Genomic DNA, 57,671 nt, shown 5'->3' on the forward strand with positions numbered 1-57,671 from the left:
TGCGCGTGCCGTGCCTGCCTCACTTCGGGGGCCGACACGCCACGTGGCGGACGCGGTTGCCGGTGGCGGCCGCGTTCTGGCGTGTCGGCCCCCGAAGTGGTGGGGGAGAAGCAGGCGCCCGCGCCTACCTTGCGCGGACCTCGAGGTTCGTCGAGGCCCATTGCCCCAGCTGGTCGAGGATCGGCAGCAGGCCTTCGCCGCTCGAGGTGAGCGCGTACGACACCGTGACGGGCGGCCCGGCGTCGACGGTGCGCGCGACGAGTCCGGCATCCGCCAGTTCCGCGAGCCGGTCGGACAGCACGGTGTCGCTGATCCCGGAGACCCCGCGACGCAGGGCCACGAACGTCGACGGGCCGCCGCCGAGCGACGAGACGATCATGCCGTTCCAGCGCTTTCCGAGCACGCTGAAGGCCAGAGTGATCGCCGCGTCGCAGACGTGACTCTCTTCGTCGACCTCGGCCATGCCCACAGTCTACCGTGCTACGTTAACCAATGTCGCTAAGAAAAACAGAGCGACTACGAAAATGAGAGGTAAAGTCATGTCCCTGTTCCGCCTGGACGCCAGCATCCTTCCCGCGACGAGCGCCAGCCGCTCGCTCGCCGACCTCGTCGAGGCCGAGTGGACGGCATCCCACCCCGATTCCGCGGTCACCCGCCGTGATCTGGCCGCCGACCCCGTCCCCGCGACGGCATGGGCGGATGCCGTGACCGGTGGTTTCGTCGACGAGGCGCAGCGCACTCCTGCGCAGAACGAGGCCCGTGCTCTCGCGACCACGTTCGCCGACGAGCTGATCGGCGCCGACGCGCTGCTGTTCGCGGTGCCGCTGTACAACTACGGCGTCTCGCAGCACTTCAAGACCTGGTTCGACCTCGCCTACACCGACCCGCGCATCGACCCGCAGGGAACCGCGCTGCGCGGCAAGCCCGCGACGCTCGTCACCGTGCTCGGCGGCAACTACGCGCCCGGTACGCCCAAGGAGGGCTGGGACCACTCCACCGGCTGGCTGCGCCGCGTGCTCGAGGACGTCTGGGGCCTCGACCTGCGTGTCGTCGAGCGTCCGTTCACGCTGGTCGGCGTGAACCCGGCGCTCGATGCGTTCACCGACACCGCGCGTGAGCTCAAGGAGAACGCCGAGACGGATGCTCGCACCTACGGTCGTGAACTCGCCGCACTCCGGGGCGAGAACGCGGCCTGAGCCGTTCGGGGCGCTGTCGGGGCGGCGGGGGGCGGCCCGACAGCGGTGGGCTGCGGTGCTGATGTCGGTCGAGAATACGGATGTCGGTGGATTCTGGGTGGGGGATCTGGACTGACATTCGTATTCCTGACGGACATCTGTCGGGAGCCTGCGGGGGACGTGGCACTGAAGGTCGCTTTGCAGGCGCGGATGCGGGTTTGTCGGCAGCATCCGGCTCGTTCGCGCCCGCACAGTGAACATCGCGCCCACAGAGCGACCATTCGCGGCCCTTCGTCTCGCTTCGCCCGCTCAGGGACGGGGAGAGAGGCCTTTTCGTCTCGCGGTTCCTGAGCGAGGAGCGTCGCGACGAGACGAAGCCCGCTCAGCGACCGGGCTGGATGCCGCCGCTCAACGACCTGCCCTTCAGTGCGCCACGACCACCGGATGCGGCAGCCACACGGTGACGTTCAACCCGCCCTCGGGCCGGGCCGTCAGCACCAGTGTCCCGTCGTGCGCCTGGGCGATGCGTCGGGCGATCGCGAGACCCAGGCCGACGCCCGCGTGATCCTCGTCGCGCGAACGCTCGGTCCCGCGTTGGAACGGCTCCGCGAGCGTGGCGACGAGCCCCGGCGAAAGCACACCTCCCGTGTTCTCCACCACCAAGGCCAGCGCCTGCGGCTGCGCATGCGTTCGTACGGTCACGGCTCCGCCCGCCGGCAGGTTGTGCACGATCGCGTTGTGCACGAGGTTGGTGATCAGCTGCTGCAGCAGCGCGGGATTGCCGACCGCAGGGGCCTCGTCCCCACCCACATCGAGCACCACTCCGCGCCGATCGGCCAGCGGGAGCAGCACCTCCACCGCCTCCTCTGCGAGCAGCGACAGATCCACGGACTCCCGCGTGAACGCACGTCGATCTGCTCGGCTCAGCAGCAGCAGCGCCTCGGTGAGCTCGATCGCCCGGGTGTTGACCTCCTGCAGGCGGTCGATCAGCGCATCGACATCGCGATCCGGGTCCGCCCGCGCGACCTCGAGCATCGCCTGCGAGATCGCGAGCGGCGTGCGCAGCTCGTGCGAGGCGTTCGCGGCGAAGCGCTGCTGCTCGGCCATGTTCGCCTCGAGCTGCTCGAGCATCGAGTCGAACACATCGGCGAGGTCGCGGAACTCGTCGCGCTTGCCTTCGAGCGCGACCCGGTGCGACAGCGACCCCTGCGCGGCGAGCTGTGCGGCGTAGCCGATGCGGTCGAGCGGTTCGAGCATCCGTCCTGCCAGCCACCAGCCGCCCGCCCAGCCGACGATGAGCAGCACGAACATCACGGCGAACGCGACCGGGATGAACGCGCGCAGCAGGTCCGAGCGGTTCGGCACGAAGATGTCGGCGACGATCGGCACATCGGGCACGTACCGCAGCAGGAACAGCGCGACGGCGGCGAGGAGCAGGATGCCGGAGACCACGACGATGCCCGCATAGCTCAGCGTGAGCTTCATGCGGGCCGTCATGCCTCTTCTACGCATCGTCCGCCCCGATCCGGTAGCCGACACCGGGCACCGTCATGATCAGGCCCGGTTCGCCCAGCCGCTTGCGCAACGACGAGACGGTGATGCGCACCGCGTTCGTGAACGGATCGGCGTTCTCGTCCCAGGCCCGCTCGAGCAGTTCCTCGGCGCTGACCACGCCGCCTGCGGCGCCGATCAGCACCTCGAGCACGGCGAACTGCTTACGGGTGAGGGCGACGTAGCGGCCGTCGCGGAACACCTCCCGGCGAAACGGATCGAGCCGCAGCCCCGCGATCTCGAGCACCGGCGGGCGGGCGTGCTGTCGGCGCCGGTCGAGGGCCCGCAGCCGCAGCACGAGCTCCCGCAGTTCGAACGGCTTGGTGAGGTAGTCGTCGGCGCCGATCTCGAACCCCGACGCCTTGTCATCGAGGCGGTCGGCCGCCGTGAGCATGAGGATCGGGATGCCGCTGCCCGAGGCGACGATCGATCGCGCCACGTCGTCGCCGGACGGTCCGGGGATGTCGCGATCGAGCACCGCGATGTCATAGGCGTTGACCGAGAGCAGCTCGAGGGCGGTGTCGCCGTCACCCGCGATGTCGGCGGCGATCGCCTCGAGCCGGAGCCCATCGCGGACGGCTTCGGCGAGATAGGGCTCGTCCTCGACGATCAGCACGCGCATGGCTGAGAGCCTACGCGGCGGCACATATCGGGAACATATGGAAAAGGGCATACGACCTCGCAACAGCCGCCTGCGTTGACTGTGGACCATGAACACACGCAGTACCGTCCCGAGACGCCGCCTGGTCACCGCGATCGGCGTCGCCGCTCTCGCTGCCGTCGTCGCCGGCTCGGCCATCGTGATCTCGCAGCAGGCGCAGGCTCAGGCATCCGCTCCCTCGCTCGCGACGATCGGAGTCGCCGACGGGATGATCCGCGAGGAGGACCGGGTCTCGGTCTTCGACGACACCCCCGCCGTGACGAACCTCGACCCCGATCTGCTCGCGGCCGTGCGCGCGGCCGCCACCGCTGCCGACGCCGAGGGCGTGCGGATCCATGTGAACAGCGGATGGCGATCCGCCGCCTATCAGGAGGCGCTGCGCGCCGACGCCGTGCGCACCTACGGATCAGCCGAGGAAGCGGCGCGCTGGGTCGCGACGCCCGAGAACTCCGAGCACGTGTCGGGCGATGCCGTGGATCTCGGCCCGATGGATGCGCAGGACTGGCTGGCCGGTCGCGGCGTCGAGTTCGGCCTGTGCCAGATCTACGAGAACGAGCCGTGGCACTTCGAGCTGCGCCCGTCGGCGATCGCGAACGGATGCCCCGTCATGTACTCCGATCCCACCGCCGACCCGAGGACGCAGCGATGACCGCCGTGCTCCCCGCTGCGCTCCCCGCCGGGCTCTCGCGGATGCCCGCGCCTACCCTGCAGACGATTCCGGATGCCGTGACGGCCAACGTGGTGGCGATCCGCTCCGCGACGGCCTCACACATCATGGCTGTCGTGAAGGCCGACGGATACGGGCACGGCGCCGTCGCTGTCGCTCGGGCGGCGGTCGACGCAGGTGCCACGTGGCTGGGCGTGACGGATGCCGCGGACGCCACCGAGCTGCGCGCCGCGAGCATCGATGTACCGATCCTCGCCTGGCTCAACCCGGCCGGAGTCGACGCCGTGCAGGTCGCCATGGACCGGGTAGACATCGGGGTCGGCTCGGTCGACGAGCTGCGCCGCCTCGTCTCGGACGCGTGGGCACCCGTGCGGGTGCATCTGCATGCTGATACGGGAATGTCGCGCGGCGGATGTTCGATCGACGAGTGGCCGGAGCTGCTGCGGACCGCGCGCGACGCTCGCGACCGGGTCGAGGTCGTCGGCATCATGGGGCACCTGCCTCGCGCGGACGAGGCCGATCCCGCCGCGAACGCCGCAGCCGTGACACGCATGCGCCACGTGCGCGACATGGCTCTGCGCGCCGGGCTCGGTCCGGTGATCGTGCATCTCGCGGCCACGGCCGGTGCGCTGCACGACCCGGCCACGCACTTCGACATGGTGCGCATCGGCGCGGGACTCGTCGGGATCGACCCGTCGGGAACGACGTCGCTGCACGGTGCGTCTCGCTGGACGGCCGCGGTCGTGCACTCCACCCGGGTGAACGCCGGTGCCGCCGTCGGATATGCGGGCGCATACGTGACGCGGCATGCGACGAATCTCAGCGTGATCGGCGTCGGCTACGCCGACGGCATCCCGAGAGAACTGTCGAGTGAGGCGGGCGTGGAGATCGGTGGGCGACGGCATCCGATCGTCGGCCGTGTGTCGATGGATCAGATCGTCGTCGACACAGGTGACCGAGTCGTGCCCCACGGCACGATCGCGACCATCTTCGGACCCGATGGCGGGGAGGTCCCCAGTGCGCAGGACTGGGCGCGATGGGCGGGGACGATCCCGCACACGATCGTGACCGGGATCGGCCCGCGTGTGCGACGGAGCGTCGCATGACCCGGGTCGTGGTCATCGGAGGAGGGCAGAACTCCGAGCACGAGGTCTCGCTGGCCTCGGCATCCGCCGTCGCCGACGCGTTGCGTGCCGGGGGGCACGAGGTCCGCGCGGTGACGATCTCACGGGAGGGTGTGTGGGATGCCGGGGCTGGCGGGGATCCGGTGTCGTCGCTGACGGCGGCACTGCCGCTGCTGGGGTGGGCCGAGGTCGTATTCCCCGCGGTGCATGGACAGCACGGGGAGGACGGAGCGCTCGCGGCGCTGTGCGCGCTCATCGGCATTCCCGTCGTCGGTTCTCCTGCGCGCGCCGGTGCGATCGGCATGGACAAGCATGCGACCAAGCTCGTGGCGGAGGCGGCGGGGCTTCGCACCGCTCACGGGTTCGTCGTCGCGGCATCCGACATCGGCGACATCGAGTTCGAGGCGCCCGTCGTGGTGAAGCCGGTGTCGGCGGGGTCGAGCTACGGCGTGTCCCTCGTGCAGCGCGCCGAAGACCTTCCGGAGGCGCTGCGCACTGCGGTGGCGTTCGACGATCACGTGCTCATCGAGGAGGTGGTCCGCGGGCGCGAGATCGACGTCGCCGTGATCTGCGAGGCCGGGGGCGTGCGGTGGGCGGCGCCGCCTCTCGAGATCCACGCGGCAGGGCTCTTCGACACCGCGATGAAGTACGACGGATCGGCGCGCTTCACGGTGCCCGCGGCGTTGGAGGAGCGGGAGGAGCGGATGCTGACCCGCGCGGCCCTCGCGATGTTCGACGCGCTCGGCTGCGCCGGGGTCGCGCGCATGGACTTCTTCCTGACAGACGAAGGGCCGGTGCTCAACGAGGTCAACACGATGCCCGGGCTGACCGCGGCCTCTCAGGTGCCGCGGATGTTCGCGGCCGCGGGCGTCGGCTACGAGGAACTCGTGGACAGGCTCGTGCGCGCGGCGCTCGCGCAAGGCGCGTGACGGGCGCCGCCGGCGCCGCGGTTACCGCTGGCGCCGCGGCTGCTTGTGCTGCTTCACTTCGGGGGCCGACACGCCACTCGTCGGACGCTTTCGGGCTTCACGGCCGGCCGCTGGCGTGTCGGCCCCCGAGGTGGGAGGGCGCGGAGCAGCGGCCAGGGACTGGGACAGAGGCCGAGACCAGGGGCCGGGCCCAGGGCAGAGGCCGAGACCAGGGGCCGGGCCCAGGGCAGCGACCGGTGTCGGGCCAGCGAGCGGTGTCCGGGACCGGGCGCCGACGCTGCTGCTTCACTTCGGGGGCCGACACGCCACTCGTCGGACGCTTTCGGGCTTCGCGGCCGGCCGCTGGCGTGTCGGCCCCCGAAGTGGTGGCGGGCAGGAACGGGGACCGGTGCCGGAGCGACGAGAGGAAGCGTGCCGGGACGCGACGGCCTAAAGGCGGTCGACTGCGGTCACCGTCACGACGGCGGCTCCCTCGACATCGGATGCCGCGAGGTCGACGGTCGCCGAGATGCCCCAGTCGTGGTCTCCTGCCGGGTCGTCGATGATCTGTCGCACGGTCCAGGTCTCGGCACCCTCCGTGATCATCAGCAGCGCCGAGCTGCGAGCATCCGCCCCGGTGAGGATCTCGTCATGCTCGTCGAAGTACGCGTCCAGAGCATCCGACCAGGCCTGCTCGCCGAAGGACGTATCGAGGTCGGCCAGTGCGGCGACGTCCTCGCGTGCGGCGAGCTGCACCCGTCGGAACAGCTCGTTGCGCACGAGGATGCGGAACGCTCGCACGTTCGAGGTGAGGCGCTTCGGCGCGGGTGGCACGATCGGCTCGTCGTCCGGGTCCTGCAGCACCCCGCTCACGAGTTCCTCCCACTCGTCGAGCAGGCTCGAGTCGACCTGACGGACGAGCTCGCCGAGCCACTCGATGAGATCGCGGAGGTCCTCGGTCTTCAGCTCTTCGGGGATCGTCTGGGAGGCCGCGCGGTAGGCATCCGACAGGTAGCGCAGCACGACGCCCTCGGACCGGGCGATCTTGTAGAACGCGACGTATTCCCCGAACGACATGGCTCGCTCGTACATGTCTCGCACGACCGACTTCGGGTGCAGCTCGAAGTCGCGGATCCACGGCTGTGCCGCGCTGTACGTCTCGAACGCCGCGCTCAGCAGCTCGTCGAGCGGCTTCGGGTACGTGATCTCCTCGAGCAGTTCCATGCGCTCGTCGTACTCGATGCCCTCGCGCTTCATCGCGGCGACGGCCTCGCCGCGGGCCTGGAACTCCTGTTGCCCGAGGATCGCGCGCGGATCGTCGAGCGTCGACTCGACGATCGAGACCATGTCGAGGGCGTACTGACCGGTCCCCGTGCCCGCCGAGGGGTCGGGATCGAGCAGTTCGAAGGCTGCGAGGGCGAAGGGCGAGAGCGGCTGGTTGAGGGCGAAGTTCGGCTGCAGGTCGACCGTGAGGCGGATCTCCACGCGTTTCGGCTCGGTCGCTCCGCTCCCTCGCTCAACGACCGAGACCTGCTCGACCACACCGGACTCGAGCAGCGTGCGGTAGATGCCGATCGCGCGCAGCGCGAGCTCCCGCTGACGCCGGCGCGGTTCGTGGTTGTCGAAGACGAGCCGGCGCATATTGCCGAACACGTCGCCACCGCGCGCGATCACGTTCAGCATCATCGCGCTCGTGATCTGCATGTGCGAGGTGAGTGTCTCTGGCTGCGCGTCGATCAGCTTGCGGAACGAGGGCTCGCCCCATGACACGAACCCGTCCGGCGCCTTCTTGCGGATGATCTTGCGCTTCTTCTTCGGGTCATCGCCGGCCTTCTTGATCGCGGCGATGTTCTCGGTCTCGTGCTCGGGTGCCTGGGCCACGACCGTGCCCGCGGTGTCGTATCCGGCGCGGCCGGCACGACCCGCGATCTGGTGGAACTCGCGCGCGTTCAGCTGCCGCATCCGCGTGCCATCGAACTTCGTCAGCGCGGTGAGCAGCACTGTGCGGATCGGTACGTTGATGCCCACGCCGAGCGTGTCGGTGCCGCAGATGACCCGCAGCAGCCCGCGCTGCGCCAGCTGCTCGACGAGTCTGCGGTACTTCGGCAACATACCTGCGTGATGCACGCCGATGCCCGCCCGCAGGAACCGCGACAGCGTCTTGCCGAATGCGGTCGTGAACCGGAATCCGCCGATCAGCTCCGCGATCTGATCGCGCTGCTCGCGTGTGGCGACCTTGGTGCTCGACAGTGCCTGCGCCCGTTCCATCGCCGCAGCCTGCGAGAAGTGCACGACGTAGATCGGCGCCTGACCGGTGTTCAGCAGGTCTTCGATCGTCTCGTGGATCGGCGTCGTCTCATAGAAGAAGTGCAGGGGCACGGGTCGTTCGACGCCCGTGACGGATGCCGTGGCACGGCCGTTGCGGCGGGTGAGGTCGGCGGCGAGTTCAGTGACATCGCCGAGCGTCGCCGACATGAGGATGAACTGGGCCTGCGGAAGCTCGAGCAGCGGCACCTGCCAGGCCCACCCGCGGTCGGGGTCGGCGTAGAAGTGGAACTCGTCCATCACGACCTGGCCGACCTCGGCATCCGCTCCCTTGCGCAGCGCGAGGTTCGCGAGGATCTCTGCGGTGCAGCAGATGATCGGGGCCTCGGCGTTCACCGAGGAGTCGCCGGTGATCATGCCCACGTTGGCGGCCCCGAAGATGTCGACGAGGGCGAAGAACTTCTCGCTCACCAGCGCCTTGATCGGAGCCGTGTAATAGCTGCGGCGGCCCTCCACCATCGCGGCGAAGTGCGCACCGACGGCGACGAGGGACTTCCCCGTGCCGGTGGGCGTCGACAGGATCAGGTTGTTGCCGGAGACGATCTCGATGACGGCCTCATCCTGGGCGGGGTAGAGGCTGATGCCGGTCGACTCCGCCCATTCCACGAACGCCAGGTAGACGGCATCCGCATCGGCGTCGCGGGGGAGGACGGAGGGTTCGAGCAGCACTCTTCGATCATCCCCTATATGTCGAGGCCAGCAGAGCGGATGCCTGGCGAACAGAGCGCCGCCCCCTCCGACATCTGGAGGGGGCGGCGCTCTGCATGCCTGAGGCTACGCGTTCTGGCGACGGCGGATCAGCAGCAGAGCGGCACCGGCGACAAGCGCCGCGGTTCCCGCACCCGCGAACCAGACCCACTCTGCCCCGAGACCGGTGACGGCGAGGCCGGGACGATCGACGGTCACGGTCTGTGCCGCGTCGTCGATGTCCTCGTGCGCGGCGACCTCGAGCTCGGAGTGCATGATCACCTCGAACGCGACGAGCGTGTGCCCGGCCCAGTTCTCGTTGATCACGAAGCCGACGTCGACCGAGCCGGATCCCGTGGTGCTCGACGTGAACGTCGTGGAACCCGTGATGCCTGTCGCCGTGCCGGTGGCCTTGTCGTAGAGCTCACCGCTGACGGTGTACTCCGTGTTCGGCGCCAGGTGGGTGTAGGCGACCGTGTCGATGACGACTCCACCGGATGCCGCGACGTTCTTGTCGCCGTCGGCACGATCCACCAGGGTGGTGCCGATGTCCGCGACGTAGACCGTCTGTGCGGCATCGGTGATGTCCTCGTGGGTCGCGACGACGTCATCACCCAGGGTGAGGACCTCGAACGCGGTCAGCGTGTGACCTGCCCAGCCCGCCGGGATGTCGAAGACGACCTCGACGGAACCGGTGCCCGTGGCCGACGACGTGAAGGTCGCCGAACCGGTGATGCCGGTCGCCTCGCCTGTCTGCTGGTCGTGCAGCTCACCGGTCACCGTGTACTCGGTGTCGGGCTCGAGGTTCTCGTAGGCGACGGTGTCGATGACCGTGCCGCCGTTCTGGACGATGTACTTATCGCCGTCCAGCTCGTCCGCAAGCGTCGTGCCGATGCGCGGGGCGTTGCCGACGAACACGGTCTGTGCCGTGTCGTTGATGTCCTCGTGCACGGCGATCACCCGTTCGCCCTGCGTGACGGTCTCGAACGCGACGAGCGTGCGGCCGGCCCATTCGCCGTCGATGACGAACTCGACCTCGACCGTCCCGGCGCCCGTGGCCGACGACGTGAACGTCGCGGAGCCGGTGATCCCGGTCGGCTCCCCCGTCGCCTTGTCGAACAGCTCTCCGCTCACCGTGTACTCGGTGTTCGGGGCGAGGTTCTCGTAGGCGACGGTGTCGACGACCGTGCCTCCGGCGGATGCCACGTTCTTGTCGCCGTCCGCGTCGTCGACCAGCGTGGTGCCGAGGTCGGCGATGTACACGGTCTGCGCGTCGTCGTTGATGTCCTCGTGGGTCGCGACGACGTCATCACCCAGGGTGAGGACCTCGAAAGCCGTCAGGGTGTGGCCTGCCCACTCGTCGGTGATCGTGAACTCGACCTCGACCTCGCCGGTGCCGCTGGCCGACGACGTGAACGTCGTCGAGCCGGTGATGCCGGTCGCCTCGCCCGTCTCGCGGTCCCACAGTTCACCGGTGACGGTGTACTCGGTGTTCGGCTCGAGGTTCACGTACGCGACGGTGTCGATGACCGTGCCGCCGTTCTGGACGATGTACTTGTCGCCGTCCAGCTCGTCCGCGAGCGTCGTGCCGATGCGCGGGGCGTTGCCGACGAACACGGTCTGCGCCGTGTCGTTGATGTCCTCGTGCGAAGCCACCTCGACGTCGCCCTGCGTGAGCACCTCGAACGCGACCAGCGTCGAGCCCGCCCAGTCCCCGTTGATCACGAACGTGACCTCGACCGTGCCGTTTCCGGAGTTCGACGAGGTGAACTGCGCGGTCCCGGTGATGCCGGTCGCTTCGCCCGTGGCCTTGTCGTAGAGCTCACCGCTGACGGTGTACGACGTGTTGGGTGCCAGGTTGGTGTACGCGACGGTGTCGACGACGGTGCCGCCGGCGGATGCCACGTTCTTGTCGCCGTCCGCCCGGTCGACCAGCGTGGTGCCGAGGTCGGCGACGTAGACCGTCTGCGCGGCGTCGTTGATGTCCTCGTGCGTGGCGACCGTGGTCTCACCGAGCGTGAGCACCTCGAAGGCGGTCAGGGTGTGGCCCGCCCACTCGTCGGTGATCGTGAACTCGACCTCGACCGTGCCGGTGCCCGTGGCCGACGAGGTGAAGGCCGTCGATCCGGTGATGCCGGTCGCCTCACCCGTCTCCTGGTCGTGCAGCTCACCGCTCACCGTGTACTCGGTGTTCGGCTCGAGGTTCTCGTATGCGACGGTGTCGATGACGGTGCCGCCGGTCTGGACGATGTACTTGTCGCCGTCCAGGTCGTCCGCGAGCGTCGTGCCGATCAACGGGGCGTTGCCCACCGTGACCGTCTGCGCACCGTCGTTGATGTCCTCGTGGACGGCGACGATCAGGTCGCCCTCGCTCACCGTCTCGAAGGCGACGAGCGTGGCGCCTGCCCAGTCGCCGTCGATCGTGAACTCGACCTCGACCGTGCCGTTCCCGGTGGCCGACGACGTGAACGTCGTGGTGCCGGTGATGCCGGTCGCGGTGCCGTCGGCCTTGTCGTAGAGCTCACCGCTGACGATGTACGACGAGTTCGGCTTCAGGTTCGTGTACGTGACGGTGTCGATGACGGTGCCGCCGGCGGATGCCACGTTCTTGTCGCCGTCCGCCGCGTCCAGCAGCGTGGTTCCGAGGTCGGCCACGTAGACCGTCTGTGCAGCATCCGTGATGTCCTCGTGGGTGGCCACGACGTCGTCGCCCAGGGTGAGCACCTCGAACGCGGTGAGGATGCGGCCGGCCCACTCGTCGGTGATGGTGAACTCGACCTCGACGGTGCCGGTGCCCGTGGCCGACGACGTGAACGTCGCAGACCCCGTGATGCCCGTGGCAGCTCCCGTCACCTGGTCGTGCAGCTCACCGGTCACCGTGTACTCGGTGTTCGGCACGAGCCCCTCGTAGGCGACGGTGTCGATGACGGTGCCACCGGACTGGACGATGTACTTGTCGCCGTCCAGCTCATCCGCGAGTGTCGTGCCGATCAGCGGGACGCGTGCCTCGACGGCGACCGTCTGGTCGGCATCCTCGGCATCCTCGTGCGCGGCGACGTCCTGCACCACCGGGAACCCGAAGCCGTAGTACCAGCGCGACAACTGCTCGTAGACGACGAGCGATCCACCCGAATACTGCTGCGCCTGGGCGGCGGTCACCGTGAAGGTCACGTCCACCGTCCCGTTGCGCTCGCTCGCGTTCGTCACCTGGAAGTAGTCCGGCTCGGTGGTCGCGGTGATGCCCGTCGGGGTGACGGTGCCTCCGTCGTCGACGAACATCAGTTCGCCGGTGACGTAGTACTGCTCGAGGCACTCGAGTCCTGCACCGGTGTCGACGCACTCGCCGATCGGCAGATTCGTGTACGACACGGTGTCGGTGATCGTCCCGCCGGTCAGCGGAAGCACCTTGTCGTCATCGGCGTTGTCCGTGAGTGCGAGGGTGCCGATCGCCGGCGCGTCATCGAGCGCCACGGTCTGCGCGGCGTCGTCGATGTCCTCGTGGGACGCCACCTCGACGCCGTTCCGCGACACGGTCTCGAAAGCGACGAGCGTGCGGCCGGCCCACTGGTCGTCGATCAGGAACGAGACGTCGACGGTGCCGGAGCCGGTGGCCGACGACGTGAAGCTCGCGGTGCCGGTGATGCCCGTCGCGGTCCCGTCGGTCTTGTCGTAGAGCTCTCCGCTCACGGTGTAGGCGGTGTTCGGCACGAGGTTCGTGTACGCGATCGTGTCGACGACGATTCCGCCGAGCGTGGAGACGTTCTTGTCACCGTCGGCCTGGTCCACGAGGGTCGTGCCGATGTCCGAGACGTAGATCGTCTGGGCGGCATCGTCGATGTCCTCATGCGAGGCGACTTGGGCGCCGCCGAGCGTCAGGACCTCGAAGGCGACGAGCGTCTGACCCGCGTGCGCCGCGTCGATCGTGAACTCCACGTCGACCGTGCCGGTGCCCGTCGCGGACGAGGTGAAGGTGGTCGAGCCCGTGATGCCGGTGGCGGTGCCGTCGGCCTGGTCGTACAGCTCGCCGGAGACGGTGTACTGCGTGTTCGGCTGCAGACCGTCGTACGAGATCGTGTCGATCACGGTGCCGCCGGCCTGCGCGACATACTTGTCGCCGTCGAGTTCGTCGACCAGCGAGGTGGCGATGGTCGGGACGACCTCGTCCTCGGCGAAGACGACGGAACCGGACGTGGTCACGGCCTCGGGCTGCTCGTCGGAGTAGACCGCGAAGATCTGGCAGAGCGTGTCGCCTTCGAAGCGGCTGCTCTGGAAGTAGGCGGCGTTCGTCGTGACGGGCGGCAGTCCGCTGACCGAGACCGAGACGGTTCCGGCATCCGCGCGCGTGGCACACAGGCTGATGGTGGCGGGCAGGGTCGCGTCGGCGTCGACGACAAGAGTGTCACCCGCGAGCGTGGCGGGTTCGCCAGCGCACACCGTGAGCGTGCCGCCGGTAATCGTGAGCGTCAGCGGAGTCGTGATCGTCGTGGTCAGCTCGATCTCACCGGTCTCGCCGGGCAGAAGGGTTGCGGACGGGCTCGTCGCCCCGAGCTGTGTGGCGGGGGTCGCGTTGATCTTCGCGAGGATCTGGGCCTGCGTCTCGGCGCTCATGTTGCTCTCACAGAAAACGAGACCGCTCGTCCGGGTCGGGTTGTCGATGCAATGGACGAGATCCTGACGGAGCGAGCGCTGGGCCGGAGAGTCGTTGTTGGCGACCGTGTCCACGGCAACCGTGCCCCCGCTGCCGGTGGGGCCGGCGACGACAGGCAGATCGTTCTGGATGATGAATGCCTGAAGGGCCTTCTGGTCGTCCGTGAGCCGCGGATCAGTCGGGACCTCGGTCACCGGCGGCAGAACGGTTCCCTGTCGCTCGAGCTCGCCGTTCGCGTTGGTCCACGAGCACACCGACGCGCGGTCGAACGTGCAGTAGGTCCACGCGGATACCGGCCCGCCGATCTCATCGACGTAGCGGGTCACACAGATCGGGTTGGCCGCGTACTGGCTGCCGCTGGAGGTCCATCCGCTGCGGCCGCTGTTGTTGTAGAGAATGACGGGGTCGCCGTTGTTGTAGTTCGTCAGGCGCTGTCCGAACACGCTGAGCAGGTTCGTCACAGGGCCGCCGTCGGCATCGACCACCGGATTCCCGGTCGTGTTCTCACACAGCGGCGCATCGAACGGTGCCGTGATGGGCGTCGGCGGCACGTCTGCCGCCGCAGACTGCACAGCGATCGGCACGATCCCCACCGTGACGAGGCTGACGGCCAGCGCGGCGAGAACCGCAGCCCACTTCCGCGCTCGCGATTCTTGACGCAGCGCGCCTCCGGACATCTTCATTTTTCTCCCCTGACTGTCGAAGCGCGGTCTGAACGGCCTCGACGAAAGTCACCCCTGTACGCCGGAAAGGGCATACGAAGGTAGTTTTCGGGATCGACGTATGACAGGGGAACCCTCCCACCCCCGTCAGGGGTCAAACGTATGTCGATCGCATAACGGAACTCAGTCTCGCGTGATATATCGTTCCCGCGCCAGTCCCTGGGGTGATTCGTTACCAACTGCCTGGCCCGCGGACCGCTCGTTGCGTGCGCCGAGAGGCCGCCCCGTGACGGTCTCGACACGTCTGTGACGCTCGATGACGGCACCTGACCCCCGATAGGGGTCATATCCCGGCATCCTGTCGTGCCGATGTACCACTCGCTGTTTGACTCGGTCGCGGTGCATGCCCTCCGCCGTGTCATCGTCTGTCGTCGCTCCCCAGGGCGCGACCGGCACCGCGTCGGAAGAGCTCGTCCCCACGACCTCTTCTGATCGACCAGGTGATCGCGCGGAGCGCGTGCCCGACGAACACTGAGGAGAGGGAAAACATTGAGTAACCGATCGCGCGCAGCATCATCGCTGCGTGAGAAGACGGGGCTGGCCTTCCGCCGCTCCGCCGCCCTGACCGTCGGAGCGACCACGCTCCTCGCCGGCGTGCTGCTGCCCGTCACGGCTGCCAGCGCAGCCGAGGACGTCATCACCGTCACGAACCTGAACCTGAGCGGCGCCGGTTCGTTCCGCGCGGCACTCGAGACGGCGAACGCCTCCACGAACGCCGACGGCGTGCGCGTGGTCTTCGATGCTGCTCTCGCCGGAACCGGTGAGCTCTCGCTCACCGGCGGCGCCGTCAACAGCATGCAGACCACCGACTTCACCGGGCCTGCATCCCAGAACAGCACGCTCGGCGCGCGGTTCCTCATCGACTCGACCGTGCCCGTGTCTGTCGACTTCACGAACCTCGATGGCATCACCGACATCGATGGCTCGTTCGCGGCCGGCATCTACGTCAAGTCCGACAACGTGTCGCTGAGCAACCTCGCCAACCTGCGCGCGGCCGAGTCCGGCATCGCGATCGGCGGCGAGAACGTCACCGTCACCAACGTCGAGCTGAAGGACACGGAGAGCTGGACGCAGGAAGTGGGCGTTCTCCTTCTTGAAGGGGCGACCGACACCACGCTGACCGACGTCTCGGTCTTCAGCCCGTACTGGGGCAGTATCGTGGTCGACAACGGCGCCACGGTGGCCGACACGACGATCACGGGGCTCGAGAGCCGAGGCGTCGAGAACTGGGGCCACGTGATCTTCGAGGATGGCTCGACCATCACGAACTTCTCTGTCGCAGACAGCATCATCGGCAACCCCGCCGAGACGTCGCCGACGCAGGGCTTCTACTTCAACCCCGACGTGACCATCACCGGCCTCAGCGTCACGGACTCGACGATCCAGTCGCCCAACCAGAACGGCGTCTTCTTCCTCGGCGGCGGTCAGACGCTGACGAACACGACCTTCACGGGCAACACCTTCGGTGGCAACGCGGATGCTTACATCTCGCGCACCATCGGCGGCAACACCGCCGACTGGACCGGTCTGACGTTCTCGGACAACACGGTCTCGTACGCGGGCTCCGTCGTCTTCAACGGCACGCTGACCGACGCGGTCTTCGCCGGCAACACCTTCTCGAACGTTCGTGACGGGGCGTGGGCCGCACTCCAGCTGGGTGACGTCACCAAGAACGTCGATGTCACCGGCAACACCTTCGACAACGTATGGGCGCTCGACGGCATCCGCGTTCAGGGATCGAGCGCCGACGACGTCGTGATCGCCGACAACACGCTCGAGAACGTCTACGCGGACGTCTCCCGCTCCGCGATCCGGATCGACGCCGCGGGTGCTGGCAACTTCGTGCGCAACAACACGCTGACCCAGGATCTCACCGACGACACGCTGCCGGCGAACGTCACCAACCACTGGGCGATCTACAACTCCGCGAGCGCCGCGAACGCAGAGTCCGAGATCGGCTGGAGCATCCTGAACAACGCGATCGACGGCTTCGGTACGTTCCCCCTCTCGGAGGCGCCGATCGTGAACAACGCGACGGGCAAGCTCCTCGTCACCGGCAACACCCTCGGTGTGAACACCAAGGGCAGCGCTGACGTCGAGACCGAGGAGGGCGGCTACTGGCTCTTCTGGAACGTGTGGAACTCGGCGAGCAACAACACGGTGCAGACGTTCCGCGCCGAAGAGGTCCGCTACGACGGTGCGAACGCGACGTTCACGGCTGCGCAGCCCGCTCCGCTGATCGGCAACAACGCCGCCGTCGGCCCGGTGACCCTGCACGTCTACTGGACGGCAGCGGACAACGCTGAGGAGTACCTCGGCGAGATCACCGGCGTCACCGCCGGCCAGCGCGTGTCGATCCCCACATCGCACACCGACGGATTCGTCCGCGTGCAGACGGTCGACGCTGGGGGCTACACCTCGCAGTACTCCAGCATCGACGAGGACACGGCGTTCGTTCCGGCGGCTCCGGTCGTGACCGAGGTCGACGAGAACGCGGTCATCGGTACCGGCGTCGTCGGTGGCGTCGTCACCGTGCGTGACGAGGATGACAACGTCATCGGCACCTCCGAGGTCGGCGAGGACGGCACCTGGACCGTCACCGGTCTCGAGTGCGGCACCACCTACACCGTCACCCAGACGCTCGGCGAGGTCGACAGCGAGCCTGTCGAGTTCACGACCGCCGCCTGCGCGACGGATGCGGACGCCGATGCTGACGGCGGCACCGCCGGCAGCAACGCCTCCGCCTCGGCCAACGGCACGAGCAGCGCTTCGGCGACGAGCGCGGCCAACGGCAGCGCGAACGGCTCCGGCACCGGATCGCTCGCGACCACTGGTGGCGAGAACCTGACGGGTCTCGCGGTCGGCTCGATCGCCGTGCTCCTGCTCGGCGCCGCGTTCGCGTTCTTCACGCGTCGCCGCCGCGCCTGACGCGCAGCAAGAGATAGAGAGCGGGCGGGGGTCTTCGGACCTCCGTCCGCTCCTTTTCGTGGATCCGGCCAACGGATGCCGGCGGATGGATCGGGCAGAACTCGAACGGACGCCTGCGGCGACGCGGATGCCTGGCCCGGAGCTGGTCGTCAGCCCGAAAACCAGCCTGAGAGCCACCCGTGACGAACCTGTGAGTTCCCTGACCCCCGAAAGGGGTCAATATGCCGCCATCTCGGCATGTCATCGACCCGACACGTAAAAATGACCGCGGGGAGCTGTCTTCTGGGGTCCATCACTCATCGGAGAAGGCGTGCACGCTGGGGAGCGTGCGCGGGGGAGAAAGTATCGTGAAGAAGACCCTCGCAGGAGCGGCCGCGCTGGCGACAGCCGCCGCTCTCTCGATCGTCGCGGCGCCAGCGGCTCAGGCCGCGGTCGGTGACGGGACCATATCCATCTACGTCATGAACGACGTCAATGCGAACAGCACGCGTGATGCGGCCGACACACCGCTCAACAACGTGACCGTGCGGTTCACCGACTCGGACAACCACACGTTCACGCGGAACACGAACGCCTCCGGGCAGATCGTGCTCGCGGGTGACGCGGCGGGGAACACCCTCGTCGGCGGCCAGTACCGCATCGAGGTGACCAACCCGAACACCGGTACCTACACCGAGGGGCGCGTCCTCGACGGGCACGCCGAGCCCGACTACGCGCCGGCCACCTCGTTCGTCGACGTCTCGAACGGTGCCGACGTCGCCCTCTCCGTCGGCTATCTCGAGGTCGCTACTCTCGGCCCCTCGAACGCCACGATCTTCTCCGCGATCCAGCCCGACAGCATCTGGCCTGACGGAGAGACGAAAGAGATCTACAAGGTTCCCTATCGCCTGAATGAGAACGTCTCCGGCGTCACTGCTCAGGGCACCACGGGGTCCGTGTACGGCATCGGTCTCGACCAGGAGAAGCAGAAGATCTACGCCGGCGCCTACGCGAAGCGCGGGTCCGCATATGGACCGGGAGGTTCGGGAGCGATCTATCGGATCGACGCGTTCACCGGGGCGACCGAGATCTATGCGACTGTGGCTGCCGCAGGCACCACCGAGCACGACATGGAAAGCATCAACGCTGCGGGACACGAGACCCAGGACTACGAGTTCCGCACGGCGGTGGGCCGCGAGTCACTCGGCGACGTCGAGGTCACCGAAGACGGTGCGTTCCTGCTCGCGATCAACATGAGGACCGACTCGGTGGTCGTGTACCCCGTGCAGGATGCGGTGAACCCCGCACCCACGCAGACCGAGCAGGTCGATATCGTCGGCACCTGCGCCGCTGACTGGGCTCCGATGGCGCTCGCCGAGAATGACGGGAAGATCTACATCGGCGCCGTCTGCGGTGCGACCTCGGCGACCAGCGTCATCGAGTACACGCTCTCGGCTGCCGGCATCCTCACGCCGACCGGCGTCACCTGGACCGGTGACCCCACGGTGACCCCCGGGCGTGCAGGTGTGCCTTCGCCGAACCTCGCCGTCTCGGCGACCTGTCGCGACGCCGACTGGCTGCCCTGGAGCGACACCGTCGCTCAGGACTGCATCAACAATGCCGCGTACTCCACGCCGGTGAACCCGGCAGGTCTGGGCCTCGCCGGTCAGTTCACGGTTCCGCAGCCGATGCTCGCCGACATCGCATTCACAGAAACCGGTGGGTTGCTGCTCGCATTCCGCGACCGTGGTGGCGACCAGTACAGCACTCTGCTCTATTACGGCACTCGTGCCAACGGGAACGCCGCATACTCTGCGTATATCGCCACGGGCGACGTCACCGCGGCCTGCATCAACGGGTCGACGCTCGACTTCACCTGCCGCACCGGACAGCCCGCGACATACCCGCGCAACGGCGACTTCGACGACTTCGGCGGCTTCCATAACGAGGCTGCGTTCGGCGGATTCGTCCACGTGCCCGGCACCGACCGCATCGTGGCGAACCAGATGGATGCGACGGGCCTCTGGACCAACGGCCTCCGTGCGTTCAACCCCGCGAACGGCAACCTGGCCGCGAGCAGCACCGGCACCGCCAACGCCTTCGTGACCAGCGACTTCTCGAAGGCCCAGGGCCTCGCCGACATGGAGGCACTCGTTCTCGACGCCACCCAGCAGATCGGTAACCGGATCTGGCTCGACACCGATGAAGACGGCATGCAGGATCCGAACGAGCCGGCCGTCGCGGGCGTCCAGGTGTCGCTGTACGACACCGCGGGCAACCTGATCGCGACGACCGAGACCGACGAGAACGGCGAGTACTGGTTCGACACGAACGACGGCCTGCTGCCGGCCACGAACTATCAGATCCGTCTCGACCGTCCGGCCGACTTCGCGCCCGGCGGCCCGCTCGCCGGCGTCGAGGTCACCTCGACCGCCACTGGCGCCAACCGCGGCATCGACAACAACGGTGCGACGGTCGACGTCGATGGTGTCCCGACTGTGGTGGCGAACATCACCTCGCCTGCGGCATCCCGCAACGATCACTCCATCGACTTCGGCTTCGTGCCGGAGCCGGTCTCGATCGGTGACTACGTCTGGCTCGATCTCGACAACGACGGACAGCAGGATGCCGGTGAGCCGGTCGTCCCGAACGTCACGGTGCGTCTGCTCGACGCCGCCGGCAACGAGGTCGCGACGACCACGACCGATGCGAACGGCTACTACTCGTTCACGGATCTGAGGGCCTCGAGCGACTACACCGTCGTCTTCCCGACCACGGTGACCGTCGACGGTAACGCCTACCGCCTCACGGACCCGACGCGCGGCGACTCGACGACGGACTCGAACCCCGCCGTCGACACGGGCAACGCGCCCGTGCGCACCCCGGCGACTGGTGACAACCTCGGCACCCCCGGTGACGCGGACGACCCCACGATCGATGCCGGATACGTCCCGATCGTCTCGGTCGGCGACTACGTGTGGATCGACGCCGACAAGGACGGCATCCAGGACGAGGACGAGCTCCCCGTTCCGGGTGTGACGGTGACCCTGTACGCGGCTGACGGTGAAACGGTCATCGCGACCACGACCACCGACGAGAACGGCTACTACGTCTTCGCCGACCTGCCCGTCTCGACGGACTTCATCATCGAGTTCCCGACCACGGTCCCCGTGGACGGCATCGACTACCCGTTGACCGACCCGAACCAGGGCGACGACGACGCAGCCGATTCCGACGCGAACGTGATCACCGGACGTGTGGAGATCACGACGCCGGCGACCGGTCAGAACTCGGCGGAGCCGGGCGAGGCTGACGACCCGACGATCGACGCGGGCTACATCCTGCCGCCGGTATCGATCGGCGACTACGTGTGGCTCGACGCCGACCGCGACGGCGTGCAGGACGAGGGCGAGAGCCCGGTCCCGGACGCGACTGTGCGTCTGCTCTCGCCCGACGGCACGACCGTGATCGCCACCACGACCACGGATGAGAACGGCTACTACGCCTTCACCGACCTGGCACCGGGTGTCGACTACATCGTCGAGTTCCCGACGACGGTCACGGTCGACGGCATCCGCTACATCCTCACCACGCCCGTGCAGGGCGATGACACGGCATCCGACTCCAACCCGGCCGTCGACACAGGGCGTGCCCCGGTGACGACGCCGGTCAGCGGAGACAACTCGGGCGAGCCGGGCGAGGCCGACGACCCCACGATCGACGCGGGTTACGTGACCGCTCCGGTCTCGGTCGGCGACTACGTGTGGATCGACGCCGACAAGGACGGCATCCAGGACGAGGACGAGCTCCCCGTTCCGGGTGTGACGGTGACCCTGTACGCGGCTGACGGTGAAACGGTCATCGCGACCACGACCACCGACGAGAACGGCTACTACGTCTTCGCCGACCTGCCCGTCTCGACGGACTTCATCATCGAGTTCCCGACCACGGTCACGATCAACGGAACGGACTATCCGCTCACTGACCCGAACCAGGGCGACGACGACGCGGCCGACTCCGACGCGAACCCGACCACGGGACGCGTGTCGATCACCACGCCGCCGACGGGCGACAACTCGACCGAGCCGGGCGAGGCCGACGACCCGACGATCGACGCGGGCTACATCCTGCCGCCGGTATCGATCGGCGACTACGTCTGGCTCGACGCCGACCGCGATGGCGTGCAGGACGAGGGCGAGCAGCCGGTCACCGGCATCACCGTCACCCTGCTCGACGCCGAGGGCACGGAGATCGCGACCACGACGACCGACGAGAACGGGTTCTACTCGTTCACGGATCTCGACCCGAACACCGACTACAGCGTCGTCTTCCCGACCGTTGTGACGGTCGACGGAGTGCGCTATCAGCTCACCCCGCCGAACCAGAGCGACTCCTCGGCGGTCGACTCCAACCCGGAGGTCGACACCGGTATCGCTCCGGTCACGACTCCGCTGAACGGTGAGAACTCGGGCGAGCCCGGTCAGGCCGACGACCCGACGATCGACGCGGGATATCAGGTGATCCTCGTCTCGATCGGCGACTACGTCTGGCTCGACCAGGATCACGACGGCATCCAGGACGAGGACGAGGTCCCCGTCTCGGGCGTCACGGTGACTCTGTATGCGGCGGATGGTGAGACGGTCATCGCGACCACGACCACCGACGAGAACGGCTACTACGTCTTCACCGACCTGCCCAACTCGACGGACTTCATCGTGGAGTTCCCGACGCAGGTCACGATCGACGGCGAGGAGTACCGCCTCACCACCCCCGGTGTCGGAGACGACTCCGGCTCGGACTCGAACCCCGATGTGACGACGGGGCGCACCCCGGTCACCACGCCGGTCGACGGCTCGAACTCGGCGGAGCCGGGCGAGGCCGATGACCCCACGATCGACGCGGGCTACAGCGAGATCCTGGTCTCGGTGGGTGACTACGTGTGGATCGATGCGGACCGTGATGGTGTGCAGGATCCTGACGAGAAGCCGATCTCGGGTGTCGAGGTCAAGCTGTACGACGCCGATGGTGTGTTGGTCGGTACGACGACGACGGATGACACCGGCTTCTACGTGTTCACGGATCTGAAGCCGTCGACGGAGTACACGATCGAGTTCCCGACGAAGGTCGTCATCAACGGGGTCGAGTTCCCGCTGACGATCACGGGTGCGGGTACCGACGCCACCGGTTCGGATGCCGACCAGACGACGGGTCGTGTGACGTTCACGACGCCGGCGACCGGGAACAACTCGGCTCTGCCGGGCGAGGTCGACCTGCCGACGATCGACGCGGGCTTCGTGCCGCCGGTGCCGCCGGTTCCGCCGGTGGTCGAGCCGCCGCTCGCGGTGACGGGTGGTGCGGTGCCGTGGGCGCTCGGTGGGGGAGCGCTGCTGCTGCTCCTCGCCGGTGCGGCGCTCGTGCTGATCCGCCGTCGCCGTGCGGCGACGGTCGGAGCCGACGAGACGATCGACTGACGTTCCGGACACACACGGAGGCCGTCGCGGGGATCCCCGCGACGGCCTCCGTCATCTCGGCATGCTGACATACCACATAGGTGGGGTGTCGCCACAAACCTCCCGGAAAGTGACCTCTGTCGGGGGTCGGCAGTGCGTAACATTCACACCCCTTCGGCACGCCTCGCCAAGATCGAACGGGGATCGTCTTCTGGGGCATCGCACAACAACAGATGCGTGGGCGCTGGGGAGCGCGCACGGGGAGAAGGAACGTGAAGAAGACACTCGCAGGGGTGGGAGTGCTGGCGACAGCTGCCGCCCTCTCGATCGTCGCAGCGCCGGCGGCTCACGCCGCGGCGGGCGACGGGACCATAACCATCAACGTCTTGAGCGACGTCAACGCGAACAGCACACGCGATGTCGCGGACAGCCCGCTGGAGAACGTGACCGTCCGGTTCACGGACGCGGCTGACAACACGTTCACGCGGACGACGAACACCGACGGGCAGATCGTGCTCGCGGGTGCCGACGCGGACAACACCCTCGTGGGCGGCAAGTACCGCATCGAGGTCACGAACCCGAACGCCGGGCTCTACACCGAAGGTCGTGTGCTGGACGCACGCTCCGGTACGGACTACTCGCCCGCGACGTCGTTCGTCGACGTGAGCAACGGCGCCGCCACCGAACTCTCGGTCGCCTACGTCCAGGTGAACACGCTCGGTCCCGACAACGCCACGGTCTACTCGGCCATCCAGCCCGATGACATCTGGCCGGGCACGGAGACCACCGAGGTCTACTCGATCCGCTACGACCTGTCTCCGGGAACCGTCACCGACATCACCTCGCGGGGCTCGATCGGCTCCGTCTACGGCATCGGCCTCGACACCGAGAACCGTGAGATCTTCGCGGGCGCATACGCCAAGCGTGGCTCGGGCTACGGCCCCGCCGGCCCCGGTGGCCTCTATCGGGTGAACGTCGACACCGGCGCGTTCGAGGTCTACGCGACCGTTGCGGACGCCGGTACGACCGAGCACTCGACGACCATGGGCGTCCTGAACGACCCCCTGCAGGACTTCGACTTCCGCACCGCCGTCGGCCGTGAGGGTCTCGGCGACGTCGAGGTCAACGACGCCAACACGTTCGTGACCGCCGTCAACATGCACACGGATTCCCTCGTGGTCTACCCGGTTCAGGCCACGGCTCCCGCGACGCCCATTCAGACCCTCCCTGTCACCCCGATCGATGGCTGCGCCGCCGACTGGGCGCCGTCGGCGCTCGAAGAGGACGGCGACCTGCTCTACGTCGGCGCCGTCTGCGGTGCGACCCTCGACACCTACGTCATCACCTACGAGCGCGCTGCGGACGGCACGCTGTCGCCGACCGGTGAAGTGTTCCACACCAACGTCGACACCATGGCCGACCGTGACGGCAAGACGAACACGGTGTTCACGATGTCGGCCGCCTGCTCGCAGGTGGACTGGCGTCCGTGGGTGGACGACGTGACCCAGGAGTGCATCGACGCATCGAGCTACACCACGCCGGTCGACCAGGGCAACGTCGGCAACCAGTGGTCGTTCCCGCAGCCGATCCTCGCCGACATCGCCAAGCTCGAGAGCGGCGAGTTCATCCTCAGCTTCCGCGACCGCAGCTCCGACCAGTACGGATCGCCGCTCTACCTCGGAGAGAAGACGAACGGCGATGGCTCCTACGGCAGCTACATCGCCAGCGGTGACATCGTCTCGACCGTGGCCTCCGGCACCGAGCTCCTCCTCGACGAGCCCTACGAGTTCAGCACCTTCGGCGGATTCCACAACGAGGGCGCATCGTCGGGCATCGTGCACGTCCCCGGCACGGACTGGGTCCTCACCAACCAGATGGACGCGACCGGAGCGATCCTCACGAACGGTGTCCGCCTCCTCAACCTCGACAACGGAACTGCTCGCGACAACGCGACCATCACCGACGACTTCGGCAAGAACCAGGGACTCGCTGACATGGAGGCGCTCGTTCTCGAAGCGATCCAGCAGATCGGCAACCGGATCTGGTTCGACACCGATGGTGACGGCATCCAGGATCCCGACGAGCCCGTCGTCGCGGGCGTGCAGGTGTCGCTCTACGACGAGGAAGGCAACGTCGTCGCGACGACCGAGACCGACGAGAACGGCGAGTACTGGTTCGACACGAACGACGGCCTGCTGCCCGAGACGGACTACCAGATCCGTCTCGACCGTCCGGCCGACTTCGAGACCGGTGGTCCGCTGTTCGGCGCCGAGGTGACCTCGACCGCCACGGGCACCAACCGCGGCATCGACAACAACGGTGAGCTCACCGACATCGGCGGCAGCCAGGTCGTCGTCGCCGACGTGACGACGCCCGAGCAGGGCCGTAACGATCACTCGATCGACTTCGGCTTCGTTCCCGAGCTGGTCTCGATCGGCGATTACGTGTGGATCGACCGCGACAACGACGGTCAGCAGGATGAGGGCGAGCCGCCGGTCCCCGGCATCGAGGTTCAGCTGCTCGACGCCGACGGCAACGTGGTCGCCACGACGACGACCGACGAGAACGGCTTCTACGCCTTCACCGATCTCAGCCCGTCGACCGACTACACCGTGGTCTTCCCGCCCCGGGTGACGGTGGATGGCAAGACCTACCGTCTGACCGACCCGACGCGCGGCGACAGCTCGAGCGACTCGAACGCGGATGTCGAGACGGGTCACGCTCCCGTCACGACGCCCGCGAGCGGTGACAACTCGGGCGAGCCCGGCGAGGCCGACGACCCCACGATCGACGCCGGATACGTGCCGATCGTGTCGATCGGCGACTACGTGTGGATCGACGCCGACAAGGACGGCATCCAGGACGAGGACGAGCTCCCCGTCTCGGGTGTGACGGTGACCCTGTATGCGGCGGATGGTGAGACGGTCATCGCGACCACGACCACCGACGAGAACGGGTACTACGTCTTCACCGACCTGCCGGGTGACACCGACTTCATCGTCGAGTTCCCGACCACGGTCACGGTCGACGGCACGGACTACCGCCTCACCACGCCGAACCAGGGCGATGATGAGGCGGCCGACTCCGACGCCGACCCCACGACGGGGCGCGTGCCCGTCACGACGCCGGTCGACGGCTCGAACTCGGCGGAGCCGGGCGAAGCCGATGATCCGACGATCGATGCGGGCTACAACGAGATCCTCGTCTCGGTGGGCGACTACGTGTGGATCGATGCGGACCGTGACGGTGTGCAGGACCCCGACGAGAAGCCCATCTCGGGTGTCGAGGTCAAACTGTACGACGCTGACGGTGTGCTGGTAGCGACGACCACCACGGACGACAACGGCTTCTACGTGTTCACGGATCTGAAGCCGTCGACGGAGTACACGATCGAGTTCCCGACGAAGGTCGTCATCAACGGGGTCGAGTTCCCGTTGACGACGTCGAACTCGGGTTCGGACGATGGTCTGGATTCGGATGCCGACCAGAAGACCGGTCGTGTGACGTTCACGACGCCGGCGACCGGGAACAACTCGGCTCTGCCTGGCGAGGTCGACCTGCCGACGATCGACGCGGGCTTCGTGCCGCCGGTGCCGCCGGTTCCGCCGGTGGTCGTGCCGCCGCTCGCGGTGACGGGTGGTGCGGTGCCGTGGGCGCTGGGTGGCGGAGCGCTCCTGCTGCTCCTCGCCGGTGCGGCGCTCGTGCTGATCCGCCGTCGCCGTGCGGCGACGGTCGGAGCCGACGAGACGATCGACTGACGTTCCGAACACACACGGAGGCCGTCGCGGGAATCCCCGCGACGGCCTCCGTCGTTCGTGGGAACCTGTGTCAGGCGGTCGCGGCGCTGAGGGCGATGCGGATCATGTCGCCGAAGGTCTGCTCACGCTCCTGCGCGGTGGTCTCCTCTCCCGTGACGATGTGGTCGGAGACCGTGCAGATGCTCAGGGCGCGGCGGCCGTGGAAGGCGGCGAGAGTGTAGAGGCCCGCGGTCTCCATCTCGACCCCGAGCACGCCGTGTTGCACGAACGGCTTCGTGAGCTCAGGACGCGTGCTGTAGAACTGGTCGCTCGAGAACAGCAGCCCGACGTGCACGGCGGCATCGAGGTTCTCGGCCTCGCTCGCCTCGACCGCGGCGCGCAGCAGGCCGAAGTCGGCGACCGGAGCGTAGTCGAGGCCGTGGAACCGCACGCGGTTGATCCCGGAATCGGTGCACGCGCCCTGCGCGATGATGATGTCGCGCACCTTCAGCCTCTCGGTGAGCGCCCCGCACGATCCGACGCGCACGATGGTCTGCACGTCGTAGGACTCGAACAGCTCGGTCGCGTAGATCGCCATCGACGGCTGGCCCATCCCCGAGCCCTGCACCGAGACGCGGTGGTCCTGCCAGGTGCCCGTGTACCCGAGCATCCCGCGGGTCTCGCTGTAGAGCTCGGCGTCATCGAGGAAGTTCTCGGCGATCCATCTCGCCCGTAGCGGATCTCCGGGGAACAGCACGATGGGGGCGATCTGACCGGGCTCTGCGGCGATGTGGGTGCTCATGCGCCCAGCGTACGTTCCGGCGCTGTAGGACCGAGGGGTGGGCTCTCTCAGGGATCGGGCGGTCTCAGGACTGCCGGCGCACCATCTCCGCGATCCACAGCGGGGCGAAGGGAGATGTGCACCCGGGCGAGGTCGGGTAGTCGGCGAGCACCTGCAGCCGCTCGCCGATCGCGACTGCCCGATCGCGCAGCGACGGATGCCGGATGCCGATGTTCGCGAGCGTCTCGTTCATCGCCCACTGCTCTCGCGACGGAGCATCCGCCAATTCGCGTTCGATCCGGTCGAGCAGGCCGTCGAGGTCGATCCCGTCCGGCGTCTTCATCACGCGCACGGTCGTCAGCGACCACCCGGCGGCCCGAGCGTCGGCCTCCGCATCGTCGATCCAGCCCCGTCGCAGCTCCTCAGCGAGCGGCGATTTCTTCGCGATGTAATTGACGAGCCAGTCGTGCGCCTTGGAGCTGCGGGTGCTGCGCACCATCCCGTCGATCTCGTCGGTCGATAGCTCCCGCGGCTTCGCGATCAACAGCGCGAGCAGCTGGCCGGCGACATCGTCCGTCGCCCAGAGCTCGCGGGCGAGATCGGTGTTCATGCCGACATGCTTGGCGACAGCGCGCAGCTTCGACAGGTTCACGCCGTGCGCATCGCCGTGGCGCTCGTTCACCGCACGCGCCTTCGGGTCCTCGAGCGCGGCGAGCTCGGCCAGGGCGTCAGCGGCGGCGGGAGTCATGCGGCCAGCGTACGCGAGCCTCAGCGCCAGTCGAGTCTGGTGTGAACGAAAGCTGCGGATGCCGGGCAGGTATCGTCGTCGACCCGTGAGATCGGCTCGTGATGCAGCAGGAGGCTCGCGCCGCCGAGGCGTCTCTGCAGCGTGGAGTATGCCGCATTCATGAGCGGTCCGCTGTCGTTCGTGCGCTCTCCCGCGCGCAGCATCGACGGGTGCGCCGAGATCACGAGTTCGGTTCCGGCATCCGTCGCTCGCGCGCAGGCGATCGCGAGCGTCAACGCCACCCTCGGCCAGAACGCGGGGATCATGTTCAACGGGAAGTCGCCGTAGTCGAACGACGGAAGCGCCCAGCGCGACGCGGGCCGACCGATCGTGAGCGCCTGCGCCACCCACGGCGGCGCCGCAGCGGCGAGCCGGGGCTGCACCGTCGCCGTGTCCGGCGCGAATCGCGCTCCACGCAGTGCGGAGACCGCATGGTCCACGGCGACGGTCGGATCTGCCCGGACGAGGAGCCGGGCGCCGCGGATCCCGCGACGATCGGTTCCTGGACCGATGCGTGTGCGGCGCCCTCTGCCCCAGTACACCTCAGATACTCCGCGCCCGGGAGAGGGCGTCAGCGGCGGCGGGAGTCATGCGGCCAGCGTACGCGAGCCCGGACGCCGTGACGTCGGCGTAAAACATGCACGCCGCACAACAAGACGTGAGACGCTGATATATGGGGAGGGCCCGCGCTCGCGCGGGGAAAGGAACGACAGATGAACAGGTTCTTCCAGCGGAGCGTCGGGCTGGCGGTGATCGTCGTCGTCCTTCTTGCCGCGGGACTGCTGGTGTGGGGCATCATCGTCACGGATCCGCCCACCCTGTGGCATCCGATGCATCTGACGCTCGCCGGCATCTGGCAGGTCATGTACAGTTCCGAGCTGCCGAACCTCGGCATCATGGCTGTCGCCCTCGCTCTGGCGCTGCTGATGGTGCTGTTCGTGGTGATCAGCGAGCGCGTGGTCGCGGGGCGCTACCGCCGCGCCGGCACCGAGGTCACCACGCTCACGCTCGCCCCGAAGACCGTGATGGAGCGCACGCGCGGCGTCTTCGCCGGCGACGTCACGGTGACCGTGCTCATCCCCGCGCACAATGAAGAGGCTTCGCTGCCGGCGACCCTCGCATCGCTGATGGAGCAGAGCACTCCACCGAACCGCATCGTCGTGGTGGCGGACAATTGCACCGATCGCACGGTGCAGGTCGCCAGGGAGCACCACGTCGACGTCTTCGAGAGCGTCGACAACACGCACAAGAAGGGCGGCGCGCTGAACCAGGCGCTGCAGGACCTGCTGCCCACCCTCGGCGACAACGACACCGTGATGGTGATGGATGCCGACAGCCAGATCGGCGACGACTTCCTTCGCGTCGCGATCCAGCGCTTCACCGACGATCGTGCCCTCATGGCCGTCGGCGGACTCTTCCAGGGCGAGGATGGCCAAGGTCTGCTCGGTCAGTTCCAGCGCAATGAATACATCCGCTATCAGCGCGAGATCGGCCGTCGCCGCGGACGTGTGTTCGTGCTCACCGGCACGGCATCCGTCTTCCGCGCCTCGGCGCTGCGCGCCGTCGCCGAGGCCCGCGGCAGCCAGATCCCCGGACGCAAGGGCGATGTCTACGACACCTTCGCGCTCACCGAGGACAACGAACTCACGATCGCGCTGAAGTCCCTCGGCGCGCTCACGATCTCGCCTGCGGAATGCACGGTCGTCACCGAGCTGATGCCCAACTGGCGGATGCTGTGGGCGCAGCGACTGCGCTGGCAGCGCGGAGCGCTCGAGAACCTCGGCGAGTACGGTCTCACGCCGCAGACGCTGCGGTACTGGGCACAGCAGATCTCGCTCGGCTACGGCGTGCTCGCCCTGTTCTCGTACTTCGCGCTGATCCTGCTCATGCTGCTCGCGATGGACACGTGGATCTGGTTCCCGTTCTGGCTGGGCATCGGCGTGCTGTTCGCGCTCGAGCGCATGATCACGGCCTGGCGCGGCGGGTGGAAGGCGAGGCTGGTCGCGGTGCTCATCTTCCCGGAGCTCGTCTACGACTGCTTCCTCAACCTCGCGTTCCTCAAGGGCGTGTTCGAGATCGCCTTCGGGCGGCGCGCGACGTGGAAGCACGTCGAGCACGGAGGCACCAGAACGGATGCCGCGACGGAGGTGTCGTCATGATCCCCACCGGCATCCTGCTGCCGCAGGAATGGCTGCAGACCGACTGGTTCAGCGTGCTGGCGGCGTTCGTCGCCGTGAACACCCTCATCTACGTCGTGCTCGGTCTCATCAAGATCGTCCCGATGATCCGCTGGCGTCGGACCTACCGCGGTGCGAGCAGGCGGTCGGAGACCCGGAGCATCCACCCGGACGCTCCGCTGTAGGCCGGGCGGCGAATCAGAGCCCGGGGGCGTCGATCCCGATGGTGCGGTGCAGCTCGGCGAGCATCCCGGCGACCTGGTCCGCCGGAGTCGGCATGCCCAGGTGGAAGCCCTGGGCGTAGTCGGCGCCGAGGGCGCGGGCGCGCTCGACCTGTTCGGCATCCGACACACCCTCGACCAGCACCTTCGCTCCTGCGTCGCGGGCGGCGGTGAGCAGGCTGTCGAGCCGGGTGCGTGCGTCGGCATCGTCGGCGATCTGCCAGAACAGCGAACGATCGATCTTCACCACGTCGGGGCGGAGGCTTGCGATGCGGCCCTCGTCTGCACACACGGCACCGGCATCGTCGACGAGCACCGTGCCGCCGAGATCGGTGACGGTCGCGCGCACGGCAGTGAGGTCTGCGGTGGTGGCCCCTTCATAGATCTCCACGCCCCACCCGCGGGTGATCCCGCTGACGAGGGAGGCGAGCTCCGGGCGCAGCACCGTCGCCCCTGAGGCGTTGACGGTGACCGAGGTGCCCTCGGGCAATGCGTCCATGGCGGCGATCGCCTGTTCGATGAGGAGCAGCTCCAGTTCTCCACGGATGCCGAGGGTCTCAGCTCGCTGCAGATGCGAGGGAGGCGAGCCGCCGTCGTCGAACCGGGCGAGCGCCTCGAATCCGGTCACGCTCCAGGCATCGAGATCGACGATCGTCTGGAAGACGATGCGCGCGCGGGGGAAGTCGGCGAGGAGGTCGGACGCCGCGCGAGGAGGAGTGGTCACGGTTCACCTTATACCGGTGTACTTCTTGAGCAGTGCATAGGAAAAGCGCGCTATCCTGGGGGCCTGGGAACGCGCACCTGGGGAGGATGCATGGTCGTTCAGGGGATACGTGCGTCTGACGCCGAAGACCTGCGTTGGTTGAGAATCGGGTGGCTCCGCTCCATCAGGGAGCGGACGTCGACGTTCTCCGTCGTCACCGCCACACTGATCGCATACTTCGGTGTACTCGGGGTCTTCGAGCTCTTCGAAGACGACATCACGATCTTCGAGAGAGGGCTCTCGGCCGCGACGCTCGTCGTCTGCGTCGGTCTGTTCCTGCTCGTCGCGCTCGGCGGAGTCGAGCTGCCGCGGTGGATGGGGTTCGTCCTCGTCAGCCTGCACGGTGCCGTCTCGGTGTACTACTTGGGCTTCTCCGACGAACGGCAGAATGCGATCGCCGTGTTCCAGGAGCTGCCGATCATGGCGATGTACTTCGCCTGGTTCTACGGCGCGAGGCTCGCACGCTCGGTCATGCTCGCGGTCATCGTCGCCGTGCTCGGCGCCGCGGTGATCGGTCCTTTCACCGGCCCGGGAGGACTCCTGGGCCCGGCCAACATCTTCGGCGCGGGGATCTTCACCTGGATGTGCCTCGAAGCGGGCATCTTCATGCGGCATCGGATGCTGCTCGAGTCGCACTCGGATGAGCTCACCGGCGCGCTGAACCGTCGCGGGTTCGAAGCGAAGGTCGGCATGGAGATCCGCCGCGCGCTGCGCCACGGGCGTCCCCTCAGCGTGGTGCTGCTCGACCTCGACAACTTCAAGGACGTCAACGACGAGGCGGGCCACGCCGCCGGCGACTACGTGCTGAAATCGGTCACCGGTCAGTGGATGTCGATGTCGCGCTCGAGCGACATCGTCGGTCGCCTCGGCGGCGACGAGTTCGCGATGCTGCTGCCCGAGACCGACGCCGACGATGCGACGACCCTCATGCGACGCCTGCGTCAGTACGCGAACCACCCCTGGTCGTGGGGTGTCGCGCAACTCCGCCAGGGCGACACGGTCGAGAGCCTGCTGAACCGCGCCGATCTCGCGATGTACGACGACAAACGGGGCTGAGCTCCGCGGGCTGCCGGTCGTTGTGCGGCCTCCTCCGGCTGCTGCCTGCCGAAAACAGGTCAACCGCACCAGGATCTGACGAAATCCCGAAGTCCGTCCTGATCTCGCGCGGTTGACCTGTTTCGCGCACGGGCGGAGAGCTGGAGAACCTCGGGGATCTCCGGAGACAGCCCGAGACCTTCGGAGATCTGAAGATCTCATGCTTCCGGGCCGAGCGAGGACACCGGACCTGCAATCAGTCCTCGTCCACGAGTTCCCCGCGGATTCGGCGGAGGTCCTCCATCAGGGATCCGACGAGGATCCAGTGCTCCGATGCGGGCGGACGGATGACGAGGGGCGAGGTCAGAGCGGGGATCGCTGAGGTGAGCGCGTCGGGCTCGGGCGCGACATCCGCGATCTGCACCGCCAGACGCACATCGTGACCCGCACGACGAAGCTGATCCGCGATCGCCGCGACGGCGGGCTCCTCGCCGATCGTGTCGTCGTAATGGTCGAAGTAGGCGCGCGTCATTCCGATGGTCTGCGTGACGATGGGGGTCAGCCGCTCGAGCAGGACGCGCATCTCGGCCAGTTCCTCGCGGTGCGTGGAGCGTCGAGGGTTCAGCGTCAACGACTCCTCGCCGGCGGCGATCGACGCCTCGGCGACGTCGCGCATCGGCCGCAGCAGGCGTACTTCGACCATGAGCTCCTGCAGGCGCGCCGGCGACTGCGGCTCGGGGAGCGCCGCGGCGAGCCGGTCGAGACTGGCGGCCAGCTCGCTGCCGAGCATCCCGAGGTCTCGCCGCGCCGGCGCGACGAGCACCGGCGGCACGATCAGAGCGTTCACCACGATCCCGATCACGACGCCGATCAGCGTCTCGAAGATCCGCGCGATCGCGTAGTCGGGGGTCGAGCCGAGGGCCAGCACGAGCATGGCGGAGATCGCGACCTGATTGCCGGTGCCAGGGCTCGCCCGCAGCGCCCAGGCGACCAGCATCGCCACGACGATCGCGAGCAGCACGATCCAGCTCGGTGAGCCGAGCAGCAGGCCGAGCGACACGGCGATCACGACGCCCACGATCACGCCGATGCTGCGCTCGAGCGCCTTCGACAGCGACTGGTTCACGCTCGGCTGCACCACCAGCAGCGCGGCGATCGCGGCGAACACGGGCAGCTGGCCCGGCACGATCCATCCGGCGAGCAGCCAGGCCGCGATCGTCGCCGCGGCCGACTTCACGACCTGCAGCAGCGGCGAACGCTGGGGGGCGCGGATCGCGGCGGGGATGCGCATGCCTCCACGGTACTCGCGCGTCGGCATCCGCCCTTCCGCGTGCCGGCATCCGGGCGACGCGATGGTCGGTGACGGCGCCGCGGATGTCAACCCCGTCGCGCGATGAGCGCGAGTCGGCGTGAATGGTCGGCACGTGACCGACAGACGAGTGAGGAGCATCACATGGTGCAGATCATCGAGACCATCGACGTCGACGTCCCCGTGAACGTCGCCTACAACCAGTGGACGCAGTTCGAGAGCTTTCCGCACTTCCTCGACGAGGTGGAGTCGATCTCGCAGATCGACGACACGCACACGCACTGGATCGTCAACGTCGCCGGGGCGACGCGCGAGTTCGACGCGGTGATCACCGAGCAGCATCCCGACGAGCGCGTCGCCTGGAACAGCATCGGCGGTGAGACCGAGCACGCCGGCGTCGTGACCTTCCACAAGCTCAGCGAGGGCACGACGAGGGTGAGTGTGCAGCTCGACTGGGAGCCGGAGGGTCTTCTCGAGAAGGTGGGTTCGCTCGTGGGTGCCGGCTCGCACGCCGTGAAGAAGGACTTGCAGAACTTCAAGGAGTTCATCGAGTCGCGCGGTGCCGAGACCGGCGCCTGGCGCGGCGACGTCGACGCCTGACCGCGAGACCGACAGAGGAGCCCGCCGTGCAGGATGCCGCACGGCGGGCTCCTCTTCGTCTGAGGTGGGGCAGGACTCCTCTGAGGCGCGGCGGCTGTCGAAGATAGGGAGGATGACTGATGTGGCGGGTGCGCCTCAGAGACGAGCGTAGGAGGTGCCGAAGAAGGAGAACCCCATGCTCGAGTACCTGCCCGTCGCCATCACACCGTTCACCGAGGACGAACTCGCGCGCCGCGTCGCGCGCCGCCGCCTCATCGCCGATCACGCGGATCAGATCGTTGCGCGGCGAACGGGCGTCGTGCGACGGATGCTGATGATCGTGGTTCGACGCGCCGACGGGCGGTCCCGCCACCGGGCGGCCGCGGCCGCCCGGTGAGCCTCGTCGTCCTGCAAGCCGGGATGCAAGCCGAGATGCAGGCGGGTGCGCACGCCTCTGTCGGTGGCGAGTGGCACGATGTGAACATGGCTCCGCCCGCTCCCAGTGCTCCGATGGTCGGCCGTGAGGCTGCCCTCGCACGGGCGCAGGCTCTGTTCGCGCGGACGAGCGAGGGGGTGCCCTCGGCCCTGCTGATCGAGGGCGAGGCGGGCATCGGCAAGTCGCGACTCCTCCGCGAGTTCACCGACAGCATCGCGGGCCGCGCGGACGTCCACGTCGGCTGGTGCCTCGACGTCGGCGCTGCCCGCTCGCCGTACGGCCCGCTGACCGGCATCCTCCGCTCCCTCGTGCGCCTGCTGGGGGCGGATGCCGTTCGCGAGGGCCTGGGATCGGGTGCGGATGCCCTCGCGATGCTCGTGCCCGAACTGGCCGCCGAAACCGACAGCGGCACCAGTCCCGAACGCCTGCGCGATGCCATCGCGACCATCATCGAGTGCGCGGCCGCCGAGGCGCCCCAGGTGCTCGTCGTCGAAGACCTGCACTGGGCCGACGACTCCACGCTCGCGATGCTCTCGTTCCTGCTGCGTACCCTCGCCCATGGGCGGGTCATGTTCGTGCTCACCTGCCGCTCGGACGACGTCCGACGCGGAGATCCGGTGAGCCGCTTCATCGGCGAGGCCGCCCGCGCACGGCTGATCGAACGCGAGGCCCTGACGCGGCTCGAGGTCCGGGAGGTCCGTGAGATCGCCGAGCAGATCCTCGGGCATCCGCTGAGCGAGGGCGCGCTCGCGCGCATGAACGCCCGTGCGGAGGGCATCCCCTTCTTCGTCGAGGAGATCGCCGGATGCTCGGCGGGGCCGTTGCCCGAGGGGCTTCGCGACCTCCTCCTCGCCCGCTTCGACCGTCTGGAGGAGCGGACGCGGCGGGTCGTGCAGGTCGCGTCCGGCGCGGAGCGCCCGCTTCCGCATCCGCTGCTCGCGCGGCTCGTGGAGCTTCCGGACGACGAACTCGATGATGCGGTGCGCGGGGCCGTGGACAGCGGCATCCTCGTGGTCGTCGACGACGAGTACCGCTTCCGGCATGCGCTGTTGCGCGAAGCCGTGCACGACGATCTGCTGCCGGGGGAGCGCTCCCGACTGCACCGCAGATACGCCGAGGCCCTCGCCGAGCACGCCGACGCCGACGATCAGGCGGCTCTCGCACATCATTGGAGTCTCGCGCAGGACGACCGTCGGGCGCTGAGCGCTGCGGTGAGCGCGATGCGGCGGGCGAAGTCGCAGTTCGCGTTCGCGAGCGCGGCGCGCCTCGGCGAGCTCGCCCTCGAACTGTGGCCGCGCGTGGACGACGCCGAGCAGGCCGCAGGGCTCGCCAGACTCGAGCTGCTGCTCGTGCTCGGGTCGATCCTCCGCAACGCCGGCGACGCCGAGCGTGCGTTGGCTGTCGTCGACCTCGCACTCTCCGAGCTCGACCCCGACGCGGATGATCCGCGCATGCACGCTCGACTGCTGCGCGACAAGGCCGCGTACACCAACGGTCTTGCGCGGCCCGGTGCGATCCCGCTGCTCCACCAGGCGCTCGAGATCCTCGAGAACCAGGTCGACGACGACCGCCTTCGGGCCACGGTGCTCAACAACCTCGCGAGCCGCTACCTGATCGTCGGCGCCCTTGAGCGCGCCCACACGTTCGCCGTCGAGGCCGGTGAGTTCGCGGCGCGTGCGGCCTCCGATCAAGAGGCGTCGATCGCTGCGAACATGCGCGGAGACGCGCGTGCACATCTCGGTCACATCGACGAGGCCATCAGCGAATATCGCGTCGCCCTGTCGCTCGCCGACGCGTCATCGGCGGAACTGCGGTACCGGGTGAACTACTCGGATCTGCTGACGCTGCTCGGCCGCTACCGCGAGGCGATCGAGGTCGCGGAAGAAGGGCTTGCGCGAGCGCGCGCCTTCGGCGTCGAGCGCACCTCGGGATCGATGCTCGCGCAGAACATCGCCGTGCCGCTGCTCGAACTGGGCGAGATCGAGCGGGTGGAGCGGATGCTGCCCCGCGAACTCGCGCAGGACACGCTGCCGATCTTCCGGTTGTACACGATCATGACCCGGGTGCAGGCGCTCGCGTGGCGAGGCCGCCATGAGCAGGCAGCCGACGTGCTCGAGGAATGGCTGCCGGCCTTCCGCGAGGCCGGGGAGGTCGAGCGGCAGCTCTGGTACGACAGCGTGATCATGCAGGTGGCGGTGGCCGAGAGCCGTGGCGATCTCGAGGCGGCGCTGGACGTCATTCTGCGGATGCTCGACGATGACGGGGCGCGCCTGCTGCATCAGCGGCGCCTGCTCCTGGAAGCCGGATGGCTCATCGCCGAGCTCAGGTCCCGACGCGTGGACGTCACTGACGCCGTCGCACGGGTGCGCGAGGGATGGGACACTCAGCCCGAGAGCCTGCGCGGGGGCGATTGGCGGCTCCTGCTCGAAGCGCTGTTGGCCCCTGACCCCGCCGCGCTGGCGCGGGCGGTCGAACTCGCCGACGGTGAGGACATGCCCGTGGTCTTCCGGGTCGTGACGAGGCTCGAACAGGCCCGACTGCATGTCGGCACGGGTGACCGGGCGGCGGCCTCGGCTCTGTTGACGAAGGCGGCCGGCATCGCGGACCGCCTCGGGCACGTTCGGCTGATCGACTCCGTCTCGTCGTTCGCCCACGAGGCCGGCCTGGATCCGGAACAGGACGATCGGGACCCCCTCACTGCCCGCGAACGGCAGGTGCTCGAGCTGATCAAAGAGGGACTCAGCAACAGACAGATCGCGGAGCGCCTCTTCATCAGTGCGAAGACGGTGAGCGTCCACGTGTCGGCCGTGCTGCGCAAGCTCGAGGTGAGCACACGCACCGAGGCGGCGCTGGCTGCGCGCTGAAGGACGGCGGGGGTCACGTCGACGGGCGCGCACGGCGCCTCCGGGTAATATTCCGAGAGTGAAGAGAGCCGTCCCCGCCCTGATCGTGACCCTGCTGGCGGTGGCATCCCTCGTCGCCTGTTCGCCGTCGGCATCCGACACGAAACCCGAGACGCAGGACGTCGTGCGCGTGCCCGCCGACGCCTCGCTGACGGATGCCGGCGCGCTGGTCGCCGACGGCGGCATCATCCTGATCTCCTCCGGCACCTACACGGAGAGTCTGGACGTGCGCGCCGACGACGTGACCGTGCGCGGCGAGGACCGCAACGGGGTGATCCTCGACGGCGAGCTGACACGAAGCAACGGCGTCGTCGCGACCGGCGAGCGCATCACGGTCGAGAACCTCACGGTGCGCAACTTCTTGCAGAACGGCGTGCTCATCACCGGCGTGACCGACGAGAACGGCGCGGGTGTCGCTCGCGGCCCCGACGGCTACCTGCCCGACCAGAGCCCGCCGCCCGTTCCCGGCTACCTCGTGCAGAGCGTCACCGCGAACAACAACGGCCTGTACGGCATCTACGCCTTCAACCGCACCGACGGCGTGATCCAGGACAACATCGCCAGCGGTGGCTCGGACTCGGGCATCTACGTCGGCCAGTGCGAGGAGTGCAACGCACTCGTCCAGAACAACGTGATCACCATGAACGCCGCCGGCCTCGAGCTCGCCAACGCCTCGGCCGTCACCGTCACGGGCAACCGCATCGTCGACAACCGCATCGGCATCAGCGTGCTCAGCAACTACCTCGAGGCGCACGGCCCGACGGCGGGCGTGCAGATCGTCGGCAACGTCATCTCCGACAACAACGCGGTCGAGACGCCCGAGCAGGCGGGCGGCGCGTTCGGCGTCGGTATCGGTCTGGGCGGAACGGTGGATGCCGTCGTCCGCGCGAACCTCATCACCGGGAACAGCTCCGTCGGCGTGTGGGTCACCTCATCCGAGGACTTCGCGCCGACCGGCACATCGGTCTCGGGCGACGCCTTCAGCGGGAACGCCCTCGACATCGCCTTCGCTCCGAGTGCGACGGCACCCGGGGCCGACAACTGCTTCGACATCGACTCGACCGTGACGGTCGAGCCGGCGGGTCTCAGCGGATGCGCGACCACAGGCGGCACGTTCGTGCAGCCCTCCGCTCCGGCCGGGATCATGTTCTCGAAGGTCGCCTTCCCCGCCGAGCGCCCCGGACTCGACAGCATGGACGACAAGCCCCGTACGCTTCCGGCCACGGTCGAGATGCCCGATCTGTCCACCGTCGAGATCCCTGCGGCCGACATGCTCGCCGACCCGATCTCGTGAGGCGCCTGATCGCGGCGGTCGCCGCACTCGCGGCATCCGTCGTCCTCCTCACCGGCTGCCAATCCGGGCTCTCGGAGACCGGTGAACCGCTCACGATCGAGCAGTCCGAACTTCTCGCGCAGACGCGCTTCCAGGTCGCGAGTCAGGGCGAGGTCGCTCTCGAGATCAGCGTGCTGCCCGCCGACGACATCCAACATCTCGCCTTCGACGTCACGCTCGATCCCGAAGGCGCGGCCGCCTGGGGCACGATGTCGCGCGGACCCGAGGACCTGGCCGTCGACGAGACCGTGGCCTTCACCCCCGAGGTCTTCGCCGCGCTCTCGAACGGGCAGTGGCAGGCGGTGTCCTTCGCCGAGGGGCCGAGTGCCGCGCTCGCCGTGGTGTTCTCGCTCGGCGCCGATCGTCCAGAGAACGCGCAGCTGCTGCGGCAGTCCGATGCGACGTACCTCGGCACCGTCGACGTCGATGGCGAGCAGCAGCAGGTGTTCCGACTGCCCAGCGTCGACGGCGAGGGCGGGGCGTCGACGCGCATGTGGCTCGACGAGGACGGCCGGTTGAAGCGACTCGACGCGGGCGACGACGACCAGTTGGTCGTGCTGCTGACGGATGCCGAGCCGCAGGAGCGTCCGGACGGGCTCGACTCGCTGTTCGGGACGGATTCCGATGGCTGAGGAATCCTCGGGCACTCCGGAACGGGGTTCCGGCACGACGCGACGCGGATTCTTCCTCGCGGCCGGGACGGCAGCCGGCGCGGCCGCTGTCGCCGGGGCGAGCGGCTGGTTGTTGCGCGGGGTGTCAGGCGAGGGTGATGCGGCTGCTGCGCCCGCGCCGACGGCATCCGCGTCTCCGCTGCCGACCGCTGATCATCGTGCCGGGGTCACTTACCCCGCGGTCCCGCAACGGCACCTGATGCTGCGCGTCGTCGACGTCGCTGGAGTCGACTCCGCCGATCTGCCCGCGCTGGTGGCCTCGGCCGTCGATGCTCTGGGCGAGGTCCCCGCGGATGCCGGCGAGGTCACCGTCACTGTCGGGTATGCCCCGGAGCACGCGCTGGCGCTGTGGCCGGAGCGGGCTGCGGCGGCATCTGCTCTGCCCGCGTTCGCTCGCGACGACCCTGCGATGATCACAGGCGGTGATCTCGCGGTGCAGGTGTGCGCAGAGACGGCATCGGGCGCGCGCGACGCGTCGGAAGCCGTGATCGCCGCGCTCGGTGGACGGGTGCTGTGGGAGCAGGCGGGCTACCGCGATGCTCCGACGCCGCACGGCACGGCGCGCACGTCGACCGGCTTCATCGACGGCATCATCAATCCGCGCACTCCCGAGCTGCTCGCCGCAGGTGTGTGGGCGGATGCCGAGAACCACGACACCCATCTCGTCGTGCGGCGCATGTACATCGACGCCGCGTTCACCACTCGTCCTGTGGCGGAGCAGGAGCAGGCGATCGGCCGCTCCCGTGCCACCGGAGCCCCGCTGTCGGGCGGTGGACCCGACGACGAGGTCGATCTCTTCTCGAAGACCGCCGACGGGCGGCTGCTCACCCCCGCATCCGCGCACGCGCGGCGCGCGCATCCGACCAACATCGGCCGGGCGCTCATGCTGCGCCGCAGCTACAGTTTCGATCCGCCGAGCGGGGCGGGGCTCGTGTTCATCGCCTACGTCGCAGACCCGCAGACCTTCGTGCTCACCCAGCGTCGCCTCGACGAGATGGACGATCTGCTCGCGAACACGTCGACCGACGCATCGGGCTGCTTCTTCGTGCCGGGGTCCTGAGCCGCAGCATCCTCGGCGACGGACGGGAGATCAGCAGGGGCGCCGTCCAGATTCGCGTGCTACGCTGACGAAACGCATTGATGGACGTTCTGTCGGTGCGTGGACCGCGCAAGCGGTCCTTTTCAACAGAAAGTAGAAAACACATGGCCACTGGCACTGTGAAATGGTTCAACGCAGAAAAGGGCTTCGGCTTCATCGCTCCCGATGACGGCTCGGACGACCTCTTCGCCCACTACTCGGCTATCGCCGGCTCCGGTTTCAAGGAGCTCCGCGAGAACCAGAAGGTCGAATTCGACGCTGAGCGTGGCCCCAAGGGCATGCAGGCTGCGAACATCACCGCTCTCTGAGCGCTGCAGACTTCGGAACCGGTCGGATCCTTCGGGATCCGGCCGGTTTTGCGTTGCCGGGCGGTTCGCACATCGAAACGGCGGCGGCGGACGCACGCTCAAGATGAGGGTGACCTAACTTTCTGTTACATTAGGCCAGGCTTACCAAAGCCCTGGCGCCTCTCGCGCCGTGCCCCGACACCCCCACCCGAAAGGGAACGCCTGTGCGCACCTCTCGTCTTCTGGCCCTCGGCGCTTCTGTCGCCGTCGCCCTGAGCCTCACCGCCTGCTCCACCGCGAGCACCTCCGACACCTCCGATTCGGCGGCCGGCGGCAACCCGGCATCCGACGACGCCTTCCCCGTCACGATCGAGCATGTGTACGGCGAGACGACCATCACCGAGAAGCCCGAGCGCGTCGCCACGATCGCGTGGGCGAACCACGAGGTCCCCCTGGCCCTCGGCATCGTCCCGGTCGGTATGAGCAAGGCCACCTGGGGCGACGATGACGACAACGGCATCCTGCCCTGGGTCGAGGAGAAGATCGACGAGCTCGGCGGCGAAGAGCCCGTGCTCTTCGACGACGGCGACAGCATCGATTACGAGGCGATCGCCGACACGAACCCCGATGTGATCCTCGCGGCATACTCCGGACTGACCGAGGAGCAGTACGACACCCTCTCGAAGATCGCTCCCGTCGTCGCCTATCCCGAGCTCGCCTGGGGCACCACGGTCGACGACATGATCGAGCTCAACTCGAAGGCCCTGGGCCTCGAGGACGAGGGCGAGGCCCTCATCGAGGAGCTGAAGACCGAGTCAGAGGCTGCTCTCGAGGAGAACAGCGTGCTGAAGGACAAGAAGGTCCTCTTCGCGTACGTCGACCCGACCGACCTCAGCCAGATCGGCTACTACACCGCGATCGACACGCGCCCCGGCTTCCTGCACGACAACCTGGGACTGCCGCTCCCGTCGATCGTCGAGGAGAACGCCGACACCGACCAGTTCTACTTGAGCGAGAGCGCCGAGGCCGCGGACAAGTTCGCCGACGTCGACCTGTTCGTCACCTACGGCGACGAGGACTTCATCGCGACGCTGCAGGCAGACCCGCTGCTGTCGAAGATCCCGGCGATCGCCGAAGGGCGCATCGCGATCCTTCCGGATGCCACCCCCATCGCGGCATCCGCGAACCCGTCGCCGCTGTCGATCCCGTGGGGTCTCAGCGACTACCTCGCGATCCTCGCAGCGCCCCTCGCGGGCAAGTGATCCCTCGCTGAACCACTCGTGACCGCCGTCACCGCGCCCATGCCGGACGTCGCCGCTCTGCGGCGTCCGGCATGGGCGCGCACCCTCTGGCTGCTCGCCGGCCTGGGCGTTCTGGTCGTCCTCTGCATCCTGTCGATCTGCTTCGGCGTGCGCGCCGTGACCTTCGACGACATCGCCGCCGCGCTCTCGGGCCACGACGACACGATCGCGCAGGCGGCGATCATCAAGAGACTGCCGCGCACCGTGCTCGCTCTGCTCGTCGGGGCGGCGCTCGCGCTCGCCGGAGCGACCATGCAGGCCGTGACGCGAAATCCCATCGCCGATCCCGGCATCCTCGGCGTCACCAACGGGGCCTCGCTGGCCGTGGTGGTCGGACTCGCGGTCGGCGGACTCACCGACGCCTACAGCCAGATGGGCCTCGCGATCGTCGGCGCCGCGGCGGCGGCCGTCTTCGTCTACACGGTCGGCTCGCTCGGTCGCGGTGGTGCGACCCCGCTCAAGCTCGCCCTCGCCGGAGCCGCGACCTCCGCCGCCTTCGCCTCGCTGATCAGCGCGATCATGCTGCCGCGCGTCGACCTGCTGCAGGCTTACCAGTCCTGGCAGATCGGCGGGGTCGGCGGCGCGGAATGGCCGCGCATCGCGATCACCGCTCCCGTGCTCGCTCTCGGCGCGCTCATCTGCCTGGCCAGCGCTCGCGGTATGAACTCCCTCGCGCTCGGCGACGACATGGCGAAGGGCCTCGGCGAGAACGTCTTCCGCACGCGGCTGTTCTCGGCCCTCGGCGCGGTGATCCTCGCGGGAGCGGCGACCGCGATCGCCGGTCCGATCGGGTTCGTCGGCCTCGTCATCCCGCACATGTGCCGGATGCTCATCGGCACGGACCATCGCTGGTTGCTGCCCTTCTCCGCTCTGGCCGGCGCCGCACTGCTGCTTGCGAGCGACATCGTGGGGCGCGTGATCACCCCGTCCGCGGAGGAGATCCAGGTCGGCATCATCACCGCGATCATCGGTGCCCCGTTCTTCATCTGGATCGTCCGTCGGCAGAAGGTGCGTGAGCTGTGAGCATCCTGACCCGCCCCGAGACCGCGCAGGGCCGCGTGTCCACCGTCATCGCCGGGCGCCGCGCGCGTCACCGTCGCCACGCGATCGCGACGGTCGTGCTCGGCATCCTGCTGTTCGCGCTCTTCCTCACTGCGCTCATGATCGGCAACACGTTCTATCCGCTGGACGAAGTGCTGCAGGTGATGCTCGGGCACACGGTGCCGGGCGCATCGTTCACAGTGGGCGAGCTGCGCCTGCCGCGCGCCGTTCTCGCGGTGCTCTCGGGTCTCGCCTTCGGCATCGCCGGCGTCTGCTTCCAGACGCTGCTGCGGAACCCGCTCGCCTCGCCCGACATCATCGGCATCTCGAACGGCGCCGGCGCCGCAGCCGTGGTCGGCATCGTCGTGCTCTCGCTCAACGGCCCCGTCGTGTCGCTGCTGGCGCTCGCCGGCGCGGTGATCACTGCGGGCGCGATCTACCTGCTGTCGATCAAGAACGGCTTCGCCGGCTCCCGGCTGATCCTCATCGGCATCGGCATAGCCGCGATGCTGCAGAGCGTGATCTCCTACATCCTGTCGCGGGCCGCGAGCTGGGACATCCAGACCGCGATGCAGTGGCTTACCGGCAGCCTGAACAACGCCTCATGGGAACGCGTGCTTCCCCTGGCGATCGCCGCCCTCGTCATCGTGCCGCTGCTGCTCTCGCAGGGCCGAGCGCTCGGGGCCATGCAGCTCGGCGACGACTCGGCCATGGGGCTCGGCATCCGGGTCACGGCCACGCGTCTGCTGTTCATCCTCGGCGCGGTCGCGCTGCTCGCGTTCGCGACCGCGGCGACCGGTCCGATCGCGTTCGTGGCTTTCATGGCGGGACCCATCGCCGCACGGCTCACCGGTCCCGGCGCGAACCTGCTGCTGCCGAGCGGGTTCGTCGGCGCCGTGCTCGTGCTCGGCGGCGATCTGCTCGGCCAGTTCGCGTTCGGCGACCGGTACCCGGTCGGCGTGATCACCGGCGTGCTCGGCGCGCCGTATCTCATCTATCTGCTCATCCGCACCAACCGCTCCGGAGGCTCGCTGTGACCGAAGCGCACACCCTGTCGGCCGAGTCCGTGACCCTCGGGTACGGCGACCGCACGATCATCGACGGGCTCGACCTGAGACTCGCGCCCGGAAAGATCACCACGATCGTCGGAGCGAACGGATGCGGCAAATCGACGCTGCTGCGCTCGTTCGCGCGACTCCTTGCGCCGGACGCCGGGCGGATCGTGCTCGATGGGAAGTCGGTGCACGCGCGGCCGACCAAGGAGGTCGCCCGGGTGCTGGGGCTGCTGCCGCAGTCTCCGATCGCGCCCGAGGGAATCGCGGTCGCCGATCTCGTCGGGCGTGGTCGGCATCCGCATCAGAGGATGCTGTCGCGCTGGACCGCGCACGACTACGAGGTCGTCGCCGACGCGCTCGAGGCCACGGGCACCTCGGACCTCGCCGATCGCAGCGTCGATGAGCTGTCGGGTGGACAGCGCCAGCGCGTGTGGATCGCGATGGCGCTGGCGCAGGAGACCGACATCCTGCTGCTCGACGAGCCGACGACGTTCCTCGACGTGGCCCACCAGGTCGAGGTGCTCGATCTGCTCACCGATCTCAGCGTGTCTCGCGGCACGACGATCGTCATGGTGCTGCACGATCTCAACCTCGCCGCCCGCTACGCCGATGAACTCGTCGCGATGAAGGACGGACGGGTGCACGACGTCGGTGCGCCGAACGACATCGTCACCTCGGAGTTGGTGGAGGCCGTGTTCGGTCTCGCCAACCACGTCACCATCGACCCGGTGTCGGGGACGCCGCTGGTCACCCCGATCGGAAGGCATCATGTCCGCTGAGACCACGACCCGCCCGTACGCTCTTGTCCTCACCGAGGTGATCGCCGTCGAACGGGTGTCGGAGAGCTTCGTCAGGGTGAGGTTCGGAGGTGCGGACCTCGACTCGTTCGGCACGCCGGGCGACGTCTTCGACGCCAGGATCAAGATCATCTTCCCGCCGTCGCCCTACGCCGTGCCGCCGATCGATCGGGATGCCGACGACTGGTGGGGCTCATACCTCGCCGTGCCCGAGGAGGAGCGCGGATCGATGCGCACCTACTCGGTGCGCGAGTTGCGGGTGTCTCCCGAGGGGACGGAGCTGGTGGTCGACTTCGTGCTGCACCTGCAGCCGGGGCTCACTGGTCCCGCGTCTCTCTGGGCGAGCACGGCCGAGGTCGGACAGCCGGTGTTCATCGTCGGTCCGCGGCGCGGTGTGCCGGCGGAGCTGCACGGTGGCGCGGAGTTCCGCCCGGGTGCCGCGCGGTCGGTGCTGCTCGCGGGCGACGAGACCGCGGCTCCTGCGATCGCCCGGATCCTCGAGGACGCTCCCCGCGATCTGCGCGGTTCGGCGTTCATCGAGGTGCCCACGGCATCCGACATCCTGCCGATCGACGCGCCCGCCGGGGTCGAGGTCACGTGGCTGCCGCGTGCGGCCGACGCGCTGCACGGAGCTGCGCTGCTGCCTGCGGTGCTGTCGTATCTGGGCGATGCGCATGCGGCGGTCGAGGTCCGTGACATCGAGGGCGAAGACCTGCTGTGGGAGACGCCGGTGTACTCGGGGCTCGGTGAGACGGTGGCTCCGGTGGCGGATGCCGTCGCTGATCGGTACTTCTGGATCGCGGGGGAGAGCGGTGTTGTGACGACGCTGCGCCGGCACCTGGTGAAGGATCTCGGCATCGACCGTTCGCAGGTCGCGTTCATGGGGTACTGGCGCCGCGGGGTGGCGATGCGGGGCTGAGCTCGGGCTCGAACGTGCGGGTTCGATCACGTTCTGCCGCCCTGTTCTCGCGCCGGCTGGGTCGCCCACCCGGTGAGCGCGCCGGCCGGTCGGCGGGCGGATGCCGTACCGGCGAGCGGATGCCGTCCTGCCGAGCGGCCCCGCCGTATCGCCTACTTCGCGAGGAAGCCCTTCAGCGCGGCGTTGACCTCATCGGCGTGGGTCCAGAGCAGGCCGTGCGGGGCGCCCTCGACCTCGACGTACTCGGCATCCGGCACCGCCTGGCGGAAACGGCGGGCCGTCGCGTCGATCGGGAGGATGTTGTCCTTCGTGCCGTGCAGGATCAGGGTGGGCTTGCCGGACTCCCGAACCGCGTCGACGTCGCTGCGGAAGTCCTCGATCCACGTCGGGACGACCGCATATGCCGCGACCGGGGCGCTGGTGACCGAGAGGTTCCAGTTCGCGTCGACGACCTGCTGGCTGATGCGGGTGCCGAGGTTCTCGTCGAGGTTGTAGAAGTTCTTGTAGAACTCGGTGAACCAGGAGTAGCGGTCGCCCTTGGCTGCCGCTTCGATGCCGTCGAAGACCTCCTGCGGAACGCCGTCGGGGTTGTCGTCGCGCTGCACGAGGAAGGGCTCGAGCGAGGCGAGGAAGGCGAGCTTCGCGACGCGCTCGTGACCGTAGCGGCCGACGTAGCGGGCGAGCTCTCCGGTGCCCATCGAGAAGCCGACGAGCACGACGTCGCGCAGATCGAGCGTCTCGAGCACGGTGTTCAGGTCGGCGGCGAAGGTGTCGTAGTCGTACCCGGTGCCGACCTTCGAGGACTGGCCGAAGCCGCGGCGGTCGTAGGTGATGACGCGGTAGCCCTGGGCGAGCAGCTCGCGGGTCTGGCGCTCCCAGCTGTGGCCGTTGAGCGGATAGCCGTGGATCAGCACGACCGGCTGACCGGAACCCTGGTCTTCGTAGTAGAGCTCGATCGGGGTGGTGTTCTCGGTGCCGACGGTGATGTAACCCATGATCCTCATCCTTTCGATTCGGTGAGAACGATCGTTCTCGCCTGATGAATCTCACAGTAGAGAACGTTCGTTCTCGTGTCAAGTAGACTTCTGGACATGACCGAAGACGAGGCTCGCGAACGCATCCTCTCCGCCGCGGAGGAGCTCTATTACCGCAAGGGTTACGCGGCCGTCGGCATGGACGAGCTGCGAGCGCAGGCCGGCGTGTCGCTGCGCCGGCTCTACAACCTCTTCCCGGCGAAGACCGACATCGTCGCCGCGGTGCTCGCCCGCAAGCATGCCGAGTGGGAGAGCGGGCTGACGTCGGCGGTGACGGATGCTGGAGATGACGCGCGCACCCGCCTGCTCGCGGTCTACGGCTACCTCGAGGCCTGGTTCTGCACCGACGACTTCCGCGGATGCGCGTTCATCAACGCATTCGGAGAGCTCGGCGGCACGAATCCCGAAGTCGCCGAGATCGTGCGCTCGCACAAGGCGTCGTTCCAGGAGTACATGGCCGGGCTCGTCGCGGGAGCCGGTGCGTCGCCGCTGCTCGCCGCGCAGCTCTCGATCCTCGCCGAGGGGGCGCAGAGCACGGCGGCGATCTCGGCGGATCCGCGGGTCGCCGCGCAGGCCCGACAGGCGGCGGAGGTGCTGATCGACGCGGCGGTGGCGGCCCGCTGAGCGAGGGGCCGTGCGCCGGATTCGGAGAACCGCACGTTGTTCGGATGCGTGAATCGCTCGAGGACCTCCATCACCCGCCGGCTCATATCCCCGTACAGCTCATAATTCGACGAGACAGCCGCGAGGTTAAGGCGCTGCGCGTGCGGGCGCAGCTCAAACCATGGCTTGCCGAGATCCAGACCGAGGGCCTTCGCCTCCTTGGATGCAGCGACGACCATCCCGTCGTTATTGCTTAGAGCGACGAGGGGCCGGCCCTCCAGCGACGGATCAAAGACCCGCTCGAACGAGGCATAGGCCGAGTTGACGTCGACGTGCGCAAGCACGCTCGATCACCGCAGGTGATGGATGCAGTACGTCGCGACGCCCCACACCTGCAGATCGCTGAGCTCCGGCACGACGATGTCCGGATGCTCCGCGTTCTCGGACCGCAGCATGGCGCCTGCCGGTGTCAGCTCCAGACGCTTCACGGTCAGCTCGCCGTCGAGAACCGCCACGATGACATCGCCGCTCTGCGGATGCTTGGACCGATCGACCAGGAGCTCATCACCGTCGCTGATGCCGGCGCCCGTCATCGAGTGACCAGATGCCCGAACGATGAACGTCGCGGCCTGGTCGTCAATGAGCATGTCCGTGAGCGAAATCGGACCGTCGTAGTAGTCCTGCGCAGGAGAGGGGAAACCACATGCGATGGAGACAGGGGCTAGAACAAGCGTCGATACGGCATCCGTATCGACGCTGCGAGGCAAGGTCGCGAGCATGAAGCCTCCAACGCCAGAACTTAAGAACGATACTCAAGTATGCGCGTACGATGCGACATTCGTATATTTTGCTGATTACGGTTGCGCGTCCTCTCAGCGGCTAAGCCGAGAGCGCTGCATCATCTCCGTCACTGAGGAGACGTTACCGATGAACGCGATGTCATCCGGTGAGCACTCCCAAGTGATCACGTACTCCTCATCGCGGCCGTTCACTGAGAACGTGACGAGACGCGGAACGAAGGGCGTTCCGTCAGTGCCGTGCTGTGTTGGGTTTGCGCTGATCGCATTGAGCTCACGCTCTGCTGCCTGGTACAGCGTCGGGTCGGATTCCCGCCAACGGCGCAGTCGGTCCTTCGTCTCGTCGCTGTACCTAAGAGTCATGGGTCAAGTATACCAGCCCAGTTTGGGCAGATTGGTTTGCTGACCTAACCCTAGTTTGGCACTTAACCGAAATGGGCGTAACCTATTAGGTGACCGAGGAGGATTCCCATGACGATGATCGAAATTGACGTTGACGATCGCGGGCGTGCGTCGTTGAAGAGTGCCGGAGTGGCGCCTGGTCGCTACCGCGTCTCACGGACCGCCGACGTATTCAAGCTCGAGCCGGTGCGGAGCTTCACTACAGCTGAGCTGCTCGCGCTCAGCGATCCTGCCGTGATCGCTGCTCATCGCGCCATACGTGAGACTCCGGAGCAGTTCACGCCAGCCGACGATCTGCCTTGAACTTCCAGTGCTGACATGCAATGAGGGCCCCGGTTACCGGGGCCCTCATTGCATGTCGGGCGTAGTGCTTCTACCTCGAGGTATGCAGCTTCGGGGCTCTCGTACGTCAAGAGGCCCTCTTCCCGGGAAGAGGGCCTCTTGGTCCTGCGCCTTGGTGCTTGCGCGGGAGCCCCACCGAAAGAGGATGGCTGCTCCTGGCGCTCACGTGCGGCTTGTAGGTGCCGCCCGAGGTGGTATCCACGCTATCCGAAAATTCGAGAAAATGGGGAGCATGTTTGATTTTGCTTAACTCATTACCCTACGCTTGCGTAACCCACTAATGAATTCCTCGTAGTTCAATGCTACTCCTTCGATTCAAAACGTCAAACGAGCACCTAGGGAGTCATCATGTCCATGGCGCAGCGGCGGGCACTCGACACGGCAAGGCGCCTGCAGTCCCAACGACATGGGCTGGGCAGCCCACTTCGAGACTCCTTCTTTGCGGCTACGAATCAAGGCAAGACCTCCTATCCGATGGCCGAGCTTCTGAGCTCACGTAGTGGAGCGTCGGGGGGAGGGCGGGGAGGGAAGACGCGCATCTTGCTCTACCTGAGCCTGCTGTGGGTAGCTGCTGGCGGCGATCATGCGTCACACCGTCCTGCTGCATTCTGGGCGGCACTCCTAGACCTAAACGACCCTGACGGGGCTGGCGCTCGCGCTATCCGTAGTAACTGGCAGGAGCTCGAGCACCGTGGGTTCGTAAAGATCACGCCTGGAGATACCTCCGGGGACGTGCCCACGATCGGCGCACTCCGCGAGGACAGATCTCGTAGGGCTTACACGATTCCCACTGGCAAGGGGGGCGACACCTACCGTCGTATCCCTGAAGCTGCTTGGCAGACGCTCTTTCACTCAGCGGACCTCACTGGCCCTGGCCTTGTGATGTACCTGATCTCGCTACGCACGTTCGGGCAAGCCCGTGGAGGCGACATCACGTTTCCTCGGAACTACGTCACAACCACATACGGCATCAGCGACTCCACTCGGAAGGCGGGCCTTCGCAACCTCGTAGATATCGGCGTCCTGACTTTCGAGGGCGTGAGTAGGGAGACGGGTGGCACCAACGCCCGCATGCGAGGTCGGAACATCTACTCTCTGCACCATCTTTACGTGCCAGCCGCCTCGTTCCCGACGCCGTGAGGACTTCTGACCGTTCCGTTAGATCCCGATTAAAAGATCCGAGTGTCAGTGAACGACCGCAGGGTGAAGTCTGCGGCGAAGAGAACGGCTGGAATCAGGAAGTAGAGCGCATCGAAGCGAAGAGCGAGCGATGAACGGACGCTCTTCTGTCCCGGTGCAAAGACAGACTCCCCTCGACTAGCAAGACGGAGCTGCGCGGCGAAGCCGAAGGACCCGGTCGTGATCACGATGAGCTCGAGAACGCGGATGAAGCCTTCAACGGCGCCTTCGCTGTCGAATACTCCGATTGCGACGCCCACGCCCCAGATGACGAACGCGACGATGAGGCCTGCGAGGGTGCGTGTCGTGACGTCCTTCCAGAAGCTTTCCTCCCGAACCCACTTCGCCGGGCCTCGGAGCGAGGAGGATGCGGCATCCTCGGCCGGCCTGATGTCGGCCTCGTCGACGGGACGCTCGTCAGGCAACGGCGGATCCGTCTTGCTCCTGCCGCCGCAATTTCCGCTGCTCCCAGGCGGCGAGGAGGAGGTGTCCGATCGTGGCCCCGATGGCGGCGGCCGCCCCGTCTATCGAGTCCTGTCGTGCCTGTGATTCAGCGGCGCGGATCACACCGAGTACCCGAGCGTTCTCCTGCCGGCGCCCAATCGCCTCTCCTGCACGCAGGCCGGCGCCGTAGATCTTCTGCTGATAGGTCATGGTGCCTCCCCATATCTGTGGAACCAGATCGTACCGCGCGGGCGTCGGCTGGTGACCGATAACGATCGTTTTTGGGCGGCGAGAGAGAGCAGCGCTTGATCCTCTCGACACGCCGCGATCTCTTCACCCGAAACCCGCACCCGAAACCAAACCCGCCCGAAATTGGCACTAGAGCGTTTTCGGGTGATTTGGTAGAATGGAAGGTGATCGGGAGAGGGGGCCATCATGGCCGCAGACTTCAATATCGAGGCACGTTGGCCTGAGCTGTTCGCCGGCCTCGACGAACGCACGCGGGAGATCGTTGTCGATTCCTTCGCCTCGAGCTGGCATGAGGGATGGGTCCCGAACCGCGACGACGTCGCAAACCTGACGGATCTCGTTCGGGGCGCGATCGACGAAGCCGAATACGATCGGCGGTCAGCGGTTCGGCGTAACGATCAGACCGCCGTTAGCTGATGTCCTCGCAGTTCCCCACATGGGACTCGTACCTGTGGGAACCGGGCGGGAACGTCCTGCGCAACCTGTTCTGGGAGCGCGATCGCTTCGCGCTCTCTCAGCGCGAGTATGCGGAGACCGCCAAGCAGCAGACCTTCATCGAGCTCGGATTGACGCAGATCCCGAGAACCGACGATGCCGACCACCTCCGGTCAATTCACAAGGCACTGTTCCACAACGTCTACGAGTGGGCGGGGGAGTACCGCACGGTGGGCATCAGCAAGCCGCCCACACATTTCGCCGCACCCGCTGACATCTCGCAGTACCTTGAGATAGCTCAGGGCCTCATCGCCGGCGCTGACTGGCCGTCGATGGATCGCGAGCAGTTCGCTCACACCACCGCTGAGGTCTTCGCTTACGTGAACCTGGCGCACCCGTTTCGAGAAGGCAACGGTCGAACGTCCAAGCTCTTCATGCAGCATGTCGCCGAGAAGAGTCCGTTCCAGATTCGATACGCACCAGAGATCTCTGGTGTGACGGCTCAGATCTGGAACCAGGCATCGATGATGTCTGCGCCTGACCTCGGCGGGTGGAAGCCGCATCCGGAGAGCCTGGTCCCGATCTTCCGGGCTCTCGCTGTTGAACGAAACCCGCAACAACGGATCGAGCGCAACCAGACCCAGGGTGAGCGACCGGCAGAGGGCCGCTCTCGGGACGCGACACGGCAGCGGCTGAGCGATCGAATCAAAGCCGAGAGCGGGCGCGACGTGCCTCGGAACCGACGCGATCCGAGAGGCCGGCCTCCGGAGAGAGGACAGGGACGATGAGCAACATGATTGGCTACGCCCGCGTGTCGACGAGGGAGCAGAACCCGGCCGCGCAGGAAGCGGAGCTGCGGGCTGCAGGGGCGGTGCGCGTGTTCGTGGACCATGGTGAGTCCAGCCGTGTGGCGGAGCGTCCGGAGTGGGTGGCGTGCCTCGACTACCTTCGCTCCGGCGACACTCTGGTCGTGCGGCGTCTCGACCGCATCGCCGGCAGTGAAGTCATGGCCATTCAGACGATCAGCGAGCTCCACGATCGTGGCATCAACATCAAGAGCCTCACGGAACCCGACATCGACACCACGACCCCGATGGGGCGTGCCCTATTCGGGATCGTCGCGGTGTTCGCGCAACTGCGCGTCGACACGATCCGAGAGAACACGAAGCGCGGGCTTGACCATGCTCGAGCGCAGGGGCGCGTCGGCGGCCGCCCGTCTGTGATGACACCGGAGCGCACGGCGCAGGCGCTCAAGATGCGCGCGCAGGGCCTCAGTATCCAGCGCATCGCCGATGTCCTCGGCGTTGGCAGCTCATCCGTCTCCCGGGCTCTGGACCGGGCCGCGCCGGCCCTGGTCGACCAATCTACGAATGGAGGTGCGTGATGACGCACAACGATGACCAGACCTTCGACCCGATGATCTACGACGCCATGCGCGAGCTCGAGACCCGTATCGGCGGGACCTACATCGCCTGGGCGCGAGAGGCTGCGACGCCGGCGGAAGCCGCGCACTGGAAGAACGAGATGTACAAGCTCAGCGACGAGGTGAGGGCCGTCGATTCTCGGAGCCGGTCGGCGATCAACGCGAAGCGGGAGCAACTGAGCGTGCTCCTCGCCTCCCTCCCGGTTCACGCGCCGGCGCTCAGCGCGTGACCGACAGGCTCAGCCAGGAGCAGCTTCAGCAGATCTTTCAGGTCGACGTCCGGGAGTACCTCGACCACCTGCGCAATCGGACCCCTCGAGATCCGGCGCAGCCGCCCCGCTTTGTGTCCGTCGGGGGACAACCAGGTGCCGGGAAGGGACGCGTCCTCGAGGACATCCACAATGCGCTGCCGGGGTCCGGCATCGTCAACGGCGACGAGCTGCGCCGATTCCATCCGGAGTACCTGCGCTTGATGCGCGAGGAACCGTTGCGCATGCCCGAGGTCACCGGCCCGGCATCCGGTCCGTGGGTGGGTATGGCGAACGAGCACCTGCGACGCCAGCAGGCGAGTGCGGTCGTCGAGACGACGCTGCGCGACGCCCCGATGCTGCAGGCAGAGTTCGCGGCGTTCAAGGGCGCCGGCTACGTCACTGAGCTGCGGGTGGTCGCCGTCCCCTTGGAGGTCTCCCGCGCGGCGACCGTGTCGCGCTATCTCGAGCAGGTCACCAACTATGGTGCTGGCCGATGGACGCCCGGCGCCGCTCACGACCTCGCGGCCGCGAACGTCACTGACACCGTTCGGACGCTCGTCAGCTCAGGACTCGTCGACCGTGTCGTGGTGCAGGATCGCGACGATCACGTGTTCCACGATGCCATCGTGTCGAGCGGCGGAATCACGCAGGGAGACGCTGCAGCGGCAGCGGTCGAGAACGCCCGCAACGTTGCTGCGATGACTCCGGAGCAGGCGCGGGCCTGGGTCGCGAACACCTCCGCTGTTCTCAGCGAGCGAGTCCGTCTGGGACAGAACGATCCTGATCTCGCACAGGTGGCGAAGCGACTCGCGACGACGGATGGAGCCGCGGTTGTCGGCCAGGCGTATCCGCGGGATCCCGTCGCGCAGCGGGAGGCTCTGAGCAGTCTGCAGCGCGCAGCGAGGCTCAGTCTGAGTGACCGCATCGAGAGCCGCACAACGGCTCTCAGAGACGCGCGAGCACCGAAGCCCGGTGACGTCCTTGGACGCGGGGACCATGGGCGAGGTTCAAGCCGCTAGAAGAGATCGCGGACGCGAAATCTTGGGCCGTCTCTGCGAGGGGAGACAGCGGACGATGCTGAGGTGTCGTGCACGTCCGCCTGAGTTGAGTTCCACTCGACGAGTCCGTGCATGGGCCGCGGATGCCGGGCGGAAGGGGACGGGCTCGCAGGACGCCGCGGCCTGTGTGCGGACGGATGCCCGGGGTCCCGCTGTCCACCTGTGGGCAGGACGAGCCCGAAGGAAGATAGCTCGTGCTGTCCACAGGTGGTCAGGGGGTTACGAGTCGGAATCGATGCGATGTCCCCGCATGGATCTATCATCGTGACCACACAAGACCGACGAGAGCGAACGGAGTCGACATCATGCTGATGGACGTCGCAGTGCGATTCCTCGCACCCGTTCTCATCGTTCTCGCCGGCCTCGTGATCGTGGTCGTGATTCATATTGTTGGCGGGGGCATCGGTGCGCTCGTCAGCGGCACGATCCGACTCGTCTTCGCCGTGCTACGCGGCGTCCTCGTAGGCCTGATCGCCCTCACTCGACTCATCGGGCGCGGCATCGCTCGCTTGTACCGGCGCATCCGCGTCTGACGTTCGCCGGGCCGGGGTCAGCGCAGACCGCTCAGCCTTCGACAGTTTGAACACCCGGGCCAGATCCGCGCGCGACAGATCGCCGGCATTCACCAACTCCTCGGCGAGCTTAGCTGCCGAATTGCTCGCGCGCCGCGCCTCGTCGATGGCGCTCGCGAATGCCTTCAACCGGCGCCGCTTGGCCTTCAGTTCGGCCTCGTCCTGATCCGGGGCGGATCGTCCGACTGTGGTGTGATCCTCCGAAGCGGATGCTCGCACCACCTCGCCCGCGGCACGTCAAGATCGCGAACTAGCTAGCTTGGCTAGCATTTCGCCAAGCGAGCGTCAAGGCCATGGCGCGATCAGGGCCCCGAGCGTACGGTGCGGGGCATGGAGACACAGACGAAGGGCATCGTCCGACAGAGCCTCGTGATCGCTGCGGCGGTGTTCATGCTGATCGCTGCTGCGGTCGGGGCAGGCGCCTTCGGCGGAGCATCCGTCGATGATCTGCAGAACGGCGCGCTCTCCGCGCAGGGCTCGTATCTCGCGCCCGCCGGACCCGCCTTCTCGATCTGGTCGCTCATCTATATCGGCCTCCTCGCGTACACGGTCTGGCAGGCGCTGCCGGCTCAGCGGACGGATGCTCGGCAGCAGGCCGTCGGCGGATGGATCGCGGTCTCGATGGTGCTCAACGGCCTGTGGCTCGTGACCGCACGATTCCTCACGCTCTGGCTGACCGTGATCGTGATCGCACTGCTGCTGGCGGTGCTGGCCGTCGTCATCGTGCAGCTCGGTCGGACGCGCCCGCGGAACCTCGCCGACCGCGTACTGACCGACGGTGCGAACGGCCTGCACTTCGGCTGGGTGACCATCGCGACGGTCGCGAACACCTCGGCCTTCTTCACTCAGATCGCACCGCAGAGCTGGGCGGAGCAGGCGGATGCCGTCGCTGTGGCCGTGCTCGTCGTCGTGCTCGTGATCGGCGTCGCCTCCGCATGGATCACCCGGCGCATCGCTCCGGCGCTCGCGACCGCATGGGGGCTGGCGTGGCTGGCGGTCGGCCGTCTGACGGATCAGCCCGAGAGTGCGCCGACCGGGATCGCAGCGATCATCGTGGCGGTGCTGCTCGTGGTCGCGGGCGTCGCCGGGGTGCTGCGTCGGCGGCGCGCCGAGAGCTGAGCCGAGACCCTTGCGCAGCATCCATCCGGGCGTTCTGCCGGGTCGATTCACGAACGTCGGGTGAGAAAGCGTGTTCTCACCCGACATTCGTACTTTCGCCCGACATTCTGCAGTGAACGCCCTTCGTCTCGCTTCGCTCGCTCAGGGACCGGTGGGGTGCTCGCTCAGGGACCGGTGGGGTGCTCGCTCAGGGCTCACACGACCAGGCGATACCCCATGCCCGACTCGGTGAGCAGGTGCTGCGGCGATCCGGGTGCGACCTCGAGCTTCTTGCGCAGCTGCGACATGTACAGCCGCAGGTAGCCCGAGTCCGAGACCTGCTCGCTGCCCCAGATCTCCTTCAGCAGATCCTGCCGGGTGACAAGCGCGCCAGGATGCCGGGCCAGATGCTCCAGCATCCGCCATTCGGTGGGGGTCAGGTGCACCCGCGATCCCCCTCGGGTCACCGTCTTGCTCACGAGGTCGACGACCACGTCGCCGAACGACACGGTCGACTCGCCTCCGGCGGGTGCCGCCCGCCGCGACAGGGCCCGCAGCCGGGCGAGCAGCTCGTCGATCTGGAACGGCTTCGTGACGAAGTCGTCGGCCCCGGCATCCAGCGCCTCGACCTTGTCGGCCGACCCGGTCCGCCCGGAGACGACGATGATCGGCACGGTCGTCCATCCGCGCAGCGCCTGGATCACCTCGATGCCGTCCAGTCGCGGCATGCCCAGGTCGAGCATGATGAGATCCGGATGCGACTGCGCCGCGGCCGCGATCGCCGCCGCGCCGTCGGACGCCACGACCACCTCGTACCCGTGCGCCGCGAGCGTGATGCGCAGCGCCCGCACCATCTGCGGGTCGTCGTCGGCGATGAGGAGCTTCACTCCGCGTCCTCCGTGTCGGTGAAAGGCGCCGCGAGCGGCAGCGAGATGACCATGGTGAGGCCGCCGCCGGGGGTGTCCTCTGGTGTCAGGCTACCGCCCATGCCCTCGGCGAACCCGCGCGACAGCGCGAGTCCGAGACCGAGTCCCGCCGTGTTGTCGGTGTCGCCGAGCCGCTGGAACGGCTGGAAGATCCGGTCTTTCTTCTCCGCCGGCACGCCCGCTCCGCGGTCGATGATCCGGATCTCCGCCCGATCGCCGAGCCCGCTCGTCGAGACGAGCACCCGGGTGCCGTCCGGGGCGTACCGGTGGGCGTTCGCGATGACGTTCACGAGCACCCGCTGCAACAGCACCGGGTCCGCCGACACCGGCGGCAGATCAGCATCCAGCGCGAGATCGACGTCGCCTGGTCCGAGTCCCAGCTCGTCGATGGCGGCCAGCACCGGGCCCGCGACGTCGAGACGCGTGGTCGACACCGCGAGCACTCCCGCCTGCACGCGGCTCACGTCGAGCAGATCGGTGACCAGCGACGACAGGGTCGAGAGGCTCTCCTCGGCCGTCTCGAGGAGCTCCTCCCGATCGGATGCCGACAGCCTGTGAGCCGCGCGGAGTCCGCCGATCGCGGCGACCGCCGACGCCAGAGGGCGACGCAGATCGTGGCTCACGGCCGACAGCAGGGCGCTGCGCACCTGGTCGGTCTCGGCCAGCATGACCGCCTCGCGCGCGGTCGCGCGCAGGTCGGTGTGCTCGATCGCCGCCGCCAGCTGCGCGACGATCGCGTCGAGCAGGCGCCGGGCCGGGGTGTCGAGCGGTTCGCCATGCAGCTCCAGAGTCGCCGACGATT

48 protein-coding genes and 1 pseudogene (1 of these 49 running past the window's edge) are annotated in these 57,671 nt (G+C 67.7%); 30 read left to right on the top strand and 19 right to left on the bottom strand.

Translation table 11 applies throughout. From position 1 onward, the window contains the following. Nucleotides 1-124: 124 nt before the first annotated feature. Entirely contained in the window at nucleotides 125-463 is a 339-nt protein-coding gene (locus ACI3KS_RS12085) for a winged helix-turn-helix transcriptional regulator (protein ID WP_404918595.1), read from the bottom strand. Between the two features lie 76 nt (nucleotides 464-539). Between ACI3KS_RS12085 and ACI3KS_RS12090 the strand changes: the two genes are divergently transcribed. Beyond that, nucleotides 540-1,196: an FMN-dependent NADH-azoreductase gene (locus ACI3KS_RS12090; RefSeq protein ID WP_404918597.1), complete on the top strand. Its 657-nt coding sequence runs from the start codon at nucleotides 540-542 to the stop codon at nucleotides 1,194-1,196. 402 nt (nucleotides 1,197-1,598) lie between these two features. Here the strand turns inward: ACI3KS_RS12090 and ACI3KS_RS12095 are convergent, their stop codons facing one another. Further along, the gene (locus ACI3KS_RS12095; protein WP_404918599.1) at nucleotides 1,599-2,672 is read right to left on the bottom strand and encodes a sensor histidine kinase; all 1,074 of its coding nucleotides are present in this window, start codon (nucleotides 2,670-2,672) and stop codon (nucleotides 1,599-1,601) included. 7 nt (nucleotides 2,673-2,679) lie between these two features. Further along, complete coding sequence (locus ACI3KS_RS12100) at nucleotides 2,680-3,348, bottom strand: response regulator transcription factor (protein ID WP_404918601.1); 669 nt, start codon at nucleotides 3,346-3,348, stop codon at nucleotides 2,680-2,682. A gap of 88 nt (nucleotides 3,349-3,436) precedes the next feature. Here ACI3KS_RS12100 and ACI3KS_RS12105 point away from each other — a divergent pair, with 88 nt between their 5' ends. The 3 genes from ACI3KS_RS12105 to ACI3KS_RS12115 are packed head-to-tail and all read left to right on the top strand — an operon-like array spanning nucleotide 3,437 to nucleotide 6,107. Next, nucleotides 3,437-4,036, top strand: a complete 600-nt coding sequence (locus tag ACI3KS_RS12105) for a M15 family metallopeptidase (protein WP_404918603.1) — start codon at nucleotides 3,437-3,439, stop codon at nucleotides 4,034-4,036. Continuing rightward, nucleotides 4,033-5,160, top strand: a complete 1,128-nt coding sequence (alr, locus tag ACI3KS_RS12110; RefSeq protein WP_404918605.1) for an alanine racemase — start codon at nucleotides 4,033-4,035, stop codon at nucleotides 5,158-5,160. Before ACI3KS_RS12105 ends, alr begins: the two co-directional genes overlap by 4 nt. Continuing rightward, entirely contained in the window at nucleotides 5,157-6,107 is a 951-nt protein-coding gene (locus ACI3KS_RS12115; RefSeq protein WP_404918607.1) for a D-alanine--D-alanine ligase, read from the top strand. Before alr ends, ACI3KS_RS12115 begins: the two co-directional genes overlap by 4 nt. A gap of 429 nt (nucleotides 6,108-6,536) precedes the next feature. On the opposite strand, the gene ACI3KS_RS12120 is transcribed toward ACI3KS_RS12115, so the two are convergent. Beyond that, nucleotides 6,537-9,080, bottom strand: a complete 2,544-nt coding sequence (locus tag ACI3KS_RS12120) for a DEAD/DEAH box helicase (protein WP_404918609.1) — start codon at nucleotides 9,078-9,080, stop codon at nucleotides 6,537-6,539. A gap of 105 nt (nucleotides 9,081-9,185) precedes the next feature. After that, entirely contained in the window at nucleotides 9,186-14,429 is a 5,244-nt protein-coding gene (locus tag ACI3KS_RS12125) for a VaFE repeat-containing surface-anchored protein (RefSeq protein ID WP_404918611.1), read from the bottom strand. A 528-nt stretch (nucleotides 14,430-14,957) separates the two neighbouring features. On the opposite strand from ACI3KS_RS12125, the gene ACI3KS_RS12130 reads away from it, so the two are divergent. From ACI3KS_RS12130 to ACI3KS_RS12140, 3 genes are all read left to right on the top strand, one after another. Beyond that, nucleotides 14,958-17,396, top strand: coding sequence for an Ig-like domain-containing protein (locus tag ACI3KS_RS12130; RefSeq protein ID WP_404918613.1), 2,439 nt, complete (start codon nucleotides 14,958-14,960; stop codon nucleotides 17,394-17,396). A 347-nt stretch (nucleotides 17,397-17,743) separates the two neighbouring features. Further along, the gene (locus ACI3KS_RS12135; RefSeq protein WP_404918615.1) at nucleotides 17,744-22,846 is read left to right on the top strand and encodes an SdrD B-like domain-containing protein; all 5,103 of its coding nucleotides are present in this window, start codon (nucleotides 17,744-17,746) and stop codon (nucleotides 22,844-22,846) included. Between the two features lie 251 nt (nucleotides 22,847-23,097). Next, the gene (locus ACI3KS_RS12140) at nucleotides 23,098-26,583 is read left to right on the top strand and encodes an SdrD B-like domain-containing protein (RefSeq protein ID WP_404918617.1); all 3,486 of its coding nucleotides are present in this window, start codon (nucleotides 23,098-23,100) and stop codon (nucleotides 26,581-26,583) included. A 70-nt stretch (nucleotides 26,584-26,653) separates the two neighbouring features. Here the strand turns inward: ACI3KS_RS12140 and deoD are convergent, their stop codons facing one another. The 3 genes from deoD to ACI3KS_RS12155 all read right to left on the bottom strand — a co-directional run bounded on the left by deoD (nucleotide 26,654) and on the right by ACI3KS_RS12155 (nucleotide 28,570). Beyond that, nucleotides 26,654-27,364 carry a purine-nucleoside phosphorylase gene (gene deoD, locus ACI3KS_RS12145; RefSeq protein ID WP_404918619.1) on the bottom strand — a complete coding sequence of 237 codons (711 nt, stop codon included), beginning with the start codon at nucleotides 27,362-27,364 and terminating at the stop codon, nucleotides 26,654-26,656. Between the two features lie 64 nt (nucleotides 27,365-27,428). Continuing rightward, the gene (locus ACI3KS_RS12150) at nucleotides 27,429-28,091 is read right to left on the bottom strand and encodes a DNA alkylation repair protein (RefSeq protein WP_404918621.1); all 663 of its coding nucleotides are present in this window, start codon (nucleotides 28,089-28,091) and stop codon (nucleotides 27,429-27,431) included. A 20-nt stretch (nucleotides 28,092-28,111) separates the two neighbouring features. Beyond that, nucleotides 28,112-28,570, bottom strand: a complete 459-nt coding sequence (locus ACI3KS_RS12155; RefSeq protein WP_404918623.1) for a hypothetical protein — start codon at nucleotides 28,568-28,570, stop codon at nucleotides 28,112-28,114. Between the two features lie 273 nt (nucleotides 28,571-28,843). On the opposite strand from ACI3KS_RS12155, the gene ACI3KS_RS12160 reads away from it, so the two are divergent. Both ACI3KS_RS12160 and ACI3KS_RS12165 read left to right on the top strand, forming a co-directional pair. Continuing rightward, nucleotides 28,844-30,289 carry a glycosyltransferase gene (locus tag ACI3KS_RS12160; protein ID WP_404918625.1) on the top strand — a complete coding sequence of 482 codons (1,446 nt, stop codon included), beginning with the start codon at nucleotides 28,844-28,846 and terminating at the stop codon, nucleotides 30,287-30,289. Continuing rightward, entirely contained in the window at nucleotides 30,286-30,492 is a 207-nt protein-coding gene (locus ACI3KS_RS12165) for a hypothetical protein (protein WP_404918627.1), read from the top strand. The genes ACI3KS_RS12160 and ACI3KS_RS12165 overlap by 4 nt, the downstream gene beginning before the upstream one ends. Nucleotides 30,493-30,505: 13 nt before the next feature. Here the strand turns inward: ACI3KS_RS12165 and ACI3KS_RS12170 are convergent, their stop codons facing one another. Next, nucleotides 30,506-31,252, bottom strand: coding sequence for an EAL domain-containing protein (locus ACI3KS_RS12170; RefSeq protein ID WP_404918629.1), 747 nt, complete (start codon nucleotides 31,250-31,252; stop codon nucleotides 30,506-30,508). A 90-nt stretch (nucleotides 31,253-31,342) separates the two neighbouring features. Here ACI3KS_RS12170 and ACI3KS_RS12175 point away from each other — a divergent pair, with 90 nt between their 5' ends. After that, a complete protein-coding gene (locus ACI3KS_RS12175; RefSeq protein WP_404918631.1) occupies nucleotides 31,343-32,347 on the top strand; it encodes a diguanylate cyclase in 1,005 nt (334 codons plus the stop codon). A 235-nt stretch (nucleotides 32,348-32,582) separates the two neighbouring features. Here the strand turns inward: ACI3KS_RS12175 and ACI3KS_RS12180 are convergent, their stop codons facing one another. After that, nucleotides 32,583-33,617 (bottom strand): FUSC family protein, encoded by a 1,035-nt coding sequence (locus ACI3KS_RS12180; protein ID WP_404918633.1) that lies wholly within the window; start codon nucleotides 33,615-33,617, stop codon nucleotides 32,583-32,585. A gap of 162 nt (nucleotides 33,618-33,779) precedes the next feature. On the opposite strand from ACI3KS_RS12180, the gene ACI3KS_RS12185 reads away from it, so the two are divergent. The 12 genes from ACI3KS_RS12185 (at nucleotide 33,780) to ACI3KS_RS12240 (ending at nucleotide 46,056) form a co-directional block, all read left to right on the top strand. Continuing rightward, nucleotides 33,780-34,235 (top strand): SRPBCC family protein, encoded by a 456-nt coding sequence (locus ACI3KS_RS12185; RefSeq protein WP_404918635.1) that lies wholly within the window; start codon nucleotides 33,780-33,782, stop codon nucleotides 34,233-34,235. 175 nt (nucleotides 34,236-34,410) lie between these two features. Then, the gene (locus ACI3KS_RS12190) at nucleotides 34,411-34,611 is read left to right on the top strand and encodes a hypothetical protein (RefSeq protein ID WP_404918637.1); all 201 of its coding nucleotides are present in this window, start codon (nucleotides 34,411-34,413) and stop codon (nucleotides 34,609-34,611) included. 86 nt (nucleotides 34,612-34,697) lie between these two features. Next, nucleotides 34,698-37,514 carry an ATP-binding protein gene (locus tag ACI3KS_RS12195; RefSeq protein ID WP_404918639.1) on the top strand — a complete coding sequence of 939 codons (2,817 nt, stop codon included), beginning with the start codon at nucleotides 34,698-34,700 and terminating at the stop codon, nucleotides 37,512-37,514. Nucleotides 37,515-37,572: 58 nt separating this feature from the next. Continuing rightward, nucleotides 37,573-38,847 (top strand): right-handed parallel beta-helix repeat-containing protein, encoded by a 1,275-nt coding sequence (locus ACI3KS_RS12200; protein WP_404918641.1) that lies wholly within the window; start codon nucleotides 37,573-37,575, stop codon nucleotides 38,845-38,847. Next, entirely contained in the window at nucleotides 38,844-39,518 is a 675-nt protein-coding gene (locus ACI3KS_RS12205; protein WP_404918643.1) for a hypothetical protein, read from the top strand. The genes ACI3KS_RS12200 and ACI3KS_RS12205 overlap by 4 nt, the downstream gene beginning before the upstream one ends. Next, on the top strand, nucleotides 39,511-40,617 hold the full coding sequence (locus ACI3KS_RS12210; protein ID WP_404918645.1) for a Dyp-type peroxidase: 1,107 nt from the start codon (nucleotides 39,511-39,513) through the stop codon (nucleotides 40,615-40,617). The genes ACI3KS_RS12205 and ACI3KS_RS12210 overlap by 8 nt, the downstream gene beginning before the upstream one ends. 143 nt (nucleotides 40,618-40,760) lie before the next feature. Next, nucleotides 40,761-40,964, top strand: a complete 204-nt coding sequence (locus tag ACI3KS_RS12215) for a cold-shock protein (protein WP_404918647.1) — start codon at nucleotides 40,761-40,763, stop codon at nucleotides 40,962-40,964. Nucleotides 40,965-41,167: 203 nt separating this feature from the next. Continuing rightward, on the top strand, nucleotides 41,168-42,205 hold the full coding sequence (locus ACI3KS_RS12220) for an iron-siderophore ABC transporter substrate-binding protein (RefSeq protein ID WP_404918649.1): 1,038 nt from the start codon (nucleotides 41,168-41,170) through the stop codon (nucleotides 42,203-42,205). Nucleotides 42,206-42,244: 39 nt separating this feature from the next. Next, nucleotides 42,245-43,267: a FecCD family ABC transporter permease gene (locus ACI3KS_RS12225; protein WP_404918695.1), complete on the top strand. Its 1,023-nt coding sequence runs from the start codon at nucleotides 42,245-42,247 to the stop codon at nucleotides 43,265-43,267. After that, on the top strand, nucleotides 43,264-44,322 hold the full coding sequence (locus ACI3KS_RS12230; RefSeq protein WP_404918651.1) for a FecCD family ABC transporter permease: 1,059 nt from the start codon (nucleotides 43,264-43,266) through the stop codon (nucleotides 44,320-44,322). Before ACI3KS_RS12225 ends, ACI3KS_RS12230 begins: the two co-directional genes overlap by 4 nt. Then, the gene (locus ACI3KS_RS12235; protein ID WP_404918653.1) at nucleotides 44,319-45,119 is read left to right on the top strand and encodes an ABC transporter ATP-binding protein; all 801 of its coding nucleotides are present in this window, start codon (nucleotides 44,319-44,321) and stop codon (nucleotides 45,117-45,119) included. The genes ACI3KS_RS12230 and ACI3KS_RS12235 overlap by 4 nt, the downstream gene beginning before the upstream one ends. Beyond that, nucleotides 45,109-46,056: a siderophore-interacting protein gene (locus ACI3KS_RS12240; protein ID WP_404918655.1), complete on the top strand. Its 948-nt coding sequence runs from the start codon at nucleotides 45,109-45,111 to the stop codon at nucleotides 46,054-46,056. Before ACI3KS_RS12235 ends, ACI3KS_RS12240 begins: the two co-directional genes overlap by 11 nt. A gap of 152 nt (nucleotides 46,057-46,208) precedes the next feature. Here ACI3KS_RS12240 and ACI3KS_RS12245 read toward each other — a convergent pair whose 3' ends face one another. Continuing rightward, on the bottom strand, nucleotides 46,209-47,051 hold the full coding sequence (locus tag ACI3KS_RS12245; protein WP_404918657.1) for an alpha/beta fold hydrolase: 843 nt from the start codon (nucleotides 47,049-47,051) through the stop codon (nucleotides 46,209-46,211). A gap of 96 nt (nucleotides 47,052-47,147) precedes the next feature. Here ACI3KS_RS12245 and ACI3KS_RS12250 point away from each other — a divergent pair, with 96 nt between their 5' ends. Continuing rightward, on the top strand, nucleotides 47,148-47,714 hold the full coding sequence (locus tag ACI3KS_RS12250; RefSeq protein WP_404918659.1) for a TetR/AcrR family transcriptional regulator: 567 nt from the start codon (nucleotides 47,148-47,150) through the stop codon (nucleotides 47,712-47,714). 47 nt (nucleotides 47,715-47,761) lie between these two features. Here the strand turns inward: ACI3KS_RS12250 and ACI3KS_RS12255 are convergent. From ACI3KS_RS12255 to ACI3KS_RS12265, 3 genes and pseudogenes are all read right to left on the bottom strand, one after another. Then, nucleotides 47,762-48,037: pseudogene (locus ACI3KS_RS12255) on the bottom strand (DNA polymerase V subunit UmuC); the annotation flags it as partial. Nucleotides 48,038-48,043: 6 nt separating this feature from the next. After that, nucleotides 48,044-48,472 carry a LexA family protein gene (locus tag ACI3KS_RS12260; RefSeq protein WP_404918661.1) on the bottom strand — a complete coding sequence of 143 codons (429 nt, stop codon included), beginning with the start codon at nucleotides 48,470-48,472 and terminating at the stop codon, nucleotides 48,044-48,046. A 93-nt stretch (nucleotides 48,473-48,565) separates the two neighbouring features. After that, nucleotides 48,566-48,853 (bottom strand): hypothetical protein, encoded by a 288-nt coding sequence (locus ACI3KS_RS12265; RefSeq protein WP_404918663.1) that lies wholly within the window; start codon nucleotides 48,851-48,853, stop codon nucleotides 48,566-48,568. Between the two features lie 108 nt (nucleotides 48,854-48,961). Between ACI3KS_RS12265 and ACI3KS_RS12270 the strand changes: the two genes are divergently transcribed. Further along, a complete protein-coding gene (locus ACI3KS_RS12270) occupies nucleotides 48,962-49,195 on the top strand; it encodes a hypothetical protein (protein WP_404918665.1) in 234 nt (77 codons plus the stop codon). Between the two features lie 1,208 nt (nucleotides 49,196-50,403). On the opposite strand, the gene ACI3KS_RS12275 is transcribed toward ACI3KS_RS12270, so the two are convergent. Both ACI3KS_RS12275 and ACI3KS_RS12280 read right to left on the bottom strand, forming a co-directional pair. Further along, nucleotides 50,404-50,838: a hypothetical protein gene (locus tag ACI3KS_RS12275; protein WP_404918667.1), complete on the bottom strand. Its 435-nt coding sequence runs from the start codon at nucleotides 50,836-50,838 to the stop codon at nucleotides 50,404-50,406. Further along, nucleotides 50,831-51,067, bottom strand: a complete 237-nt coding sequence (locus ACI3KS_RS12280) for a hypothetical protein (protein ID WP_404918669.1) — start codon at nucleotides 51,065-51,067, stop codon at nucleotides 50,831-50,833. The genes ACI3KS_RS12275 and ACI3KS_RS12280 overlap by 8 nt, the downstream gene beginning before the upstream one ends. Nucleotides 51,068-51,292: 225 nt before the next feature. Here ACI3KS_RS12280 and ACI3KS_RS12285 point away from each other — a divergent pair, with 225 nt between their 5' ends. Genes ACI3KS_RS12285 through ACI3KS_RS12305 form a run of 5 tightly spaced genes read left to right on the top strand, consistent with a single transcriptional unit; the run spans nucleotide 51,293 to nucleotide 54,234 of the window. After that, nucleotides 51,293-51,523 (top strand): hypothetical protein, encoded by a 231-nt coding sequence (locus ACI3KS_RS12285; protein WP_404918671.1) that lies wholly within the window; start codon nucleotides 51,293-51,295, stop codon nucleotides 51,521-51,523. Next, the gene (locus tag ACI3KS_RS12290) at nucleotides 51,523-52,329 is read left to right on the top strand and encodes a Fic/DOC family protein (protein WP_404918673.1); all 807 of its coding nucleotides are present in this window, start codon (nucleotides 51,523-51,525) and stop codon (nucleotides 52,327-52,329) included. Before ACI3KS_RS12285 ends, ACI3KS_RS12290 begins: the two co-directional genes overlap by 1 nt. Further along, nucleotides 52,326-52,925 (top strand): recombinase family protein, encoded by a 600-nt coding sequence (locus ACI3KS_RS12295; RefSeq protein ID WP_404918675.1) that lies wholly within the window; start codon nucleotides 52,326-52,328, stop codon nucleotides 52,923-52,925. The genes ACI3KS_RS12290 and ACI3KS_RS12295 overlap by 4 nt, the downstream gene beginning before the upstream one ends. After that, a complete protein-coding gene (locus tag ACI3KS_RS12300; RefSeq protein ID WP_404918677.1) occupies nucleotides 52,925-53,194 on the top strand; it encodes a hypothetical protein in 270 nt (89 codons plus the stop codon). The genes ACI3KS_RS12295 and ACI3KS_RS12300 overlap by 1 nt, the downstream gene beginning before the upstream one ends. Continuing rightward, nucleotides 53,191-54,234, top strand: coding sequence for a zeta toxin family protein (locus ACI3KS_RS12305; RefSeq protein WP_404918679.1), 1,044 nt, complete (start codon nucleotides 53,191-53,193; stop codon nucleotides 54,232-54,234). Before ACI3KS_RS12300 ends, ACI3KS_RS12305 begins: the two co-directional genes overlap by 4 nt. Before the next feature lie 485 nt (nucleotides 54,235-54,719). On the opposite strand, the gene ACI3KS_RS12310 is transcribed toward ACI3KS_RS12305, so the two are convergent. Next, the gene (locus tag ACI3KS_RS12310) at nucleotides 54,720-55,064 is read right to left on the bottom strand and encodes a hypothetical protein (RefSeq protein ID WP_404918681.1); all 345 of its coding nucleotides are present in this window, start codon (nucleotides 55,062-55,064) and stop codon (nucleotides 54,720-54,722) included. Nucleotides 55,065-55,175: 111 nt separating this feature from the next. On the opposite strand from ACI3KS_RS12310, the gene ACI3KS_RS12315 reads away from it, so the two are divergent. Continuing rightward, on the top strand, nucleotides 55,176-55,964 hold the full coding sequence (locus tag ACI3KS_RS12315; RefSeq protein ID WP_404918683.1) for a tryptophan-rich sensory protein: 789 nt from the start codon (nucleotides 55,176-55,178) through the stop codon (nucleotides 55,962-55,964). 194 nt (nucleotides 55,965-56,158) lie between these two features. On the opposite strand, the gene ACI3KS_RS12320 is transcribed toward ACI3KS_RS12315, so the two are convergent. After that, entirely contained in the window at nucleotides 56,159-56,830 is a 672-nt protein-coding gene (locus ACI3KS_RS12320) for a response regulator (protein WP_404918685.1), read from the bottom strand. Next, nucleotides 56,827-57,671, bottom strand: partial view of an ATP-binding protein gene (locus tag ACI3KS_RS12325; protein WP_404918687.1) — the 3' end only. The gene runs 1,723 nt beyond the window's last position; the window shows 845 of its 2,568 coding nt (coding positions 1,724-2,568); the start codon falls outside the window, past its right edge; its stop codon occupies nucleotides 56,827-56,829. The genes ACI3KS_RS12320 and ACI3KS_RS12325 overlap by 4 nt, the downstream gene beginning before the upstream one ends.

Source organism: Microbacterium sp. ZW T5_45, assembly GCF_044987415.1.
Classification (GTDB): Bacteria; Actinomycetota; Actinomycetes; order Actinomycetales; family Microbacteriaceae; genus Microbacterium.

What these genes read in the sequence shown, in the direction of transcription:
- ACI3KS_RS12100 (WP_404918601.1), bottom strand. Translation starts at nt 3,348, where the DNA reads ATGCGCGTGCTGATCGTCGAGGACGAGCCCTATCTCGCCGAAGCCGTC.
- ACI3KS_RS12285 (WP_404918671.1), top strand. Translation starts at nt 51,293, where the DNA reads ATGGCCGCAGACTTCAATATCGAGGCACGTTGGCCTGAGCTGTTCGCC.
- ACI3KS_RS12210 (WP_404918645.1), top strand. Translation starts at nt 39,511, where the DNA reads ATGGCTGAGGAATCCTCGGGCACTCCGGAACGGGGTTCCGGCACGACG.
- ACI3KS_RS12290 (WP_404918673.1), top strand. Translation starts at nt 51,523, where the DNA reads ATGTCCTCGCAGTTCCCCACATGGGACTCGTACCTGTGGGAACCGGGC.
- ACI3KS_RS12090 (WP_404918597.1), top strand. Translation starts at nt 540, where the DNA reads ATGTCCCTGTTCCGCCTGGACGCCAGCATCCTTCCCGCGACGAGCGCC.
- ACI3KS_RS12105 (WP_404918603.1), top strand. Translation starts at nt 3,437, where the DNA reads ATGAACACACGCAGTACCGTCCCGAGACGCCGCCTGGTCACCGCGATC.
- ACI3KS_RS12270 (WP_404918665.1), top strand. Translation starts at nt 48,962, where the DNA reads ATGACGATGATCGAAATTGACGTTGACGATCGCGGGCGTGCGTCGTTG.
- ACI3KS_RS12250 (WP_404918659.1), top strand. Translation starts at nt 47,148, where the DNA reads ATGACCGAAGACGAGGCTCGCGAACGCATCCTCTCCGCCGCGGAGGAG.
- ACI3KS_RS12085 (WP_404918595.1), bottom strand. Translation starts at nt 463, where the DNA reads ATGGCCGAGGTCGACGAAGAGAGTCACGTCTGCGACGCGGCGATCACT.
- ACI3KS_RS12185 (WP_404918635.1), top strand. Translation starts at nt 33,780, where the DNA reads ATGGTGCAGATCATCGAGACCATCGACGTCGACGTCCCCGTGAACGTC.
- ACI3KS_RS12295 (WP_404918675.1), top strand. Translation starts at nt 52,326, where the DNA reads ATGAGCAACATGATTGGCTACGCCCGCGTGTCGACGAGGGAGCAGAAC.
- ACI3KS_RS12125 (WP_404918611.1), bottom strand. Translation starts at nt 14,429, where the DNA reads ATGAAGATGTCCGGAGGCGCGCTGCGTCAAGAATCGCGAGCGCGGAAG.
- ACI3KS_RS12160 (WP_404918625.1), top strand. Translation starts at nt 28,844, where the DNA reads ATGAACAGGTTCTTCCAGCGGAGCGTCGGGCTGGCGGTGATCGTCGTC.
- ACI3KS_RS12300 (WP_404918677.1), top strand. Translation starts at nt 52,925, where the DNA reads ATGACGCACAACGATGACCAGACCTTCGACCCGATGATCTACGACGCC.
- ACI3KS_RS12195 (WP_404918639.1), top strand. Translation starts at nt 34,698, where the DNA reads ATGGCTCCGCCCGCTCCCAGTGCTCCGATGGTCGGCCGTGAGGCTGCC.
- ACI3KS_RS12280 (WP_404918669.1), bottom strand. Translation starts at nt 51,067, where the DNA reads ATGACCTATCAGCAGAAGATCTACGGCGCCGGCCTGCGTGCAGGAGAG.
- ACI3KS_RS12265 (WP_404918663.1), bottom strand. Translation starts at nt 48,853, where the DNA reads ATGACTCTTAGGTACAGCGACGAGACGAAGGACCGACTGCGCCGTTGG.
- ACI3KS_RS12260 (WP_404918661.1), bottom strand. Translation starts at nt 48,472, where the DNA reads ATGCTCGCGACCTTGCCTCGCAGCGTCGATACGGATGCCGTATCGACG.
- ACI3KS_RS12165 (WP_404918627.1), top strand. Translation starts at nt 30,286, where the DNA reads ATGATCCCCACCGGCATCCTGCTGCCGCAGGAATGGCTGCAGACCGAC.
- ACI3KS_RS12215 (WP_404918647.1), top strand. Translation starts at nt 40,761, where the DNA reads ATGGCCACTGGCACTGTGAAATGGTTCAACGCAGAAAAGGGCTTCGGC.
- ACI3KS_RS12245 (WP_404918657.1), bottom strand. Translation starts at nt 47,051, where the DNA reads ATGGGTTACATCACCGTCGGCACCGAGAACACCACCCCGATCGAGCTC.
- ACI3KS_RS12095 (WP_404918599.1), bottom strand. Translation starts at nt 2,672, where the DNA reads ATGACGGCCCGCATGAAGCTCACGCTGAGCTATGCGGGCATCGTCGTG.
- ACI3KS_RS12115 (WP_404918607.1), top strand. Translation starts at nt 5,157, where the DNA reads ATGACCCGGGTCGTGGTCATCGGAGGAGGGCAGAACTCCGAGCACGAG.
- deoD (WP_404918619.1), bottom strand. Translation starts at nt 27,364, where the DNA reads ATGAGCACCCACATCGCCGCAGAGCCCGGTCAGATCGCCCCCATCGTG.
- ACI3KS_RS12315 (WP_404918683.1), top strand. Translation starts at nt 55,176, where the DNA reads ATGGAGACACAGACGAAGGGCATCGTCCGACAGAGCCTCGTGATCGCT.
- ACI3KS_RS12180 (WP_404918633.1), bottom strand. Translation starts at nt 33,617, where the DNA reads ATGCGCATCCCCGCCGCGATCCGCGCCCCCCAGCGTTCGCCGCTGCTG.
- ACI3KS_RS12150 (WP_404918621.1), bottom strand. Translation starts at nt 28,091, where the DNA reads ATGACTCCCGCCGCCGCTGACGCCCTGGCCGAGCTCGCCGCGCTCGAG.
- ACI3KS_RS12175 (WP_404918631.1), top strand. Translation starts at nt 31,343, where the DNA reads ATGGTCGTTCAGGGGATACGTGCGTCTGACGCCGAAGACCTGCGTTGG.
- alr (WP_404918605.1), top strand. Translation starts at nt 4,033, where the DNA reads ATGACCGCCGTGCTCCCCGCTGCGCTCCCCGCCGGGCTCTCGCGGATG.
- ACI3KS_RS12190 (WP_404918637.1), top strand. Translation starts at nt 34,411, where the DNA reads ATGCTCGAGTACCTGCCCGTCGCCATCACACCGTTCACCGAGGACGAA.
- ACI3KS_RS12240 (WP_404918655.1), top strand. Translation starts at nt 45,109, where the DNA reads ATGTCCGCTGAGACCACGACCCGCCCGTACGCTCTTGTCCTCACCGAG.
- ACI3KS_RS12225 (WP_404918695.1), top strand. Translation starts at nt 42,245, where the DNA reads ATGCCGGACGTCGCCGCTCTGCGGCGTCCGGCATGGGCGCGCACCCTC.